The organism is Williamsia limnetica, from assembly GCF_003217475.1.
GTDB lineage: Bacteria > Actinomycetota > Actinomycetes > Mycobacteriales > Mycobacteriaceae > Williamsia > Williamsia limnetica.
Genome location: NZ_QJSP01000012.1, coordinates 173,014 through 230,684 on the forward strand (window position 1 = coordinate 173,014; position 57,671 = coordinate 230,684).

Here is a 57,671-nt window from a genome sequence, read left to right on the forward strand (position 1 = left end):
CGGACCCCGAAATCCGTGCTGTTCGTGATCCCCTGGGAGACCCACTGGATCATCGGCACCACCGACACCGACTGGAACCTCGACCTCGCGCACCCGGCCGCCACCCGCGCCGACATCGACTACATCCTTGAGCGCGTCAACGAGGTGTTGGTGACCCCGCTCAGCCACGACGACATCGAAGGCGTCTACGCAGGACTACGGCCGCTGCTCGCCGGCGAGAACGACGAGACGTCGAAGCTGTCCCGCGAGCACGCGGTCGCCGAGGTCGCGCCAGGACTGGTGGCCATCGCCGGCGGCAAGTACACCACTTATCGGGTGATGGCCGCTGACGCGGTGGACGCGATCACCGATTTCATCCCCGTCCGCGTTGCCCCGTCTGTCACAGACAAGGTGCCGCTCGCCGGAGCCGAGGGCTATCACGCCCTCATCAACCAGTGCGATCAGCTCGGACAGCGATTCGGACTGCACCCGTACCGCATTCGCCGGCTCCTCAATCGTTACGGCTCGATGATCGACGAGGTGCTGGCGTACGCGAAGAAGGACGAAAGCCTGCTCCAACCTCTCGCCGCTGCACCGCAGTACCTACGGGTCGAGGTCGTGTACGCAGTGGTCAGCGAGGCGGCGCTGCATCTCGAAGACGTGCTCGCCCGCCGCACTCGCATCGCCATCGAATATCCCGATCGCGGTGTGAAATCGGCCAGGGAAGTGGCCGAACTCATTGCTCCGCTGCTCGATTGGGACAACGAGAAAAAGGAGTTCGAGATCGAGACCTACCTGGCACGCGTAGAGGCAGAGGTCTCGTCGCAACGCCAGCCGGACGACGAGTCCGCCGACGCCCTGCGCGCGGCGGCTCCGGAATCCCGGGCCGAACTGCTCGAACCGGTACCGGTTCCGGACTGACCTCGAACTAGCGGGCCGGCTCGTAGCGGAGCAGGGTTACGCCATCCTCGGGATGATCGAAGAACACCGGTCGAACCCGCATGCCGATCTGCAGGTCGGCCGGATCGACGTTGACCATCTCGGTCGACAGCCGTGGGCCCTCGTCCCACTGCACGACGGCCAGCAACTGCGGCACCGAGTTGGCGAAGTGCGGCGACACCGGCTTGCGGGCGATGGTGAAGGTGTACAGCGTCCCCTCTCCTGAGATCTCCCGCCATTCGAGGTCGTCGGCGAGTGTCCCGGGCGCGAGAATGCGAGGGTAGAAGACGTACGTCGCCAGTGACGGCGAGTATTGAATCCGAATTCGATGTTCGGACAACGCATCCCAGAAGGGCGCACTCACCGGTGTCTTCACCGGCATGGGTGGGGTGAATGTCATGGCGTTCACGCTTTCTAGTCGCCCTGCAAGACCAGGGTGGTTTGTTCGCCCATGACTCCGCCGTTGCCGGACACGAATGCGCGATTGCAGTCGGGCACTTGAGCTTCGCCGGACCGCCCCATGATCTGGCGGGTGGCGTCGCAGACATGGTGCATGCCGCCGGCGAGACCCGCTTGCCCGAATCCGAGCTGACCACCTGCGGTATTGAGTGGGAAGTCGCCGCGGAAGGTCAGGTCGTGGGAGTTCACGAACTCCATACCTTTGCCCTTCTCGCAGAAGCCGGCGTCCTCGAGGCTCATGAGCACAGTGATGGTGTAGCAGTCGTAGATCGACACCATGTCCATGTCGGAACGATCGAGGCGGCTCATGTCGAACGCGGAGTCGGCGGCGTGGGTGATGGGGGTCTGCAACAGGTCTTGGGCGTAGGTCGGAGTCTTGTACGCGACGTGCTCGCCGAACCCCTTGATCCAGACCGGCCGGTTCTTGGACCGTCGCGCCACGTCCGACGACGTGACCAGGACGGCTGCGCCACCCGAGCACGGCATCACGATCTCGAGTCGGTGCAGCGGGTCGGCGATCACCGGGCTGGCCAGAACGTCTTCGATGGTCAATGGCTTGTCGTAGAAGATCGCGTCGGGCGTGTGGTTCGCGTTGACCCGTTGATCGACCACGATTTTCGCGAGCGCTCGTTCGTCGTAGCCGTAGACCGAACCGTAGAGCTGCGCGATCTGCCCGTACGGTCCGTTCTGGCCGAGGTTGCCGAAGGGGATGTCGAACTCGGCTTGCGGAGAGCCGTACCTGTTGGACGACGATCCGTACAGCAGGATGTCGGTGAGGCTGTCCGGTAGCGGCTTCTTGGGTGAGTGTGGGACGCCGTAGTCAGCCGGGAGCACGCACAAGACGGCCTGACAGATGCCGAGTTCGACGGCGGCCGCGGCCCGCCAGACCATCGCTGCCGCCGATGCACCACCGAGGTCGACGACCTCAGCGAAGTTGACTCGGGCGCCCAAATATTCGGCGATCGTCGAGGGTACGAACATCTCTGATTCGAGCAGGGTCGAGGTGACGATGCCGTCGATCTCGATACCGGTCAGCCCCGCATCGGCGATGGCCGAGGCCGACAGCGTGGCCCACTGTTCGAGGGTGAAACGGGGAGTCCGGGTCGACACCTTCTGCGGTGGCAGCTCGGTGTATCCCACGATTGCTGCATCGCCCCGAAAGCCCATGGATACTCCTGCGTCGACTAACGAATAAGAAGGTCGACCGCAAACATACTAGAACTGGGATCTAGTTTTCAACCGGTGCCTGTTCTACCGGCCCGAAAATGAAGTCCATGAAGCGGTTGCACAGCCGGTGGACGTCTTCCATCGTTCCGTCGTGGTACACCGCTGAGGTCAAGGCGGTGTTGATGATGGACCACAGCATGATGGCCGCATCCTCCGCAGCGCCGGGGCCGAGCCGGGCGAAGTCATCGGCGAGCGTGTTCTGGCACACGGTGAAAAACTGACCGAGCAACGCCTTCGCGTTGGTGTCTGCGCTCGACTGCAAGATCACATGCACCTGAAAGAAGTGCTGCCTGCGCTCGAACGACGAGATGACCGCATTCATCTTCGCGCGGATCTGATGTTCGGACAGATCTTCGCCTGAACGCGCGTACGCCGGTGCCGCCCAATCGAGCAATACCGCAGCGTAGAGATGTTCCTTCGACGAGAAGTACCGGTAGAGGGTGCCGAGCGCCACGCCGGCATCCTGCGCGACATCGCGGATCTGGATCTGCTCGTACTCTTGTTCCTTGAGAGCAGCGTTGGCAGCTTTGATGATTCGCAAACGGCGTGCCTGCTGCCAGGCGGGCAACTCCGAACTGAGCGTCGCCGCTGCAGTAGTCGATGCCTGTTGCGTCATGAACGTTTCCTTTGCGTGGTTGAACCCCGGGCCCGGGTACAGCCTAGGACGCCCGGCGGGGGCCGGAGGCCACATGGCGCGCTTGACGCGCTGATCAAGCGACGCTCATCCGGTTCTGCGTAACCGCAAACCCCGTGGAGTCGGGTCGAAACCGCTCTCCCGTAGATGCTCGGCCAATCCACCGGTCAGAACGGGTTCACCGTCGACGCGCTCGACGTAGAGCCGGTCCACCTGCCCCCGGGTGACAACCTGGGCAAGCGCCGTGGTGGCCGCGGCTAATTGCTCGGAATCGGTGCTGAAGGTCAGGACCGTCTTGCCGCCTCGCTCGACGAACAGCACGAGATGGCCGTCGACCAGCACCACCAACGCGCCGGGTTTGCGGCCGGGACGGTGCCCTTCCGACTGTTGCGGCCACGCGAGGGCAGATCCATAGGGGTTGGCCGGATCGGTCGCCGCGAGCGCGATGGCCGTATGTCCGATCGTCTCGACCTCGTCGCGCAATCGGTCGACAGTCGTGGTCGCGGCGAATTGCGCGCCGCCCAGTCCGTCGATGTAGTAGCCGCGCCGCACCTTGCCGCTGTCCTCGAACCCGGTGAGGGCCTTGTAGACCCGCGAGAATCCACCGACGATGCCCTCCGTCATCACTGCACCCTTGGTGACGACGCCGTACCGGTCGAGGAGTGCGGTGCACTGGGCGGCGACCGCGAGGGTGGGGTCCGAGATGGGGGCGGGCAGCACGAACCAGCGACCGGTCATCGATTGCGGCGCTGTGCGTGGGGTCCGGGCGAAGCGTCGTCGGCCGCGGTGCGCGGGCGCGCTGCGGACCGCGCCGGGTTTGCGGCCGGGACCCAGCAGCGATCGCACCGGGGTGAAGGTGTCGTTGCTGATCAGTCCCGCCCACGCGAGGTCCCACAGCACCATTTCGAGTTCTGAGCCGAGCGGGGTGACGCCGCCGACGGCCATGGACTCGCTCAACTGCCGGAAGAAGAATGCGCCGCCGGGAGCCAGATGGTCGAGTACCCGCTGATGCAGCTCGCCCATGTCGATCTCGGCCGGCGTGGGCAGACTGTCCTCGGCGAGATCGGCAGGATGCAGGCTTATCCACCCGTCGGCACCCGAGAGCCGGCCATGCCCGGCCCACAGCACCTCGCCTCCGGCGGTCAACTCGTCGAGCATGTCGGGTCGATAGTCGGCGACGCGGGCGGGCAGGACCAGCGACTCCCACGCAGAGGCCGGGATGGGTACACCCGCCAGCTGATCGATGACTGCCGACACCCCGTCGATACCGCGCAGTCGCGACTGCCGGGTGACGTGCTGCCAGCCGGTGACAAACCGGGCGTACGTCTCATGGCTGACGGGCGCGACCTCGGCCCGACTCGCGGCCAGCGAAGCTCGGCGAAGGCCGGAGAGGACCTCCGTGTTGCACCACTGTTCACTGCTGCGCAGGGTGCCTTCGGGTTCGGGCCGAAAGTCTCCTTCGACGACCCGGCGTGAACTCGCGAGACGAACGAGGGTGTCGCGTACGACCGCGACACCGAGGCCGAGCGCGGTGGCCGCGTCGGCGGCGACAAACGGGCCGTGGGTGCGCGCGTAACGCCCGATCAGATCACCCAGCGGGTCGTCGACCGGTTCGAGGAACGCCATCGGAAGACCCTGTGGGGGAGGGATGCCCAGCCCGTCGCGAAGTCTGCCCGCATCCTCGGCGGCGGCGAACAGCAGCTCACCGCCGCGGGGTATTTCGATCGCGCGGCCGACCGCCACGAGTTCTGCGAGTAACGGGAGCGGAGCGTCGCCGGTGAACCGAGCGGCGACGTCGGACTCGCTGAGCGGTCCGAGCCATCGCAACAGATCTGCGATCCCCTCGATGTCGCGGGCTTGGCGTTCGGGATGCAGGCGCTGCAGTTTGGCCTCGGTGTCCGCGATGACGTTCTGATCGAGCAGCTCCCGCAGGTCGACCCGACCCAGCAATTGGGCCAGCAGTGCGGTGTCAAGCGAGAGGGTGGCCGCGCGACGCTCGGCGAGCGGGGCGTCGTCGGCATACATGAACGCTCCGACGTAGCCGAACAGCAACGACGACGCCATCGGTGAGGGGGTTTCGGTCTCGATCTCGATGACGCGTAGACGTCGATCAGCGACTTTCGTGAGCATGCCGACCAGTGCGGGGAGGTCGTAGACGTCCTGCAGACATTCGCGGAAGGCTTCGAGGATGATGGGGAACTGCGGGAACTTTCGTGCCACGTCGAGCAGCTGGGCGCTGCGCTGGCGCTGTTGCCACAGCGGCGCACGCTTGCCGGGATTACGGCGCGGCAGCAGCAGTGCGCGTGCGGCGCACTCCCGAAAACGCGAAGCGAACATCGCCGAACCACCGAGTTGTTCGGTGACGATCTGCTCGATCTCGTCGGGGTCGAAATGGAAGAGCGCGGCGCCGGGTGGTTGATCGTCGGTGTCGGGGAGGCGGACGATGATGCCGTCGTCGGCAGCGGAGACGGCGCCGTCGATTCCGTAGTCCTGTTGCAGGCGGGCAGCGACGGCGCTCGCCCATGGCGCGTGCACGCGTAAGCCGTACGGAGAGTGCAGGATCACTCGCCAGTCACCGAGTTCGTCTCGAAACCTTTCGACGAGCAGGGTGCGGTCGGTGGGCAGGTGGCCGGTCGCGGCCTGCTGCTCGGACACGAGCTGTGCGAGGTTGTCACGAGCGAACTGGTTGAGCCCCAACCGTTCCACGTGCGCGCCGAACTTCTCGGGTTTGGCCAATTCGCCGACGAACTTACCGATCGCCTCGCCGAGTTCGGCGGGCCTGCCGATGCTGTCGCCGTGCCAGAAGGGCAGGCGCCCTGCCTGACCGAACGCCGGCGTCACCAGCACCCGATCGTGGGTGATGTCCTCGATTCGCCAGCTGGTGGCACCGAGCGCGAACACGTCACCGACGCGGGACTCGTAGACCATTTCCTCGTCGAGTTCGCCGACTCGCGTTTGCTTTTCGCCGACCATGTACACCGCGAAAAGGCCGCGATCGGGGATGGCGCCTCCCGAGGTGACGGCCAGCCGCTGGGCGCCCGGCCTGCCGGTGAGCGTGCCCTGTGCGCGGTCCCAGACGATGCGTGGTCGCAGTTCGGCGAACTCATCGGACGGATACCGCCCGGACAGCAGGTCGAGTGTCGCATCGAACACCGGCCGCGCCAGCGTTGCGTAGGGCGCGCTGCGGCGGACGGTCTGATACCAGTCGTCGACGTCGATGGTGCCGGTGGCACAGGCGGCGACGGTCTGCTGCGCGAGCACATCCAGCGGATTGGCGGGGACGGTGAGTTCTTCGATCAGTCCGTCGGTCATCCGCTCTACGAGCACCGCGCAGCGCAGCAGATCCCCGCGGTGCTTGGGGAACAGCACACCCTGGCTGATCTCGCCGACCTGATGGCCGGCGCGTCCGACGCGCTGCAGGCCGCTGGCGACGGAGGGCGGCGCCTCCACCTGGATCACCAGGTCGACGGCACCCATGTCGATACCGAGTTCGAGGCTGCTGGTGGCCACCACGCAGCGCAAGCGGCCGGACTTGAGCTCGTCCTCGATCTGGCCGCGCACCTCTTTGCTCACCGAACCGTGGTGGGCGCGCGCCAGGAGCGGTTCTGCCCCGGAGCTGATGCCACTGCCGAGCATGTGCGCGGGCGCTCCACCGGGCACGGCCGGATTGGGCGCGGACTCGGTGGGATCGCCCAGGCGGGTGGCGTGTACCTCGTTGAGGCGGGCCGTCAACTGTTCGGACAGTCGCCGCGAGTTGGTGAACACGATCGTCGACCGGTTCTTCTCGATGAGATCGACGATCGAGCTCTCGACGTACGGCCACAGCGACCCGGCCGCGGGCGCCGACGCCTCGTCGTCGATCTCCTCGCTGCTCGCGATCACCGGGATGTTGGTCATGTCGGCGACGGGGACGTTGACCGACAGGTCGAAGGTCTTGGCGGCGGGCGGTTGGACCACCGTGCAGGGCCTGCTCCCGGAGAGGAATCCGGCGATCCGCTCGGGCGGCCTGACGGTCGCCGACAATCCGATGCGCTGGGCGGGTTTGTCGAGCAGGGTGTCCAGACGCTCGAGGGACAGTGCCAGGTGCGTGCCGCGTTTGGTACCGGCCACGGCGTGCACTTCGTCGACGATGACCGTCTCGACGTTGTCGAGGGTCTCCCGTGCTGCCGAGGTGAGCATCAGGAACAGCGACTCGGGCGTGGTGATGAGGATGTCCGGCGGCTTGCGCAGGAGTTGGCGGCGCTGCGCGGCGGGGGTGTCTCCGGAGCGGACGCCGACGGTGATGTCCGCGATCGGTTCGTCCATCTGCTGGGCGGCGCGGGTCAAGCCGATCAGCGGCGCCCGCAGGTTCCGTTCGACGTCCACCGCGAGCGCTTTGAGCGGGGAGACGTAGAGGACGCGGGTGCCGGTGGTGGAGGTCTCGGACTGCGGCCTCGACAACTGATCGAGTGCCCACAGGAATGCCGACAACGTCTTACCCGAGCCGGTGGGGGCGACCACCAGGGTGTTCTCGCCGGCCGAGATGGCATTCCAGGCACCGAGCTGCGCGGAGGTCGGCTCGGGGAAGGCCGAGGTGAACCAGGCCCGGGTAGGTGCGGCAAACCGGCCCATGACCTGCTGCGGGTCGAGCCCGGCAGGGGCTGAGGAAGAAGACTTGCGGGCGGCCATTGCTCCATGATCCACGAGAGGTCGGACATCGTCGGTGTTCTTGATCCTGCCTGCAGTTGACCGGGCAAAACGCAGCGGAATACAGTCACACCGAACCAGGTGAACGGGAAATCCGGTGTGAATCCGGAACGGTCGCGCCACTGTGAGTTCCGGCGGGCACTGCCCCGGTGGACGAGTCAGGGCTCCGGCGCTTGGCGACAACCACGTGTGACGCGGGACGCGTAATCCCGCGAGAGGAGACATACATGTCCAGTCCATCGATGGCGCAACCACTTTCGGCAAAGCCCGCGCTGGCGATCTCGGTGCCCGACGTGTCGGCGGTCAACGCTGCACTCTGGCTGACCGCCACCACGCTGGTCGCCGGACTCGCCTATTACTTCCTGGGTTTCGATCAGGGAGCGGTGTCCGTTTTCGGTTCCGACACCCATGTGCACGAATACATCCACGACGCTCGCCATTTCCTCGGCTTCCCCTGCCACTGAGCCACCGAGGCCGAGGACTGAGTTCATGGAAAAGAAGTTCATCGGCGCAGGTCTGCTCTCAGGCCTGGTCGCCGGCATTCTCGCGTTCGTGTTCGCCCGCATCTACATCGAACCGCTGGTCGAGCGGGCCATCGGTTACGAAGAGGGTTTCGGCCACGCCGAACTGGACGTGGCCGGAGGGGACGCCGGACACGACCACGGTGAGTTGTTCTCGCGAACCGTCCAGCAGAATTGGGGCGCAGGCACCGGCACGGTCGTCTTCGGCCTGATCATCGGTGCGCTCTTCGCGGTCGCCTTCACCGTCGTATGGTCCTATGTCGGCCGGCGCCATCCTCGGGTCGATCCGCGCGTCGTGGCTGCGCTGCTGGCCGTCGGTGGATTCGTGGCGGTGTACCTGGTCCCGTTCAGCGCGTATCCGGCCAATCCGCCTGCCGTCGGCAGCGATGACACCATCGGGGCACGCAGCGGTGCCTATCTCACGATCCTGCTGTTGTCGGTCGCCTTCCTGGCCGCCGCCACCGTGCTGGCGTTCTGGCTCGCACCGCGGGTCGGCGGCGTGCTCTCGGCAGTCGCGGGCGGGGTTTCCTACCTCATCGCAGTCGGCATCAGCATCGCGTTGCTCCCGAGCTTCGACGAGGTCCCCGGTCCGCTGCTGGACGGCAATGTCATCGTGTTCCCGGGCTTTCCGGCCGACCTCATCGGAGACTTCCGGTACTACTCGATCGTCAACCAGGTGATCCTGTGGGGCGTGCTGGGGCTCGGCTTCGCCCTGTCACTCACGTGGATCGGCAAGCGCGCCGCCCGCGGGGCCGGCGCCACGACACCTCGGGAAAGCGTTCGCTGAAACTTCGACTGATCACCTCGGCTCGGACCGGGCCCAACGTGGCACTGCGGTTCGGTGCGCACGACGACCCACTCGACAAACGCGGCCGCGCCGATTGTGCACGGCTGCGCTTGTCGTATCCGGAAACCGTTCGCATCGCGCCCGATCGCTCGGCAAGCGAGACCGCTGCCGAGATAGGGGTCCACGGCGTCGTCGACAACGCCTTGGCCGCACTGGATGTGGGGCGATGGGCGGGCCTCACCCCGGACCAAGTCGATCCTGCGGAGTTGGGGGAGTGGTTCGCCGATCCGGACTCGAGTCCCCATGGCGGTGAAAGCGTCACGGCATTCCTTGGCCGACTGAGTGTTTGGCTCAACATCCCGCGGGCGGTCGATGTCGGTGCGGTGGTGGCGAGCGGTACTGCGCAGGGACTGGTCGCTGCAGCACTGGGCGTGGACTTCTGGAGTGTGGACGTCGCGCCTGCCGCGGTGATCGATCTCGAGCGCCGGGGCGAGCGGTGGCGGCTCCGGCTCGGCTCGACCAATTTCTGAAACCTGTTCCTGAAATTGATTTCAGATTCTAGTATTGGCAGAAAGCACGAATGCTGACGCTAGGGGAAACTGCATGTTCGAGTGGTCCGAAGAAGACCTGATGGTGCGCGACGCGGTGCGCGGGTTCATCGACAAGGAGATCCGTCCGCACATCGATGAGCTCGAAACAGGCGTTCTGCCCCCGTACGACATCATCCGGAACCTGCTCAAGACCTTCGGTGTCGATGCGATGGCGAGTGATGCCCTGGACAAAGAGTTTGCTCATGACGAGGCTGTGGCCCGCGGTGAGGCCGAGCCGAAGAAAGCGTCGCCCGGCGCCGGTATGACGTCGATGGGCTCCATTCTCAACATCGAACTGGCGGGCGTGAGCCTGGGCATCGTCGCCTCGATGGGGGTCAGTCTCGGACTGACACCGTCAACGATCCGTTCCAAGGGCACGCTGGCTCAAAAGAAACGCTGGCTTCCGGACCTCGTCACCATGAACAAAGTGGGCGCGTGGGCCATCACCGAACCGGACTCGGGCTCGGACGCCTTGGGAGGCATGAAGACAACCGTCAAGCGAGACGGCGAGAACTACATCCTCAACGGGCAGAAGACCTTCATCACCAATGGTCCGTTCGCCGACACGATCGTCGTCTTCGCAAAGCTCGACGACGGTGATGCGAGTGTCGACCGACGTCGACGCAAGGTGCTCACGTTCGTGCTCGACAAGGGTATGGAGGGCCTGGCGCAGGGCAAGCCGTTCAAGAAGATGGGCATCATGTCGTCGCCGACCGGCGAGCTGTTCTTCGACAACGTCAAACTCGACAAGGATCGTCTCCTCGGTGAAACCGAAGAGGTCGGTGAGAAGGGCGGCGGTGACGGCGCGAAAGCCGGATTCGTGCTCGAGCGCGTGGGCATCGCCTCGCTCTCGCTCGGCATCATCAACGAATGTCAGCGCCTGTGTGTCGACTACGCCAAGCAGCGCATGTTGTGGGGTAAGCCGATCTCGGAGTTGCAGCTGATCCAACTCAAGCTCGCAGAAATGGAGGTCGCCCGATTCAACGTCCAGAACATGGTGTTCCACGCGCTCGAACGTGCGCAGTCAGGAAAGCCGTTGGGCCTCGCCGAGGCGTCGGCAATGAAGCTCTACTCGTCCCGGGCCGCCACCGATGTCGCCATGGAGGCGATCCAGTTGTTCGGCGGAAATGGCTACATGACCGAATATCGGGTCGAGCAACTCGCCCGCGACGCTAAATCCCTGATGATCTACGCCGGCAGCAACGAAATCCAGACCACCCACGTGGCCAAAGGCGTCCTGGCCAGGTAATTCACCCCCCATAAACCCAGTCGAAACAGGCAAACCCAGCAGCTGCAGCTGCTGGGTTTGCCTGCTTTGGCTGGGTTCGTGGGGGCTATGTGGGAAGAACTTACAAACAGACTGGACTGTTTCTTAGTTCTCCGCTAGCCTCCTTGATGTGGCGACCAACACAGCAACGACCGATGAGACGGATGCGGCCCGCACGCCGAGCCGTACACAGGCCGAGCGCACCGCGCTGATGCGTGCCCGCCTGCTCGACGCGGCCATCTCCTGCCTCATCGACAAGGGGTATTCCGGGACCAGCACCCAGGAGATCTCCCGGCGCGCGGGGGTGTCGAGGGGCGCACAGCTCCACCATTTCCCGACCAAGGAGTCGCTCGTGGTGGCGGCGGTCGAGCATCTGGTGGAACAACGGCTCGCCGAATTGCTCGACGCGCACGCGGCCGGACAAGAAGCGAGCGTGGAAGTCTTCCTCGACGCGTTCTCCGGCCCCCTGTTCTATGCGGCGCTCGAACTGTGGATCGCCGCCCGCACCGACCCTGCCCTGCACGCAGCGGTTCTGCCGCTGGAGGCGCGGGTCAACGAAGCGATCAACACCGGTGGCGCCGTGATCTTCGGAGACCGGATGACGCCCGAGGCAATCGAGATCAGCGTCGAATTGGCGCGCGGGCTCGCCGTATCGGCGCTGTTCCGCAACGACAAGTCCGACCAGGAGCTACGTAAACGCCTGGTCCCGATATGGGAGGCCATGGTGACAACCAAATGACCGCTATCACGACCGGTGAGGCGCCGCTCGCCGCGTTGCCCACGCACGTCGACACCTTGATCGTCGGCACCGGCTTCGCCGGGTTGGCCGCCGCACACAGGATTCTGAAGGGCGATCGCAACGCCGACGTCATTCTCATCGAACGGGCGGGCGATGTCGGTGGGACCTGGCGAGACAACACCTACCCCGGCGCCGCCTGCGACGTGCCGAGCAACCTGTACTCGTTCTCGTTCGCGCCGAGCCCGGACTGGTCGAACAACTATGCGCGGCAGCCGGAGATTTTCAGCTATCTGCAGTCGGTCGCCGACGATTTCGGGTTTCGCGGACGCACCCTGTTCGATTGCGAACTGCTGGGTGGACGTTGGGATCCGCAGTCCTCACGATGGGTCGTAGAGACATCGCGGGGAGTGATTTCGGCGAAGGTGCTCGTCGCCGCCACCGGGACACTGTCGAACCCGAGCCTGCCGAACGTTCCCGGTCTCGCTGACTTCAGCGGGACGATGTTCCACAGCGCCACGTGGGACCACAGCTTCGACCCGACAGGAAAGCGCATCGCGGTTGTCGGTACCGGCGCGTCAGCCATCCAGTTCGTTCCCGAATTGGCCCGGTCTGCTGCACATTTGACAGTGCTGCAGCGCACCCCGGCGTGGATCATCCCCAGGCTCGACCGCCCGGTCGGCAAGCTCGAGCGCGCCCTCTACCGGATGCTGCCTTCCACTCAGAAGCTCGCCCGCGGCGGTCTCTACCTGTATCGCGAGGCCTACGTCGTCGCGTTGGCGAAGTTCACGTTCTTGCTTCCGCTGTTCAAGCTGCTGGCGATGAGTCAGCTACGCAGACAGGTGAAAGACCCTGTGCTGCGCAAGAAATTGACCCCGAAGTTCACCATCGGGTGCAAGCGGATGTTGCTCAGTAACACCTGGCTGCCCACGCTGGCGCGTCCAGATGTGAATCTCGTCGACCATGGGGTGTCTGCCGTGACCGCCGACGGGGTCGTCGACTCGTCCGGCGTCGAGCACAAAGTTGACGCGGTGATCTTCGGGACCGGATTCACTGCCACCGAGCCGCCCGTCGCAAAGGTGCTCCACGGCACCGATGGCCGTAGCCTCGCCGACATCTGGGACGGCAGCCCCAACGCCTACCGCGGAACCACGGTCCACGGGTTTCCCAACCTCTTCCTCATGTACGGCCCGAACACGAACCTGGGCCACAGCTCGATCGTGTACATGCTCGAGTCGCAGGCCAACTACATCAGTTCTGCCCTGCAGCAGATGGGCGACCGAAAAGTGTTCAGTATCAACGTGAACCGAAGCTCTCAGGACTTCTACAATTCGGCGATCGACGAGGGCCTCGACGGTACGGTCTGGAACTCCGGTGGCTGTTCGAGCTGGTACTTCGACAAGAACGGCCGCAACTCGGTGATGTGGCCGACGTTCACCTGGGGCTTTCGGCAATTGCTGCGCACCGCCGACCTGAGCGACTACGAAGTGAAAACAAGCGAGACACCGCGTGATGCAGAGGTGTCCGTGTCCCATGCCCAGGAAAGCGAGTCCGCATGAACGACTATGACGTGGTGATCGTCGGCTCGGGTTTCGGTGGATCGGTTGCCGCACTGCGACTGGCCGAGAAGGGCTACAAAGTCGCTGTCCTGGAGGCCGGCCGCCGATTTGCGGACGATGAACTGCCGAAGACGAGCTGGCGGCTCCGCAAATACCTCTGGGCGCCCTGGATGGGTTGCTACGGCGTGCAACGGATCCATCTGCTTCCCGATGTGCTGGTGATGGCGGGTGCGGGAGTCGGAGGTGGATCCCTGAACTACGCCAACACGCTGTACAAACCGCCCACCAGATTCTTCGAGGACCCGCAGTGGGGGCACATCACCGACTGGCATGACGAACTCACGCCGTACTACGACCAGGCCCGCCGGATGCTCGGTGTCGTGGACAATCCGAGCGTGACACCGGCGGACAAGGTGATGCGTGAGGTCGCCGACGACATGGGTGTCGGCTCGACGTTCACCACGACACCGGTCGGGGTGCTCTTCGGCAATCCCGGTGAGCAGGTAGCGGATCCGTTCTTCGGTGGAGCCGGGCCGGAACGCACCGCGTGCACCGAATGCGGGTCGTGCATGACCGGGTGCCGGGTGGGGGCGAAGAACACCCTCGTCAAGAACTATTTGCACCTGGCCGAAGAGGCCGGGGTGACCGTGCTGCCGCTGACGACGGTGCGAGCGGTACGTCCTGCCGGCGATGACTACGAGATCGTCACACGACGAACGGGTGCCAAGATCCGGCGCCGTGAGAAGAGCATCTTCGCGGGGCAGGTCGTCTTCGCCGCAGGCACGTACGGCACGCAGAAGCTACTGCTCGCGATGAAAGAGACCGGACAGCTCCCACATCTGTCCGATCCGCTCGGTTCGGTGGTGCGGACCAATTCCGAGGCTGTCCTGGCCGCGACCGCTCGCGACCGCAAGACCGACTACACCCAGGGCATCGCGATCACGTCGTCATTCCATCCGGACGATCACACGCACATCGAACCGGTCCGGTATGGCAAGGGCAGCAATGCCATCGGGCTGCTACAGACCGTGTTGTCCGACGGTGGTGGAAAGGTGCCCAGGATTCTGAAGACTGCCGGGGTGGCGGTGCGCAAGCCCGGTGCTTTCATGCGGAGTCTGTCAGTGCGGCACTGGTCGGAGAAGACCGTCATCGCACTCGTGATGCAGACGGACGACAATTCTCTCGAACTCGGTTCCAAGCGCGGCATTTTCGGCAGGCAGCTCACCAGTCGCGCGGGCGCAGGTGATCCGCCGCCGGCATGGATACCACAGGGTCACGAGGCAATCCGGTTGTTGGCCGACAAGATCGGGGGAGATCCAGGCGGTTCGATGGCGGAGATCGTGAACATCCCGATGACCGCACACTTCATCGGTGGCTGCGTGATCGGCGCGGATCCGGGCGAGGGTGTCGTCGACCCCTACCATCGGATGTTCGGGCACCCCGGTCTGCACGTCGTGGACGGTTCGGCGGTCAGCGCCAACCTCGGAGTCAATCCGTCGTTGACCATCGCCGCACAGGCCGAACGCGCCATCGCCTTCTGGCCGAACAAGGGCGAGATCGACGAACGTCCCGATCTCGGTGCCGATTACCGACGGATCTCACCCATCCGGCCCTTGGCACCTGCGGTGCCGGAGCAGGCGCCGGGAGCCCTACGCCTGCCACTGTTCGTCCGCGACCGTCCGAATCCATGAAGGGAGCCTGCTGATGTGGAGTGTGGCCGAGTCAGATGTCGACCCCGGCGAGGTGCCGGTGAGCGCGCCGCCACCTTGGCCTGCGAACGTGCGCGCCACCATCTGGTGGCATCGCAGTACCGATGCCGCGAAAGATATCGGGGCCCAAGCCGCCGGCAACTCGGAGTCGACGATCGGTATCACCTTGGGCATGGTGGTCGACTACCTCGATTCGCCGGTCGGACCGTACCGGGAAATCCTCGCCAGCCCGGTACTACGCCGTCCCGGCGGCAGTCTGGGCCGGATGCCGCGGATCTCGGTGCCGTTCATCGCGGTCGACTCAGCGGCATCGGTGCATGGTGGTCGCGAGCATTGGCAACTCCCGAAGGTGCTGGCCGCGTTCACTGGTGACGTCTTGGCAGGCGCGGGGGCGAGTGGCCCGGAATGGGCGGTGCAGACGCAGTCCGACGCCCGCGGTCCCGCCTTTCCGATCAAGGGCGGGATCGGCTTCGCACAACCGTCCGCGGGCGGTCTGGCCATCGCGGGGTCGACACTCACCGGGAAGGCCCGGTACGCGCGGGTGACGGTGCTGTCAGACGGCCCGACGCTGACGTCGTGGCTCAAACCGGGCACCCATCACGGCCTTCAGATCGTTTCCGGCCGAATGGAAACCGGTGTGGGCAAAACCATCTCGCACGATTGACGCCCAAGGGGCACGGTCAACGGTTGATGGCGTGCCAAACCCGCGGCGGGTTCATCGGTAGCTGGTACACGCGGACCCCGATGGCGTCTCGGATGGCGCTCTCGAGCGCGGGTGCCACCGGGTTGTACGGCGACTCGCTCATCGATTTGGCACCCAGCGGGCCGATGACATCGTAGGTGTCGGCGAAGTAGACCTCGGTGTTCGGCACGTCGGCGATCTGCGGGATGTGGTAATTGCGCAGGACCTGCGTGATGACGTGCCCGTTCTCCAGGATCATCTCTTCGTACAGCGCGCTGCCGATGGCCTGTGCGGCACCGCCTTCTATCTGTCCACGACACTGCTGGGGGTTCATCACCACGCCGGCGTCTGCGGACTGCAGCGAGTGCAGGATCCGGACCTCGCCCGTGGACGTGTTGACCCCCACCCGGAACGCGTGCACGTTGAACGCGGTCGACCGCGGGCTGCCGTCGTGCTTGCCCTCCGCCGACAACGGTCCGCCGTGTGCCGCCGTGATTCCGACCAGGTCGATGAACTTCGAACCCGCCTGAATGCCCTGGGGACCCAGCACACAGGCCGAGGGGTCCACCTCGAGGGCCCGCGCGGCGACATCGATCATCCTGGTGCGCAGACGATCGCATGCGGAGCGCAGGGCCTTTCCGGCCACGACGGTGCCGGCAGATCCGAATGCGCCGGTGTCGTAGCCGATCTCGTCGGTGTCGGCTTGCCGAATCATGATCTGACCCGGCGGGCACCCCAACGCCGACGCCGCGATCTGTGTCATCACGGTGGTGGTGCCGTTGCCGAATTCTGCGGTACCCACCGCAGCCACGTACTCACCGTCCGTGGTCAGGTTCATCGCCGCCTCAGCGAAGTGTCCGCGCGGCGGGATGGTGGCGATCATCGCGGCTGCCATGCCTTCCCCGATCTGCCAGTCCGGCAGCTGCTCGAGATCAAAGCCTGCGCGTAGCGGGTCGGCCCTGCCTGCAACCAGGCCCTGCTGCGCCAGATCGATGCACTGGTCGAGTCCATAGCTGCCGAACTCGAGATCGCCCTCTTCGACCTCCCACGACACGAAATCGTCACCCGGGACCACAACGTTGAGTCGGCGCATCTCGAACGGGTCGATGCCCAGGCGGGCGGCCAATTCGTCGATGGCACCTTCGATACCGAAGGCGACCTGGCCCAGGCCGTATCCGCGGAAGGCGCCGGAGGGAATGTTGTTGGTGTACACCGCGCGGGCGTCGACGTGCTTGTTCGGACTCCGGTAGAGCGCGACGGATTCGCTGCATCCGTGGAACATCACGCCGCCACTGTGGTTTCCGTAGGCGCCGGCGTCGGAGAGCACTGACACCGACAACGCCGTCAGCACGCCGTCCGCGCCCGCGGCGGCGGTCACGTCCACCCGCATCGGGTGACGACACGGCGCGACGGTGAACTGGTCGGTCCTGGTGAACTCGTAGACCGCCGGCCGGCCGGTCTTGAGCATCGCCAGCACCACCAGGTCTTCGGTGAGCAGCTCCTGTTTGCCGCCGAATCCGCCGCCCACCCGCGCCGCGTACACCCGCACCTGGTTCTGGGAGAAACCGAAGATGTGGCACAACTCGTTCCGGATGAGGAACGGCACCTGGGTGCTCGAGCGCACCACGATGCGCCCCTCCTCGTCGCGCCAGCCGACCGCGCCGTGGGTCTCGAGATGGGTGTGTTGGACGCGTGCGGTCTGCCACCTGCCCGTGACCACCGCGCCACCGGTGTCGCGGGCGAGCGCGATACCCGCGTCGATGTCGCCGACCGTGCCGTCCAGTGCGGCAACGAGATTGCTTCCCGGATCAGCGATGCGAGCTTCGGGTCCTTTGTCGCCGTGCACGAGCGGCGTGCCGGGCTCGGAGGCCCGGGCGGGATCGAAGTTGGCCGGGAGGATCTCGTAGTCCACGGCGATCAGTGCGCTCGCCCTGCGCGCGATGGTCATCGAATCCGCGACCACCGCAGCGACCCGTTGACCCACGAACCGGAGGGTGGTGTCGAAGATGCGGCTGTCGTCCGGGTCGTCGAGCCGGTTGTCGTGGCGTGCCGTCGAGAAGAGCACGCCGGGATCGTCGTGGTGGGTGAGTACCGCACGCACTCCCGGAACCCGTTCCGCGTCGGTGGTGTCGATGGACACTATGCGGGCGTGGGGGTGCGGGCTGCCGATCATCGCGACGTGCCCGAGGTCCGCGGGTAGGCGATCCATCGTGTACGGCTCGGTGCCGGTGACGATGCGCGGTGCAGCGGGCGCCTGGACCGACTTGCCCACCGACAGCCCTGGATCACCTGCCGCGACCTTCTCGGTGCCCACCACTGCGTCCAGCGCATCGCGGATGGAGCGGTAGCCGGTGCAGCGACACAGGTTTCCCTTGAGACTGTTCGGCAGGTCGGAGAGCTGCCCGTCGTCGAGTGTGCTGGCGGTGACCACCATCCCGGCGGTACAGAACCCGCACTGGAAGCCGGCTGCGTCGACGAATCTCTGCTGCATCGGGTGCAGGTTGTCAGGTGTCCCGAGACCCGCCACCGTTGTGACGTCGGCGTCTGCGACCCGGTATGCGGGAATGATGCAGGAGTGTTGAGGTTTGCCGTCGATGAGGACCGAACATGCGCCGCAGTCTCCGGCGTCGCATCCCTTCTTCACCCCGTCCTGCCCCTGTTCGCGTAAGAACGTGCGCAGACACTGTCCCGGCGCCGGTACGGCGTCGACAACCTGACCGTTGATTCTCACGATCGACCGCCCTCCATTCGTCCACTCCCGGTCAGTTCGACGACCACGGCTCTGGTCAACACACCCGTCACCTGTCGACGCCAGCCTGCCTCACCGTGCGGATCGGAATAGTAGGCGTGAGCGGGTATCGACGAGTAGACCTGCGCCACGACGTCGGCGGGGTCGTCGGAGTCCGTGGCGATCACATATGGGACATCTGTTGCGGCGGTGACCGACACGACGATCCCGGTCGGTGTCGCCCGGCCGATCACCACTGCCCCCGATCGGCCGAGCGGCGACATCGCTATCTTGCGCAGGGTCGCCGGCTGCCGTAGCGCCGCGGCGGGTAGCCGGATCGACCGCAGGACGTCACCTGGCCGGAGTATGGTGCGGGCTATTCCGGTGACGAATTCATTTGTGGAGCAGCGGAGATCGGTCCCGTCGGCCTTCCAGACCAGCAGCTCCGCATCGAGTGCGGACGCCATCGAGATCATCGCTCCGGCGGGAAAACCGAGGCAGATATTGCCGCCGATGGTGGCGTTCTGCCAGATCTTGAACGACGCGAGCAACGCCTGCGCGGCCTGCCTGAAGACGCCGACGGCAGCCCACTCAGGTGGATAGGTGGCCGCCAGGAGAGTGGAGATGCTGCAGGTCGCGGCAATCTCCAGGCCGGCCTCGGTGATGGTCAGAGCAGGCCAGTCCATGGCGCTCAAATCGATGATTCGGCGCAGATGCAGCTGGGGTTCGCTCATCAGCCACGTGCCGCCCGCCATCACCCCGTCGGTTGCGCACAGGCCGGCGAGATCCGCGCGGGTTCGCGGCATCTCGACGGAGTCGATGGTGTGCAGATCCATCAGCCGGCCTTCGCGATCAGTGCCCGGTGGGCCGAAGCCACCGACGCCGCAACCTCGTCGGCGTCGACTCGTGTCAGCTCGCCTTTGCTCACGACCACCTCACCGTTGACCCACGAACGTTCGATCGGTGGCACGTCACCCAAGATGAGTGCTGCCACCGGATCGGCGATGCCGCTGTGGCCCAGGCCGTCCAGCCGCCACAGCACCAGATCCGCGAGCTTGCCCGGCTCGATGGATCCGAGATTGTCATGGCCGAGCAGCCTGGCGCCGCCACGTGTTGCCAGTTCGAGAGCGGTTCGCGTGGTCATCGCGGTCGGCCCGCCGGTCGCCCGCGCCATCATGACTGCCTGGTGCGCTTCTTCGAGCATCCGGCACGACTCGTTGGATGCCGAGCCGTCGACTCCGAGGCCCACCGGAACCCCCGCCGCGAGCAGATCCCGGGTACGGGCGATCCCGGCGCCGAGGCGGGCATTCGACGTAGGGCAATGGGCGACCCCGCTCCTGGTTGCGGCCAGGGTGGCGATCGATGTGTCGTCGAAGTGCACTCCATGCGCAAACCAGACATCGGGACCGACCCAGCCGACGGTCTCCATGTACTCGAGCGGCGTACAGCCGAAGTGCTCTGCCGTGTATTCGGATTCATCGATTGTCTCGGCCAGATGGGTGTGCAGGCGTACGTTGTGCTCGCGTGCGAGTTCGGCGGATGCACGCAGCAGATCGGCCGTCACGGAAAAAGGGGAGCAGGGTGCGAGAGCGATCTTGACCATGGCGTCGGGGGACGGGTCGTGCCACCGCGAGATGGCACCCGCACTGGCGGTCATGATCTGGTCGATCGTCTCCACGACGCTGTCCGGTGGCAGCCCACCGTCCTTTTCACTGAGGTCCATCGACCCGCGAGTGGGGTGGAACCGTAGGCCGACGGCCTGCGCAGCAAGGATTTCCGCCCCAAGGAGATCACCACCCTCCCTGGGAAAGACATAGTGATGGTCGGTGCTGGTGGTACATCCCGAGAGCGCGAGCCAGCCGAGTGCGCCTGTGGCAGCGACATTCACGGCCTCTTCGTCGATCCCGGCCCAGACCGGGTAGAGAGTGGTCAGCCACTCGAACAGGGTGTGGTCGGCGGCCAGGCCGCGGGTGATCCACTGATAGAGGTGGTGATGGGTGTTTATCAGCCCCGGTGTCAGGATGCAGCCGGTGCCGTCGATAACCTCGCCGGCGTCCCTGAGCTCGTCGTCGACAGCCCCGTCGACCACCGCCGAGACCGTGTTGCCGACGATGACCACCGATCCGCCGCGCAGCTCCCGTCGGCCCGCGTCCATCGTGACGATGTAGGCGTTCTCGATGATTGTGCTCATCACGCCACGGTACGACGGTGGAGTTACAGAAAAATGACAACTGGCCACGGCGGACCACGTCTGAGTCCTACCATTTGCGAGTCGGACAGTTCGGGTACACGCTAACTGGAATCTGTTCCAGGCAATGGAAGGATCCGAAATGACACAAGCCACAATCAATCCGCCGCCAAAGGCCGAACCCGAACTCAAGCGGGTGATGGGTCCACGCCTGCTTCTGCTGTTCATCGTCGGCGACATACTCGGAGCCGGCGTGTACGCCGTCACCGGGCAGATGATCGACAACGTCGGCGGTATGGCGTGGTTGCCGTTCATCCTCGCCTTCGCGGTGGCGACCCTGACAGCCTTCTCCTACCTGGAATTGGTCACCAAGTTCCCGCAGTGTGCGGGTGCTGCGCTGTACACCCAGAAAGCCTTCGGAATCCATTTCGTCACTTTTCTGGTGGCGTTTGCGGTGGTCTGTTCGGGCATCACCAGCGCTTCGACGTCGTCGAATGTCGTCGCGGGCAATCTCTTGGAAGGTCTGCACGAATCCTTCAGCGACGCCGACGGGCTCGGCTGGTTCAACGTGCCCACGGGCACCGGTGCGCAGTTGTTCGTGGCACTGGGCTTCATGATCGTGCTCGCCTTGATCAACCTCCGCGGTGTCGGTGAATCCGTGAAGTTCAACGTGGTGCTGACCCTGGTCGAGATGCTCGCTCTCGGAATCGTCATCGTGATCGGATTCGTCGCAGCCGGACGTGGTACCGGCGAAGGCGACATCGGCAATCTCGTGGTCTTCGAAGACGCCAACGACAAGGGCTGGTTTCTCGCGGTCACCATCGCGACGACGATCGCCTTCTTTGCCATGGTCGGGTTCGAGGACTCGGTGAACATGGTCGAGGAGGTCAAGGAACCGCAGAAGATCTTCCCGAAGATGATGCTGTCCGGTCTGGGACTCGCCTGCCTGATCTATGTCCTCGTTGTCGTGGCAGTAATCGCCGTGCTCCCACTGGACTACGACTCCGGTGATGAGGGCATCCTGCTGCACGTGGTCAGGATCGGCGCACCGTCTGTCCCGATCGACGAGATCTTCCCGTACCTGACGGTCTTCGCGGTGGCGAACACAGCGCTCATCAACATGCTCATGGCGAGTCGGCTCATCTACGGGATGTCGAAGCAGCGAGTGCTGCCGCGGTCGCTCGGCAAGGTCCTACCGAATCGGCGTTCGCCCTGGACCGCGATCATCTTCACGACGATCCTCTCGTTCGCGCTGATCATCGTCGTGAACCAGTTGTCCGACAATGACGTCGTGGCGGCGCTGTCGGGTACCACCGGTTTGTTGCTGCTGTGTGTGTTCGCGGTCGTGAACGTCGCGTGCCTCGTCCTCAAGAGAGGCCAGGACAAGACGTTCTTCCGGGCCCCGGTATGGATTCCCGTGCTCGGCGCCGTGCTCTGCTTGTTCCTTGCCGGCCCGTGGGCCCGCACCGACACGCAGATGATCCAGTACAAGATCGCAGGCGTGATGCTGCTCCTGGGCGTCGTCCTCTGGGGCGTCACGTACCTGGTCAACAAGATGGAAGACCGGGGGACGGGATTCGAGGACGCTGCGGCCCTCGAAGATGACGACACCCCGGTCAGGTGAGACGACGCGCCTGATCCGTCCGCTCGACGACTACAGCCTCCCGTACAACGCACACCGAGCGCCTGACCCTGCGTGAGTTCTTCGCCCGGTCGTAGAGTTGTCGGGCCGTGCAGGGAATCAGCTCAGGCGCGCTTCGACGCCTGAGGTCGGTGGTCGCATTCTGCGATTCACTGCACCGCGCCGGGTGAAGTCGTGGTGAGGTTGTTCAGTGTCCGTGAGCGTGGAGGAGCGTTGATGTTTCGCAAGGTGTTGGTGGCCAATCGTGGTGAGATCGCGATTCGGGCGTTTCGTGCTGCGTATGAGTTGGGTGCGGGCACGGTGGCAGTGTTTCCGTATGAGGACCGCAATTCTGTTCATCGGTTGAAGGCTGATGAGGCCTATCAGATCGGTGAGCCGGGGCATCCGGTGCGGGCGTATTTGTCGGTGCCTGAGATCATCGCCGCTGCGCAGCGCGCGGGTGCTGATGCGATTTATCCGGGTTACGGGTTTTTGTCGGAGAACCCGGATCTGGCTGCGGCATGCGCCGACGCCGGGATCACCTTCGTCGGTCCCAGCTCGGAGATCTTGGAGTTGACGGGTAACAAGGCCCGGGCGATCGCTGCGGCGAAGGCGGCGGGTTTGCCGGTGTTGGCGTCGTCGGAGGCCTCGGCCGATGTCGATGCTTTGATGAGCTCGGCGCAGTCGATGACGTTCCCGGTGTTCGTCAAGGCGATTGCCGGTGGCGGTGGCCGGGGGATGCGCCGGGTGGAGACGATCGACGGCTTGCGGGAGGCGATCGAAGCCGCCGCCCGTGAGGCCGATTCGGCGTTCGGTGATCCGTCGGTGTTCTTGGAGCAGGCGGTGATCGAACCGCGCCATATCGAGGTGCAGATCCTGGCTGATCAACACGGCAATGTGATGCATCTGTTCGAGCGGGACTGTTCGGTGCAGCGTCGTCATCAGAAGGTCATCGAGTTGGCGCCGGCACCGAATCTGCCGCCGGGGTTGCGGGAGAAGATTTGCGCTGATGCGGTCGCGTTCGCGAAGAAAATCGGTTATTCGTGTGCCGGGACGGTCGAGTTCCTCGTCGACCGTGAGGGCCGACATGTGTTCATCGAGATGAACCCGCGTATCCAGGTCGAGCACACGGTGACCGAGGAGATCACCGATGTGGATCTGGTGCAGTCGCAGATGCGCATTGCTTCCGGCGAGAGCTTGTCGGATTTGGGGTTGTCGCAGGACGCGGTGCAGATCCGTGGTGCGGCGTTGCAGTGCCGGATCACCACCGAGGATCCGACGAACGGGTTCCGCCCCGATACGGGCCGGATCACCGCGTACCGCACCCCAGGTGGTGCGGGAGTGCGCCTCGATGGTGGCGCCACCCTGGGTGCTGAGGTCAGTGCGCATTTCGATTCGATGCTGGTCAAACTCACGTGCCGTGGGCGTGATTTCGAGACCGCGGTAGCACGAGCCCGGCGGGCGGTGGCCGAGTTCCGGATCCGCGGTGTGGCCACCAACATCCCGTTCCTGCAAGCGGTCTTGGATGATCCCGATTTCCGCGAAGGCCGGGTCACCACCTCGTTCATAGAAGAACGCCCACAACTACTGACCTCACGGGTGTCGGCGGACCGCGGCACCAGGATCTTGAACTATTTGGCGGATGTGACGGTCAACAAGCCACACGGGGAGCGCCCGGCGACGGTGTATCCGCGCGACAAGCTCCCCGAGATTGACGCCTCGTTGCTGTCGTCGCCGCCCGATGGGTCCCGGCAGCGGCTGCGCAAACTCGGCCCCACCGGGTTTGCTGCGGATCTGCGGGCGTCGAAGGCACTGGGTGTGACCGATACGACGTTCCGGGATGCTCATCAGTCGCTGCTGGCGACGCGGGTCCGCACGTCCGGTTTGGTGGCGGTGGCGCCGTATGTGGCGGCGCTGACCCCGCAGTTGTTGTCGGTGGAGTGTTGGGGCGGGGCGACCTATGATGTGGCGCTGCGGTTTTTGAAGGAAGATCCGTGGGAGCGGTTGGCGGAGTTGCGTGAGGCGATGCCGAACATCAACCTGCAGATGCTGCTGCGCGGGCGCAACACTGTCGGGTACACCCCGTACCCCGAGAGCGTGACGACCGCGTTCGTGAAGGAGGCGGCTGCGACCGGTATCGATATTTTCCGGATCTTCGATGCCCTCAACAATGTTGATCAGATGCGGCCGGCGATCGACGCGGTGAACGAGACCGGCACCACGATCGCTGAAGTGGCCCTGTCGTACACCGGGGATTTGTCGAACCCGGCGGAAGACCTGTACACCCTGGATTATTACCTGCGGTTGGCGGAGCAGATCGTGCAGGCCGGTGCGCACATTCTGGCGATCAAGGACATGGCCGGGTTGCTGCGGCCGCAGGCGGCTGCCACGTTGGTCGGTGCACTGCGGAAGAATTTTGATCTGCCGGTGCATGTGCACACCCATGACACCCCTGGCGGGCAGTTGGCGACGTATTTGGCGGCGTGGCAGGCGGGTGCCGATGCTGTCGACGGCGCCAGTGCGGCGATGGCCGGCACCACATCGCAGCCGGCGTTGTCGGCGATCGTGGCGGCGACGGCGCATACCGAGTTCGACACCGGTCTGGATTTGGCAGCGGTGTGTGATCTGGAGCCGTACTGGGAGGCACTGCGCAAGGTGTACGCACCGTTCGAGTCCGGGCTACCGGCCCCTACGGGGCGGGTGTATACCCATGAGATCCCGGGTGGGCAGTTGTCGAATCTGCGCCAGCAGGCCATCGGGTTGGGGTTGGGGGACCGGTTCGAAGATGTTGAAGGCGCGTACGCCGACGCTGACCGGATGTTGGGGCGGTTGATCAAGGTGACCCCGTCGTCGAAGGTGGTCGGGGATCTGGCGTTGACGTTGGTGGGGAAGGGGATTTCGGCGACCGAGTTCGCCGACGATCCCACCGCGTACGACATTCCTGATTCGGTGATCGGGTTCTTGCGTGGGGAGCTCGGCGATCCGGCCGGTGGGTGGCCCGAGCCGCTGCGTAGCCGCGCGCTGGAAGGGCGGGCTGAGCCCAAACCTGTGGTGGCGCTGTCGGATGAGGACACCGCGCAGCTGGACTCGGCGCAGGAGAAGGTGCGGCGGGACGCGCTCAACCGGTTGTTGTTCCCGGGCCCGACGAAGGATTTCCAGGAGCACCAGAAGGCGTACGGCGACACCTCGAGGTTGTCGGCGAATCAGTTCTTCTACGGCCTGCGGTACGGCGACGAGCACCGCGTGGAACTCGAACCCGGCGTGGAACTGCTCATCGGTTTGGAGGCGATCAGTGAACCCGACAAACGCGGCATGCGGACCGTCATGTGCATCCTCAACGGGCAACTGCGTCCGGTTCAGGTCCGTGACCGCTCCCTTGACGTCACCGAAACCGTTGCCGAGAAAGCAGTCTCGGGCAATGCCAAGCACATCGCCGCACCCTTCGGCGGCGTCGTGACCATCGTCGTCGAACCCGGTGAAACCCTCGCCGCCGGCGCCGCCATCGGCTCCATCGAAGCGATGAAGATGGAAGCCGCGATCACCGCACCACAAGGCGGCACCATCAAACGCGTCGCCATTTCCTCGGTCACCAGCGTCGAAGGCGGCGACCTCCTCGTCGAACTCGAATAGCCCGAACGGAGTTCGGGGCGTGGCAAGAAAGTTCGCGCCAGCTCCACCCAAAAGCGCCAGTAGCAACTGGCGCTTTTGGGTTTATCTGGCGCGAATTTTGCGGTCCTCAGGCGTCTGGAGGAAAGTTACCTGCGCGGCCCAGTAATGCAGGCACGTCTTTGTCCAGTCGTGCGCCGAGCCAAGCGGCAGCGTCGGCGAGTGTCCCGAGAGTGACACCGGTACTGACGCCAGAACGGTTCAGCGCATAGATCAGATCCTCGGAGGCGATGTTGCCGGTCGCTGCGGGGGCGAAGGGGCAGCCACCGAAGCCACCGATGCTGGCATCGAGCGCGTGTGCGCCGGTGTCGAGCGCGGTGAGGGCATTGGCATAGCCGGTGTTCCGGGTGTTGTGGAAGTGCCAGCGCTGGGGCACATCTGGTGCCACCCGCGTGAGACCAGCGGCCAAGGTGCGGACCTGTGCGGGCACCCCTACGCCGATGGTGTCTGCCAACGCGATTTCGTCGGGACCGGCGTCGGCCACCCTGGCGGCCAGCTCGATCACCCACGCGGGATCGACCTCACCGGAGAACGGGCAACCGAACGACGCCGCGATGGTCACCGTCGTACGGACCCCAGCTGCCCTGGCTTCGGCCGCGATGTCCATCCAGGCCGAAATGCCTTCGGCCACAGTGCAGCCCTGATTGCGCGTACTGAACTCGTCGGTTGCGACCACGACGGCGTTGACTTCGTCCACCCCTGCGGTCAGTGCGCGCTCGAGTCCCCGGCGGTTCAGCACCAGCCCGATGTACGACACGTCAGCCGATCGGGGCACCTGCGCCATCACTTCTTCGGCGCCGGCCATCTGCGGGACCCTTGCGGGATTGACGAAGCTGACGGCCTCGATGCGCCGGACGCCTGCCGCGACGCTGCGGGCGATCAGTTCGACCTTCTCGTCCACCGAGAGCAGGGTTTGCTCGTTTTGCAGCCCGTCGCGGGGGCTGACCTCCACCAACGTTGTCGCAGTCATCGGTCTATTTTGCCCACGGCCTAGGTTGTATGCAATAGGCCCCACGAAATGAACATTTAACACTCAAACGCAGGACAGAACCGAAGTCCTTGCCTAGATTGTGAACAATACCGACCTACGGAGATGAGAATGACTCGTGCAGTCGACCGGGTGTACGCCCACATCCGGGACGCGATCGTCGATGGTCGCTACGCACCCGGCGCACGGCTCGGTGAGGTCGAGATCGCGGACCTGACCAGTACGAGCCGTACGCCGGTCCGTGAGGCGCTGCGCCAACTCGAGATGGAAGGACTCGTCGAGGTCCTGCCGCATCGAGGTGCGCGGGTCTACGAGTGGACGGCTGAAGATCTCGAGGAGATCTACGACCTCCGGATGACGCTGGAGGCCATGGCGGCCGCACGCGCGGCGAGCCGCATCGAGCCCAAGGACATCGATCGGATGGCGGAGCTCTGCGACCTGATCGAGGTCGCTGCGGTGTCCGGTCCCGACCAGCGCCTCGATCTGGTTGCCCAACTCAACGACGAGTTCCACGCGATCGTCCGGTCTGCTGCGGCGAGCAATCGGCTGACCACCATGCTCGGTGCCGTCATCCAGCTCCCACTGGTGATGAGAACTTTTCATCGCTATGCCCCCGAGGACCTCACACGTAGCTGCGCTCACCACCGGGATCTGGTGGCGGCGCTGCGCAATCGCGACGAGGTGTGGGCGGAATCGGTCATGCGCGCACACGTGCGGGCGGCGAAATCGGTGTTGTTGCAAGCGCTCGCCGCAGACACTCGACCGGTCGCCACCGCGGCCGCCAACGGAGCAAGGAGTTCTTGACATGACAACTGCCGCCGCCGCGGGACCGTTGACCGACCTGCGCGTCGTCGAAATGGGTCAGCTGTTGGCCGGACCGTTCTGCGGGCAGTTGCTCGCCGACTTCGGTGCGGAGGTGATCAAACTCGAATCGCCGGGGGTCGGCGACCCGATGCGGCAGTGGGGTCGCGAAAAGGCGCACGGTAAGTCGCTCTGGTGGCCGGTCGTCGCCCGCGGCAAGAAGTCGGTGACCTGCAATCTGCGCAGTCCCGAGGGGCAGGAATTGGCCCGTCAGATCATCGCCGAAGCCGACGTGGTGGTCGAGAACTTCAGGCCGGGAACCCTGGAACGATGGGGCCTGGGCGTCGAAGAACTGCACAAGATCAATCCTGGGCTGATCGTCGCCAGGGTCAGCGGATACGGCCAGAGCGGCCCGTACTCAGCCCGGGCAGGATTCGGTTCGATCGGCGAGGCGATGGGTGGGATCCGTTATGTGACAGGAGATCCGACGAATGCTCCGTCTCGCGCGGGAATCTCGTTGGGCGACTCCCTGGCGGCGGTCTTCGCGACGATCGGGGTGCTGGCGGCGCTGCACCATCGGGAGAAGACGGGGGTCGGGCAGGTCGTCGACTCGGCCATCTATGAAGCCGTGCTCGCCATGATGGAGTCGCTACTGCCCGAATGGGCCATCGGTGGCTATCAGCGGGAGCGCACAGGTTCGGTCTTACCGAACATCGCACCGAGCAACGTCTATCCGACGAAGGAGGACAGCATGATCCTGGTCGCGGCCAACCAGGACAGCGTGTTCGGGCGTCTGGCGACCGCCATGGACCGGCCTGACCTGATCGATGATCCGCGGTATCGCGATCACGCGTCACGCGGAGTCCACATGGAGGAATTGGATGAGCTGATCGCATCCTGGACGGCGGAACGCGGTACCGACGAACTCCTGGAAGCGCTCCACGAGGCGGGGGTGCCCGCGGGGCGGATCTACACCGCCCGCGACATGTTCGCCGATCCGCACTTCGCAGCTCGCGACGCGATCGTGAAGCTGGCCCACCCGGACTTCGGGGAGTTCCCGATGCACGGGGTGTTCCCCAAACTGAGCGAGACGCCCGGCGCCGTCCGGCACACAGGCCCCGAGCTCGGTCAGCACAACGCAGACATCTATGGCGTGCTGCTCGGACTCACCGAATCGGACCAGGCCGCTCTCGCCGAGCGCGGCACCATCTGACACCCAGCTTTCCCACCCAACCACCCCTGGAGATCCGCATGCGATATCGGCTCGGAGTTGACGTCGGCGGCACATTCACCGACGTGCTGCTGCTCGAAGAAACCTCCGGAACCACGTTCCGGGCCAAAACCCCATCGACGCCCGCAGATCAGTCGATCGGCGTGATGAACGGTGTGACGAAAGTGTGTGCCGAGGCGGGTATCGACTTCGCCGAGGTCGGGCAGGTCCTGCACGGCACCACGGTCGCCACCAACGCGATCCTGCAGAACAAGGGGGCCAAGGTGGGGCTGGTGACCACCGACGGCTTCCGGCAGGTGCTGCAGATCGCCCGATCGTTCGTACCCGGTGGATTGGCAGGCTGGATCATCTGGCCCAAACCTGAGCCGCTGGCCAAACTGGAGGACACGGTAGAGGTGGTCGGCCGACTCGCCGCCGACGGTTCCGAGGTGACGGCGCTCGACGAGGGCCAGGCCCGTGCGGCCCTGAGCTCACTGTCGGGAGCGGGGATCGAGGCGCTGACGATCTCGTTGATCAACTCCTATGCCAACGACGCCCACGAGAAACAGGTCGCCGCGTGGGCCGCCGAGGAGTTGCCCGGCGTCCCGGTATCGATCTCCAGTCACGTCCTGCCCGAGATGCGGGAATACGAGCGCACCCTGACCACCGTCGCCAACAGCTATGTGCAGCCGGAGGTGGCGCGGTACGTCCGCAATCTCGACGCCACCCTGCGGGACAAGGGGATCGAGGCTCCCTTGTCGATCTTGCGCAGCGACGGCGGGCTCGTGCAGTCGGCCAAAGCCGCGGAAGACCCGGTCTCCCTGCTGCTGTCGGGACCGGCGGGCGGAGTGACCGGCGCCGTGTGGTTCGCCGAGCAGGCGGGGTTCGCCGATTTCCTGACCTTCGACATGGGCGGCACCTCTACCGACGTGGCCCTCGTGCTGAACGGCGAGCCGCGTATCGGCAGGGAGACCAAGGTCGGTGACCTCGCGGTCAGGGCGACCAGCGTGGACGTCCGCACCGTGGGTGCGGGTGGCGGGTCGATCGCGCACGTTCCCGAGTTGACCAAGGCGCTGCGGGTCGGTCCGCAATCGGCAGGTGCCGACCCCGGGCCCGCGGCCTACGGCAGCGGTGGCACGGAACCGACCGTCACCGACGCCAACGTCGTATTGGGATACCTGCCCAGCGAACTGGCCGGCGGTGAGGTATCCCTCGACGTCGATGCCGCGCGTAGGGCGGTGGCAACCGTCGCCGACGCCATGGGCCTGGAGAGCCCGGAGGTCGCTGCGGCAGGCATCGTCGACATCGTCAACGAGAACATGTTCGGCGCGCTGCGGTTGGTCAGCGTCCAACAGGGTTTCGATCCCCGGGACTTCGCGCTGGTCTCCTTTGGCGGCGCGGGCCCGTTGCACGCCAATGCGCTCGGCAGGTTGACTGGCTCCTGGCCCGTCATCGTGCCGCCCTCCCCGGGTGTGCTGTGCGCGTACGGCGACGCGACGACTTGCCTGCGCGACGAGAGTGCCCGCACCATGATCCGCGCGTTCTCCGAGACGACCGACGACGAATTGCGTACGGCCCTGGACGAACTGGCAGAATCGGCCGCCGCCAGGCTCGCCGCCGAGGGTGTGCCCGCCGATCAGCAGACGGCCAAGTATCAGGTGGATCTGCGCTACCACGGTCAGGGATTCGAGATCCCCGTGGACCTCGACCCGAAGGTCCTGGCGGGTGGAGAGGTCCTCGCAGGGCTCGGTGAGGCCTTCGACGCCGAGCACCAGCGACTGTTCTCCTTCCTGTTGAAGAACGAGCGCGAGGTGATCAACCTGCGGGTCACGGTCAGCGGTCCCCGACCTGAGGTGGCGTGGAAAGAGCTGCCTGAAGGAGGTTCCGACGCTTCCGATGCGCTGACCGATACGAGTGAGGTCTGGATGGACGGGGCGCACGTCAGCGCCGGGATCTACGACCGCTCGAAGCTCAGTGCGGGCAACGTCGTCACCGGACCTGCGGTGATCACCGAGATGGATTCGACGACCCTGGTCCTGTCCGGACACGCCGCCACCGTCCACACCAGTGGAAGCCTGCTGATCCGCCCCGTCTGAACCGGCGCCGCACCGAATCACCCGAACTGCTCGAGATACACACCCCCCGTAGGAGATCTGATGGCCACCATCATCGAAACCAGCACCACCGGAGTGAACAAGGTGCCGGTCGATCCGGTCACCCTCGACATCATCGAGAACGCCCTGCGCAACGCGCGGTACGAGATGGACGAGGTGTTGTTCCGCACCGCGCTGTCGCCGGGGATCCGGGAACAGCACGACGAGTTCCCGCTGATCGCCGACCCGAGCGGAAAAATGGTCGTGGGACAGTTCGGGCTGTCCGTGCCCGACTTCCTCGACAACTTCAACGGGACTGTCGGCGAGGGCGACATCCTGCTCACCTCGGATCCGTACGCCTGCGGCGCGGCGATCAGCCACGCCAACGACTGGCTCATCGTGCTCCCGATCTTTCACAGCGGCCGCGTGGTGGGGTGGTCTTCGATGTTCGGGCACATGTCGGATGTCGGTGGCAGCACCCCGTCGTCGATGCCGGCCGACGCCCACACGATCTATGAAGAGGGCGTGATAATCCCGCCGTTCAAGCTCTATGACCAGGGCCGGCTCAATGAGACCGCCCTCGAGATCATCCTGAACCAGGTACGGATGCCCGACTGGAACCGCGCCGACCTCAACGGCCTGGTCGCCGCCTGCACCACCGCGTCCCGTCGGATCGTCGAGTTGTGTGACCGTTTCGGTGTCGATGTCTATCTCTCCGCGCTCGACGCGCTACTCGACCGTAACTATCAAGCCATGAAGGTGCTGCTCGCGACGCTCTTCGTCGATGGTGAGACCATCGAGTTCAGCGACTACATCTGCGACGACGGATGCGGCTACGGCCCCTACAAACTCACGATCAAACTGACGCGGCACGGGGAGAAGATCCACCTCGACTTCAGCGCCGACGCCGCGCAGGCAGTCGGGCCGATCAACTACTTCATCAATGAGAATCTCGTGCGGATGTTCTTCGGCATCTACGTGATCACCATCGCCGATCCCCAGATCCTCTGGAACGACGGGTTTTACCCGCTCATCGATGTGACCATTCCGGAGGACTCGTTCTGGAAGCCGCGATTTCCTGCAGCGCTCAACGGTCGAAATCACGGAATCGGTAGGGTGTTCGATCTGTTCGGTGGACTGCTGGGCCAGGGAAACCCGGAGATCCTCAATGCCGCGGGCTTCTCATCGTCGCCGCACTTCATGTACTCCGGGCACTACGACGGCGGTGCCCGCGACGGTGAGTGGTTCCAGCTCTACTCGATCGGCTTCGGCGGGATTCCGGGCCGTCCGATCGGTGACGGGCCGGACGGTCACTCACTGTGGCCGTCGTTCGTGAACATCCCGTGCGAATACCTCGAGTCGTACTACCCACTGCGGGTCGAGCGCTGGGAGACGATCACCGACACCGGTGGCGCCGGGCTGCACCGCGGCGGCAACGGAGTCGACGTCGCATATTACTTCGAGCAGCCCGGAACCATTGCGATCCATGACGATCGCTGGCTCACCTACCCGTGGGGTGTCAACGGGGGCAAGCCCGGCGCGCGCGGTACCAAGTGGATCAAGAGGGTCTCCGGTGAGACCGAAGTGCTGCCCAGCAAGATCCACGACGTGGAGGTCGCCCGGGGCGACGTGCTGCACTTCATCACCTGGGGCGGTGGTGGCTGGGGCGATCCGCTCGCCCGCGATCCCGAGATCGTCGCGCTCGAGGTCCGCCGCGGTCTGGTCAGCGTGGAGGGTGCGGCCGACGGCTACGGCGTCGTCTGCACCGCGAACGGCGAAATCGATGCCGCGGCGACCGAGGCCCGCCGGGAGTCGATTCGTTCCGAGCGTGGCGAACTGCAGACTTTCGACATGGGCCCGTCCATCCCAGAGATCCTCGAGCGGTGCGAGGCAGAGACCGGGCTGCCGGCCCCGAGGCCGCCGGTGAACGTACGGAAGGCGGTACGGGCGTGAGCGATACGCTCGCGTCCTACCACGAGTCAGGGTTCGCCGGACTGCTCGGGCCCGGCCGCAGTCCGGCAGTGCTGGCCATCGATCTGGCGATGGCCTATCTGGACGACTCCTCGCCGTTGCGGGCGCCGGTCGACGATGCTGTAGCGGCCTCGGCGGCACTGGTGGGCGCGGCCCGGGCGGCGGGGATTCCGGTGATCTTCACCCGCGTCAGTTATCAGCGCGGTGGGATCGACGGTGGCTTGTTCGTGCGAAAGATACCAGCGCTGAGGGTGTTCGAGGAGGGGTCACCGCTCGCGGAGTTCGTTCCGAATCCTCATCCCGAGCCAGGGGAGACGGTGATCACGAAGCAGTATGCCAGCGCCTTCTTCGGGACAACACTGGCCGCGACCCTGACTGCGGTCGGCATCGACACGCTCTACATCTGTGGTCTGAGCACCTCCGGTTGCATCCGCGCCAGCGCGACAGACGCCCTGCAACACGGCTTTCGCCCGCTGGTGGTCTCCGATGCCTGCGGCGATCGCGAGCAATCATTGCACGAGGCGAATCTGCTCGACCTGCAAGCGAAGTACGCCGATGTGCTCACCCTCGACGAAGCCGTGGCGCAGCTGACCCCCTGACACTCCCGATGATGGGTTGTTATGGCGGTCCCCACCTGCGCTTTTGTTCGCCAGAACGACCCATCATCGGGGTGGGGCTAGCCGAGCCAGGCCATCTGCTGGGTCCACGCAGGGCCCGCATCGGGGGCGTCGTCGCGGGTGACCGTCGCCTGGATCAGACCGTAGGGACGATCGTCGGCGTTGAACACCTCTTTGTTGTTCTCCAGCCCGAACGGGGAGAGGTCGTAGACGAAGTGGTGGATGTTCGGTGCCGACAGCTTGACCTCGGCGATGAAGTCGTACGTCTCCAGGATGGTCTTGCCCATCTGGTAGAGCGTCTGCTGCAGCGCCAATGACTGGACCGTCGCGAACGTGTCGACGATGATCTGCTTGATCGCCGGGTAGATCGCCTCCCAGTCGACGTCGGTGGTGGTGAAGCGCCACTTCGCGACAAGGGACGTCGACATCACGCGGTCGGTGGTCGGCTGCAGAATGGTGTATTCGTCCTCCAGGAAGTCATGGAACTCCGACCCGGTCGACTTCAGGACGACCAGATCCTTCAAGCCTCCGATGACCCAGGTCTTCTGGCCCTCACCCTTGCCTTCGACGGTGATGTCCGCGGTGCGGACCTCCTGGCCCTTGCGGACCCAGGTGTGGTCGTGTTCCTTGCCGTCGACCACCGCGCGTTCCCAGGCGTACTCCTCGATCTCGATCCGCGCCCCGTCGACGGGTTCGTAGTCGTCGACGAAATGGCGGGCGAGTTCGAGCCCATACTGCTCGATACTCGCGATGCCCTTTTCCTTGGCATAGGCGTACGCGGTCTGCTTCTGGGTGTCGGTGGGCAGGACCTTTCTCTGGTCACCGTCAGTGTGGGCGGCCGTGAAGTCGCCGCGCAAGGCGCTGCCGACGTTGATGTCCTTGATCTCGTGTCGTGGGGTCTCGCGGTAGATCCGGACCACACGGTTCTCTGCCTTGCCGTACTGGTTCTCGCCCAGGATGATGCCCATAGTGCTTTGTAGTCACTTTCTTTTCGGTCAGCTACCGCGGTAGGTGGAGTATGCGAAGGGGCTGAGCAGCAGCGGGACGTGGTGATGTCGCGACGTGTCGGTGACCGCGAACGTGATGGTCACCTCGGGGTAGAAGTTCTCCATCTCTCGTGCGCTGAACCACGACCCGGTGTGGAAGGTGAGGCGATAGACCCCTGCAGGAATCTCGCCGCCCGTCACCGAGGCGATCCGGCCGTCGGAATCGGTCTCCGCAGAACCCAATTCGAGCCCATCAGCGTCGCGCAGCGAGACGGTGAGTCCCGGCGCGGGGAGCCCTGTGACGGCATCGAGGACGTGGGTACTCAGTCCGCTCACGGGTGCGCCCCTTCCTCGTCATCGACGTAGTGGACGGCGGGCTCCAGCATCACGCGTAACCTCCGGCGATTGATCTTCCCCAATTCCATTCGCATGACCCGCCTCTCGGTCTGGGGGTCGTTGCTCATCCGTTCCTTGAGGATCGCCAGCAACTCCACCGCCGGTCTGCCGTTGGCGAACACGAGATATACATGGCCGAACTTGTCCTCGTACTCGGCGTTGCACTTCTTGAGCTCATCGATGATCGCGGCATCAGCACCCGCGACGCCCGATTGCTCGCTGGCCGAGGATGGGTTGTCCGCGCGATCGCCGATGCGTGGGTGTCCGTCCAGTGCCTCGTCGAGATCGGATTCGGTGAGCTCGGCCAAGATCAGATCCGCACGCTCGAACAGCGCTTCGTCGTCGGGAAACGGACGCCCGGCCGCAACCCGGATCGCCCAGATCCGGGAGGTGCAGCACTCGTAGAGGGCATGTATGGCCGCGCGGTCGCTCAGTTCGTTGAAGCTCTCGACACCACGCCAGTCGACTCGTCGCACTGGTCCTGCCTCTCGTATCAGCCCATCACATCTTGGAAACGGTTGAACCGGGCCGAGACAATGGGATTGGCGTCCGCCACGAGATCGTCGAAACGGTAGTTTGCTATCTTCGCGATCTCGATCAGGGCAAACGACTTCTCACTGCCTGCTGCATTGTCCATGCGAGTCCAGCCATTTCGGAGTACACGCTCGTATCGTTCGGTCTCTCTGGCGCAGATCACCAGGGGGAAACCGAACTGCTGACGGTAGGCCTTTGCCATCTCGACGATGTTATCGTGCTCTTCCTCTTCGAGATTGGACAACGCGGTGTGATCTGAGGCGATCATGTCCCCGACCTCGTCTTCGGCGTCGAGATCGGGGAAGGCCCTGATCAGCTCGAGTTGCTGTTCGTCACTACCGGTCAACAAGGCGTCCTGGAACGAAGCCCGCAGGTCATGCGCATTCTCGAACGGTCTCTGTTCGTACGCTGCGTCGACGACCCACGTCACGTTCTGTACGAGCCCGCCGAAGGTCTCACGGAACTTCTCCAGGCTCATCTTGTTGATCTCGGCGAGGCGGATGGACCCACCGCCCGCGATCGCCACCCCGCGACTACCGGTGTGGAAGAACAACAGGTTCAGCAGCAGTGCTGTGATGGCGCCCATGGTGATACCCGCCCCGAATGGGATCTGCAGCAAGACACCGGGGACAGCCTGGTCGACACCGGACATACCGGGCACCTGCACCACATTGCCGTCGACGATGACCTCGGACGGCGCCGAGGACTGGCTGAACTCCACGTACAGACCCATGGCGAGCGAGGTGCTGACGATGATCAGGTTGCGGTGGTCGGTGAAGTCGACCTTCCCCAGAGTGTGGATGCCGACCACGGCGACCGTGGCGAACAGGGTCATCGCAGCGCCACCGAGCACCGGTGCCGGGATGGCTTCGACGATCTTCGCCGTCTTGGGCAGCAGGCCCAGCAAGATCATGATGCCGCCGGCGGCGGCGACCACCCATCGACTCTTGACGCCGGTGAGGCGCACGAGCCCGACGTTCTCCGAGAAGGCGGTGTAAGGAAACGAGTTGAAGATGCCGCCGATGACGGTGGCGAGGCCATCCGCGCGGACGGTGGCCGCGATGTCTTCCTTCTTGATGCGCTTGCCGACGATCTCACCGGTTGCGAACACCGAACCGGTGGATTCGACGGCGATGATCATCATGACCACGATCATCATCACGATGGCGATGAGGTCGAACCGTGGCGCACCGAAGGCGAAGGGCGGGGTGAATCCGACCCAGTCGGCCTCACCGACCGCGCTGAAGTTGGTGTCGCCGAGAACCCAGGCGATCACGGTACCGACCACCAGGCCGAGCAGGACCGCGATCGTCGCCCAGAAGCCGCGGAAGAACCGCTGCATGAGGACGATGAGGAAGATGGTGCCCACCGCGTACAGCAGCCAGCGGCCGTTGCCGGCATCCGAGGTGTGCGTGGCGGGATCGGTCGTCGCGTCACCGATGCCGACAGGCAGCAATGCGATACCGATGATCGTGATGATGGTTCCGGTCACGACTGGAGGGAAGAACCGGATCAGTTTGGCGAAGAACGGTGCGATCAGGAACGTGAAGATGCCTGCGCAGATGACGGCTCCGTAGACGGTCAGCAGGCCGACGCGTTCGCCGCCGTTGTCGTTGGCGATCTTGATGACCGGTGCGAGCGCGGCGAACGTGATGCCCTGCAACAAGGGCAGCCGGACACCGATCTTCCAGATGCCGACTGCCTGCAGGATGGAGGCGATCCCACAGGTGAAGAGGTCAGCGGTGATGAGCATCGTGAGGGCGTCGCCGTCCAGTCCGATGGCGCCGGCGATGATGAGCGGGACCAGCACTGCGCCCGCGTAGAACGCGATGACGTGCTGAAAACCGAGAACCGCCAGTTTGCCGACCGGTGGCACCTCGTCGACAGGATGGATTCGCTTCTTCTTGACGGAGGGAACGGGGGGAGTGGTCGTGGAGTCGGCTTCGGGGTCGCTGCTCATCGTGATACCTCGTGGGTGGGAGGGTCCTACAGGGCGCACAGCGGTCGGACGGTCGGCCGCATTGCTCAGAGAAAGGATCACCCCAACTCGACCCACCTGCAGGATGAGAAAAACGAATATATCGTCGCCGACATGCGGTCGGCTCGCGATGAAACTGCGGTGGACACCTCCCGGCCGAGGGGTGTCCGGGAGGTGAGATGTGCAGAGTCCGATTGAGAGTGGTGCCGCCGACGCCGGGGCTGCTGCGGTCGTGGGAGTGCTCCTCGCCGCGGGTGGCGGAACCCGCTACGGGATGCCGAAAATCCTTGCGGAACAGGGCGAGTGGTTGCGCGCCGGCGTTGCCGCGCTGACGGCAGGGGGATGCGGGCGAGTGTTCGTCACCATGGGTGCGGCGGAGGCAGAGATGCCTCGCGGCGCCGAGGCGGTGCGGGTTCCGACGTGGGACAGGGGCCTGAGCGAGTCGGTGCGCGGTGGGCTCGTCCGGGCTCTCGACTGCGAGAACGTGGTCGGCGTAGTTTTACACGTTGTTGACATTCCGGATGTCTCGGCACCGCAGGTCGAGAGACTGCTCAGCGCTGCGGGCCCGACCCCGGGTTCGCTGGCCCGGGTGTCCCATTTCGGGCATATCGGTCACCCGGTCTACATCGGTGCCGATCACCTTGGCCCCGTGCTTGATTCACTGACCGGTGACCGCGGCGCCGGGCCCTACTTCGCCGGACGCCACGACGTCATCGAGGTTGAATGCGGCGACCTCGGAACCGGCACCGACCACGACTTCCCCAGGCGCTAGAGACAAACCCACCCGTTCCATGCACACCCAGTGGTTGCAACACCTGGGTCTGCATGGAACGGGTGGGTCTGTGGCTTGCGCTCAGTACCGGCCGACGATCGTGTAGCCGAGAGCGCCTTCGGCGAATCTGCGAACCACCGGGCGCGCGGCGGCGAGCGGTTCCTCGTGGCCTTCGCGGGCATAACCGGTGATGTGGGCCTCGCCCTCGTCGCCCAGCGGTTCGATGGCGATCTCGGCCAGCATCTCACCGGTGGTGGGTTCGCAGACGGCCCAGGTGAACCGGGTTTCGTCGTCCCACCCACGTTCGCAGGCGCGCACGTGATCGGGGTCGGTGACACCGGCCAGCGCGAGCGCCGGCCGGTCGGTCACCCGGTCGTCATCACGCAGGGCGCGCAGATACCACGCGCCTGCGTTGATCTCGACGGCTTCGATTGCGCAGGCCTACTTGAGCTCGAACAAGACGGTGCCCTGGGTGACGGCGGCGCCGGCTTCGATGGCCAGGCCCGTCACGACGCCGTCCTTGTGCGCGGTGACCGGATTCTCCATCTTCATGGCCTCGAGGACCACAACCAGCTCGCCTGCGGTGACCTCTTGACCTTCGGTCACCGCAACCTTGACCACGGTGCCCTGCATGGGCGCGGTGACGGAGTCGCCGGACGCAGCTGCAGCGCCGCCCTTGGCGCGGGTCCGGGCCTTCGGCTTCTTCTTGACGGCACCGTTCGAGCTGCCGCCCCCAACGCCGAGTGCCAGATCGCCGGGCAACGAGACCTCGAGACGACGTCCGCCGACCTCGACCACGACGGTCTTGCGGGGCTCGGCATCGTCTTCCTCGATGGGCTGCGCGCCGGTGTAGGGCTCGATCGGGTTCTCCCAATCGGTTTCGATCCACTTGGTGTAGATGTCGAAGCCCTCGCCGTCGCCGATGAACGCGGGGTTCGAGACGATGTGGCGGTGGAAGGGGAGCACGGTGGCAAGGCCCTCGACCTGGAACTCGGCAAGCGCGCGACGTGACCGCTCGAGCGCCTGCTCCCGGTTCTCGCCGGTGACGATCAGCTTCGCGAGCATCGAGTCGAACTGGCCGCCGATGACGTCACCCTCGACAACGCCCGAATCGACGCGGACGCCGGGACCTGTCGGCTCCTTGTAGACGCTGATCGGTCCGGGTGCGGGCAGGAATCCGCGGCCGGCATCCTCGCCGTTGATGCGGAACTCGAACGAGTGTCCACGCGGGGTGGGGTCCTCGGTGAACTCGAGCTTTTCGCCGGCGGCGATCCGGAACTGCTGACGCACGAGGTCGATGCCCGCGGTCTCTTCCGTGACGGGGTGCTCGACCTGCAGGCGGGTGTTGACCTCGAGGAAGGAGACGAGGCCGTCGGCGCCGACGAGGAACTCCACGGTCCCCGCGCCGTAGTACCCGGCTTCCTTGCAGATGGCCTTGGCCGACGAGTGGATGCGCTCACGCTGCTCTGTCGTCAAGAAGGGGGCGGGAGCCTCTTCGACGAGCTTCTGGAAACGACGCTGCAGCGAGCAGTCGCGGGTGCCGGCGACGATGACATTGCCGTGCTGATCGGCGATGACCTGGGCCTCGACGTGGCGGGCCTTGTCGAGGTAGCGCTCGACGAAGCATTCGCCGCGACCGAAGGCGGACACGGCCTCGCGGGTCGCCGAGTCGAACAGCTCGGGAATCTCTTCGATCGTGTACGCCACTTTCATACCGCGGCCACCACCACCGAATGCCGCCTTGATCGCGACGGGGACACCGTGCTCCTGTGCGAAGGCGACAACCTCGCTGGCGTCTTTCGCGGGATCCTTGGTGCCGGGCGCCATGGGAGCGTTCGCCTTCAAGGCGATGTGACGCGCGGTGACCTTGTCACCGAGGTCGCGGATCGACTGCGGGGATGGTCCGATCCAGGTGAGTCCCGCATCGATGACGGCCTGCGCGAACTCGGCGTTCTCGGAGAGGAAGCCGTAGCCCGGGTGGATGGCGTCGGCACCGGACTTGGCGGCAGCGTCCAGGATCTTGTCGAAGACGAGGTAGGACTCGGCCGAGGTCTGGCCGCCCAGTGCGAAGGCCTCGTCGGCCAGCTTCACGAAAAGGGCGTCCGCATCGGGTTCTGCGTACACCGCGACGCTGGAAAGGCCGGCGTCCTTGGCGGCCCGGATCACTCGAACCGCGATTTCTCCGCGGTTGGCGATGAGGACTTTCGTGAGTGCTGTGCTGGCGTGACTTGGCACTTGATCTCCTGTTGGGCGCTGGTGGATGAGCGTCGGCGACATTGTCTCGGGTATCGATGTCTCGGTACGTGGGCCGCCGCGGCCACGGGTCGTGGGCGGCAGCACTCAATGGAGTCTAAGCACCTCGTTCTCCGGGCTCGACCCCAACCCACAGATCGCTCGTTCGGTGCGGATTTCCTACTCGCGGGTAACTTTTCCGTAGGTGCTCTGGTCGCCGATCGCGGTGACGAAATCCCCGAATGCGCCGAGGAAACGGGCGACCTGATTGTGGGTTCGTCCGTGGGACGGGAAGCGCGCCGAGATGCGTAACCCCGACGCAGTGCGGTTGACCCAGATGTACACCTCGTCCGCCGAATAAATGTGACTGCGAAGAACCCGTGCCCGGCCGGCATCCGCCTCGGCGTTACCGGGGGCGAAACGTAGATCGATGAACGAGACCACGAACTTCGGCTCCGGGAAGTCGAAATCCTGGCCCAGGATCTCGCCGACGCGCAGGAACGGCAGATTTGCGGCTTTGCGGACCCGCCGTAGCTCGTCGGTGGCACGCCCGATTGCCTGGCCGAAGTCGGCGGCCTGGGAGCTGTCGAGCCGGAACGGGACGGTCGCCACGAACCAGCCCAGCGCCCCGAACCATTGCTGATCCCCACGGGTGTGCCGGGGAATGACGCAACGCAGGACCGGACCACCACCGAGGTCTGCGTACACCGCACCCAGCGCCGCCATGACGCCGGCGAACAGAGATCCGCCTGCAGCCGAGCACACAGCGGTGAACCTGTTGGTCTGGTCGTCGTCGAGCAGCTCCGCGGTGATCGACCCCTGCGGGGTGAGTTCGGCATGCTCTCCGGCGTCGGACGCCTGGCCGAGTTGCTCACCGTCCGGCTCGGCTTCGGCGTCATCGCCGAGTTCGAAGCCCGGTAGTGTGCCGCCGGTGTCGCGAAGAAAGTCCGACCACACGGCGATCGCCTCATGATCGCTGCCTGCAGCATCGGCCTCCCGGCGCTGGTACGCACTGAAATCGACATAGGATCCGACCGCGGGCAGCTCGGGCGGGACCTTGCGGCGGCTCGCGCCGTACAACGACACCAACTCGTGCTGGGCCATGATCAGCGAGTAACCGTCGACCAGGGAGTGGTCTGCCGCGAACAACAGCGTGAACGAGCGTTCCCGCGCGACCGTGGCGAAAATGTATGCAGGCCACTGCAGAGGCGCCGTCGCGCGGTCAAAGGTGCCGCTGAGCTGGTCGAGTAGAGGACCCGGTTCGCCGTACCAGCCGACCTTCCCCATCTTCAGTTTCACCGAGCCGGGCGGCGTCGTCATCCGGGCCAGCCGATCGGCCCAGATGACAACATGGCTGCGCAACACCTCGTGCCGGTCGATCCACATCGAGAAAGTGGAGCGGATCGCAGGGATGGACAGCGGCTCGTCGAAATCGATGGCCAGTCCGAGCCAGGATTCGCGCCCGCCCTCACGGCGGTGGCGGAGCCGGTATTCGAACGCCGAACGCAGGTGCTGCTCGTGATTGTGGGACGTAGGCCGGGAATCGGCCTTCCAGTGGGCCAATCCGCCATCGGTGTACGGCGACCACTCGACCAGCCCGCCCGGTTCGACGGGCTGGTCCATCATCTGTATGAACTTCATCGACCCGTCGGGCCCAGGTGCGCCTTGATGCGAGCCAGCATGGCTGCCATCCCGCGAAGCCGCAGTGGACTGATCGCGGAGTCGAGACCGAGACTGGTGTAGAAGTCTCCGGGCACGGCCAGGATCTCGGCCGCACTGGCGCCGTTGAGGCCCTGATGGAGGATGGACGCGAAACCACGGGTGGTCGGCGCCTGCGGTGGAGCGCTGAAGTAGAGCTGGATCGAGTCGGGATCGGAGTCGTCCACCGAGAGGAACAACGGCGACTGGCACTCGGGGACAGGCTCCATCGCCGCCTCTGCGAGGTCGTCCGGCAATTCGGGGAGCTCGTCGGAGAACTCGAGCAGCAGTTGGATCTTCTCGGAATCAGTGAGGGCGGCGAAGTCCTCGATGATCTCGTCGAGCGCCGCGGTCACCGCGTGCCACTCGCGGTGCCTGGTTCCTGGCCGGTGACGATCGGCGCCCGCACCGCATTGCCCCATTCGGTCCAGGAGCCGTCGTAGTTGCGGACCTTGTCGAAACCGAGCAGATGGGTGAGCACGAACCAGGTGTGCGATGACCGCTCGCCGATGCGGCAATAGACGATCGTCGGCTGGCCGGGGGCGAAGTCGGAATACAGCTCGCGCAGCTCCGCAGCCGGTTTGAAACGCCCGTCCGGGGCCGCGGCCTTGGCCCACGGGATCGACACCGCAGTCGGGATGTGGCCGCCGCGTAGCGCGCCTTCCTGCGGATACTCGGGCATGTGGGTGCGCTCACCGGTGTATTCCTGCGGAGACCGGACGTCGATGAGGGGCTCGCTACCGATGAGCTCTTTCACCTCGTCGGCGAAAGCTCTGATCTGCGAGTCGTCGCGCTGCACCACCGGGTAGTCGGATTCGGGGTAGTCCGGCACATCGAAGGTGATGTCGCGGTCCTCGGAGAACCAGGCGTCACGGCCACCGTCGAGCAGGCGGACGTCTTCGTGGCCGAACAGCGTGAACACCCAAAGGGCGTAGGCAGCCCACCAGTTGCTCTTGTCGCCGTAGATCACCACGGTGTCGTCGCGGCGAATCCCTTTGCTGCGCATCAGCTCTGCGAACTGCTCGCCCGAGATGTAGTCACGGGTGACCGGGTCGTTGAGATGTAGGTGCCAGTCGACCTTCTGAGCGGTCGGGATGTGCCCGATGTCGAACAGGAGCACGTCTTCGTCGGATTCGACGATCTTGAGACCGTCGGTGCCGAGGTGGGCGCTGAGCCACTCGGTACTGACCAGGCGCTCTGGGTGAACGTACTCGGCAAAGCCGGGGTTGTTGTCGATCTCCACGGTCACGGGTTTGCTCCAAATCGGCTGGGCGGTGCAGGGCGAATACCTCACGAGCGTAATGCGCAGCAGGTGTGTGTGGAGTTACCAGGGTTGCCGCAGGAATCGGGACAGTTCGTCGAGGAAGGACGCGATGACCCGTTCGGCCGCCTCGGTACCCGGATACCGGCTGCGCAGGGCGAGTCCGCGCTCGGTCCGAGATATCCAGAACTGCGCGTCGTCGGCGGTGGTCACGTTGGACACGTGGTGCGCCCCGATGTTCTCGTGCGCGGCCGCGCCGGGCAGCCTTCGGTAGTCGACGAACGAGACCATGAAGATGTCGCTGCGCTGGTGGTTGAGCCCACCCATCGCGGCGAGCACGTGCGGCACGGGTACCTCTCCCAGGGCCACCGCCGTGCGTAGTGCAGGCCCGGCACGCTGCACCGATTCGGTGAAGTCCTCGGTCGCGGCGACCTTGATAGGCGCGTTGGTCGTGAACCATCCGACGGCTCCGCGCCACTGTTCGGATCGGCGGGTGTGCAGAGGGAACAGCAAGGACAACTGTGGTCCGCCGCCCAGGACCCGGATGCACCGTGCCATCGCGGCGAGCACGCCCGCGAACACCGTCGCGCCGTTGGCTCGGCAGAACACCTCGAACGCGGCCGCGGTCTCGGTGTCGAGCAGTTCGCGCAGGTCCACGGTTGCAGGCGCGGACTCGCCGGGCGCGAGTCCGAGGTCGAGAGGAAAACCCGGGGGCGTGTTGTCGTGCTCGTCGAAGAAGGCGAGCCACGCACGCATGCGAGGGTCTCTCGGACCGATGATCGCGGCCTCCGCTTCGACGGCGCAGTAGTCGACGAAGCTGCCGGTCATCGGCATCGCATCGGCAACGAAGCCGCCGGGCTCGTCGAGGCAGCCGCGATAGAGCTGATGGAGGTCGTCGATGATGATCGACATCGAGTACGCGTCCACGTGGGCGTGGTCGAACCCGCAGAAGACGGTCGAACGCTCGGTCCGATCGATGGCCGCGAGGAGATAGGCCGGAAAACCGAACGGGTGACACGCGGTGTTCAGTGTGGTCCACAGCAGGTCGCGCAGGTGCTCGGGAGAGTCGGCCGGGACAACAGGTTCCTGGTTCAGGACGAGGTCGGCCGGATCATAGAGTTCGCGTTCGATCTCGCCGTCACGTCGTACGAAGGCGCTGTGCAATGTGCCGTGCCGCGTGATCAGCAGCCGGTAGGCGCGCTCGAGGGCCTTGACGTCGATCGGGCCGTCGATGTCGAAAGCTGCTGCCAGCCAGGTACTTCCATCTTCGGCTCCACGGAGATGGAAGCCCTGGTTGAACGAGGGCGGTACCGTCGAGGCGACCGGCGCGGCAGCGGTGGAGTCGACCGTCCACTGCAGCAGTCCGCCGGCGTCGGGTAGATAGCGGTCGATGGTGGTGACATGCAAGCGCGGTTACCTCGATCCGATGTTCACGGCAGACGCATCTGTTCGCCCTGCACACCCGTAGGTTGTGGACCCGGTACAGGATAGTCGCCGTCGACCACAACTCTGTCGAAGACCGACCACAGATGTTCGTGATATCGCTTGATCTGAAGCTGCGCCAGGGTGGTGTCCGGGGTCTGGCTGCCGAGGTAGAGGCGGTCGTCGTCACGGTTGAACCACATCGAGGCGTTGGCGGTCCGGCCCTCCCCGGTGAACAGCACACCGCGGTCGTACGCCTGGCCGCCGTGTCCGGGAAATCGACGAAAATCGATGTACGAGAGAAGATTGGGGCTCGCAGTCACATCGGCCGGGTCGGCTCCCGAGCCCAGCAGCGCGGCGATCACGCTCTGCGCGGGCACCGCGGCGAGACGTTTGGCCCGGGTGTAACCGGCCAGCGCTGCGGGTATCAGATCAGTGAAAGCGCCTGCGCCCGCGACAGGAAACGCGACCGGGGCGAAGTTGCAGAACCAGCCCTGCGCCATCCCGAAGTCGGCGAGCAGCCGCGTCGCGAGTACCGAGATACCGAAGTAGTCGGTTCTGTCGGCCAATTCGTACTCGGTGATCGCGACCGCGGCGTAGATCCCCGACAGGAACGTGCCGCCGGCGTCCCTGCAGACGCGATCGAAGCGGGCGATACCGCCGGCGTCGAGCAGATCGAGTTCGATGGGACGAACCGGCGCCGTCTCACCGGGCTCCAGACCCATGTCGAGGGGGAATCCCGGCATTGCACCGCCGTGAGATTCGAAGATGTCCAGCCACTCGACGACGGCAGGCGAGCCGGGGTCGCAACTCGCGGCAAGGTGATTCTCGAGCCGGGCGTACTCGAGGAAACTGCCGGTCGGTGCGCTCGCGAAGTCGGCCGGTGCGTTCCCGGTGATCTCGCTGTCGTACAACTCTGCGATCTCCGCGAGCGCCAGCGCCTGCGACGCCCCGTCGCTCAGCGCGTGGTCGCATCCGTAGTACAGGGTGAAGCCGCCGGGCCGACTGATGGCTCCGAAGGCGAACCCCGGCCAGCTCGTGGCGACCGCCTCGCGCTCGAAGCGACCGTGGAGGTATTCGCGGAACTGTCCGGACTCGGTGAACTGTCCGGCCACTGTGACCTCGAAATCGACAGCCTCCCAGTCGAGTAGATGACGGGTGACCTCGACACCATCGGTGTCGAACCAGGTGCGCAGTCCCTCATGACGCAGTACGAAGGTACGCAGGGCCCGGGTCAGGGCATCCGAATCGAGATCACCGTCGACGTCGGTGCCCGATCCCAGATAGGCCGTGTGGTCGACCCCGCTCTGCCGGGCGGCGTGACACGCCCGGATGTGGTTTTCCTGCAGGAACGACAGTGGGCCCGCGTCGTCAGGGGCCGCCGCGGCGTGCCGGCGCGCGTGCGCGGTCGGGTGCCACTCGAGCAGGGTGCCACCGTCCGGGGTCCACCAGTCCATTGCGGTGATGATCACGTTGAGCGCCTTTCTTGTGCCGACGAGTAGTTGGCCCACGGGCCTGGTTGCGTTCCTGGACTGCCTCTTGTGCCCTGAACGGTGTTCAGGCCGGGAACTTGTCTTCGGAGTAGCCGATGGTGAGGGAGGTGAGAGCCTGCCCGGCGGTCCGATGGTCACCGAGGTGTGCGAATCCGAGCAGTAGTGCGCCGAGGGCTTCGACAAACCGTCGCACTCCGGCTTCGGCGACCTCGGTTCCGGGGAAGCGGGCCGACACCGTCATACCGACCGGGGTTCTGGCGATCCACAGATACACCTCGTCGTCCGAGAACGTGCCGCTACGCAGGGTGCGACCGCGCCACCGCTCCCAATCCGCCGCGCCGGGTACGAATCTCACGTCGAGGTACGACACGACGAACTGCGGGGCCGCCTGCTCACCGAGCAACTGCGCAATGCGGGGGTAGGGATAGCGGGCGATGCCCTTGGTGGCGGACACCGCCTCGGCGCCTGCGTTCAGGCAGTCGCCGAAGGTGGCGGCGCGCGAGATGTCAACCTCGACCGGGATGATGCCGACATACCACCCGATCGATTCGACGTATTGGGACTCGTGTCGGGTGTGTACGGGCATCACGAATCGCAGCGTGGTGTCGCCGACGAGAGCGTGTTGGGCGAGCGCGAGGGCAGCGAGAACGGCTGATTGCACGGTATGTCCGAGTTCGCGGCAGTGGGCGTTGACCTGCCCGACCTGCTCGGTGGACAGCAGCCACGTGGACATCCCGTTCTGCTGATGACCGGCATGTGGGTTGATGCCGTCGGGCCTGACCGGTAGACCGAAACGGGGGAACTGGCCGTTACCGGCATCGAGGAATCGCTGCCACTTCTCGACTGCCTGATGCTCGGTCGTGAGCTCGCCGCCGACGACGCGGTCATGCGCACTGAAGTCGACATGACTGCCGATCTCGGGCAGAACCGGATCGACCCCGCGGAGCTCGCGTGCGTACAACCGTTGGATCTCGCTGATCGCCAGCAGCATCGAGTACGCATCCATCACCGAATGGTCGGCTCCGAAGACGACCAGGAAGCCGTCACCGGCGATCTGGGCCTCGGCGCCCGACACTGTCGCGACGAGGCAGTGCGGCCACGCCAGCGGCGAGATCCGGTTGTCGAACAGTTCGATCAGATGCGCACGGACGCGAGTTCCGCCGCTGAGACGCCCGACCGTGGTGGGCAACATGTCGAGCGACTCACCGGAACTGGTCAGTCGGATGAGGCTGTTGTTGCTCTGGGAGTCAACACTTCTGGTCACGGTGGTTCGAAAGGTTTCGTGCCGCAACATCCAGGCCCGCAGGGTTCGCCGGACGGCGTCGGCGTCGAAGGGTAGATGGACTTCGAAAGCCGCTCCAAGCCAGGGTGATTGGCCTCTAGCAGGCTTGCCGGACATGCCCCGCCTGTAGTGGTCTTCGTGATCATAGGTGAGAGGGCGGGCATCCACGGACCAGCACGCGGCGTCGTCGCCGATGGTGGGTATCCACTCGGTGAGGCTGCCCGACGGCAGTGGATAATCTGCAAGTTCAGTGAATTCCATGGCCCCGCATCCGGTTTCGGGTGGTGACGTGTGATTGTCGATCGCTGTTCGTCGCCAGAGGTGCTGACTGCGCACCCCAATCGTATGACCCGGTGCTCGTGATTTCGCCGCGAGAATTAAGTGTTGTTCATCACGTTTAGCGTTGCAAACGGTCCGGCAACACATTCTTCCGAATGTGGACGACGGTGCTGAGAAAGCCCTCGAAACAATCGCTGGGCAGGCAGTTCGTGCCTCACTGGACGTGGGGTGGGCCGGTGGCGGTACCTCCTGCCCGAGTACATTTTGCGCGTTGGTGTCGGTCGTGTGACAACGATGTGAAATAAGTTGGCTTATAGTGTTTTTCGAAAGTCCGCCAGCGGGTTTCGCAGTTTGTGCGCTCTTGCGGGATTTCGGCGGCAGGGACTAGCCTTCAGTGGTGGGGGTTTGAACGCCTGGTGAAAAACATGCGTTGTTCGACATTTCTTCTGCGTTATCTGTTGGCGCCGTGGCCACGCTCAAAAGCGACCGACCACGGCGACCGGAATTGTTCTCAGATAGGAGGAGAAAACACCGATGGGCAACCAATCACGACTGGCAATAGAGGCGACCGGGCTGAGGAAGAACTACGGCAGTTTCTGCGCGGTCGACGGTATCGATCTCGCAGTGCCTGCGGGGATCGTTTACGCCGTACTCGGACCCAACGGGGCCGGCAAGACCACCACGGTGCGCATGCTCGCAACGCTGCTCCGACCCGATGCCGGACATGCCACAGTGTTCGGCTACGACGTGGTCCGCGATGCCACAGCCGTTCGTTCGCTGATCGGGGTGACGGGCCAGTACGCATCCGTGGACGAGGATCTGACAGCAGCTGAGAATTTGATGATCTTCGGCAAGCTCCTCGGTCTCTCGCGGGCCAGAGCCAAAATCAGAGCAGCCGATCTGCTCGAGGAGTTCGGCCTCGAGACCGCGGCCGGCAGGTCTTTGAAGCATTTCTCCGGCGGCATGCGTCGACGACTCGATCTCGCCGCCAGCCTGATCTCGCGGCCTCCATTGTTGTTCCTCGACGAACCGACCACGGGCCTCGATCCGCGAACGCGCGCGCAGATGTGGAGCACGATAAGACGCTTGGTCGCAGCAGGTTCCACTGTTCTGCTGACCACGCAGTACCTCGAAGAAGCCGACCAGCTCGCCGATCGCATCGCGGTGATCGACAACGGCCGACTCGTCGCGGACGGGACCGCAGACGATCTGAAGGCAGCCGTCGGCGTCTCGACCCTGATGGTGGCCTTGAGTGATCCGACGGCCGCTGGGAAGGCCGCGGGCATTGTCGCCGGCTTCACTCGCACGGAGGTCACCGTATCCGGCAACGGGGGGATCGCCGCGCCGCTGGACGATTTGTCCTTCATGCCGGAACTGTTGTTCGCGTTGCGGGCGGCCGGCATCGAGCTGCGTGAGATCACGGTGCAGAAGCCGAGCCTCGACGAGGTCTTCTTCGCCATCACCGGACAACCCGCCGAAGTATCTGCGATTGAAAAGGACGCGGCATGACTGCCGGTACCGGTGCGCCTTTCGGTTCGGAGATCTCCGCACTGCTCGCCGATCGGCAGATCCCGAGTCACGTGTCGATGGGCCGATCGGTGTCGCAGGCGCTGACGATGGCCGAGCGCGGGCTGCTGAAGATCAAACACAATCCGCAACAGTTGTTCGATGTGGTCATCCTGCCGATCGTGTTCACGGTGCTGTTCTCGAGCATCTTCGGCGGCGCCATCGCCGGGAACGTAAATGCCTATCTCCCGCTGCTCATCCCTGGTGTACTGGTTCAGGTCGCGGTCGCGGCGTCGGTCACCACCGGTGTCCAACTGCGGGAGGATCTCGACAAGGGCGTCTTCGATCGTTTCAAGTCCCTGCCCATCGCTCGGATATCACCATTGGCCGGTTCTTTGCTGGCAGACGTGGTCCGGTACGTGGTGGCGTCCGGGGTGACCGTGGCCGTCGGGTTGGCGATGGGGTACCGGCCCGGAAGCATCGCCGGGCTGTTCGCGGGCTGCCTGCTGGTCATCGTCGTCGCGTTCTCGCTGAGTTGGATCTTTGCGCTGATGGGGGTCCTGATGAACAAGGCCTCGACTGTGCAGGGCGTCTCGATGCTGATCCTGATGCCACTGACTTTTGTGTCCAACGCGTTGGTGCCCGTCACGACACTGCCCGACTGGATGCAGTCTTTCGCGTCGGTCAATCCCGTCTCGCATCTCGTCTCGGCGGTGAGGGAACTGGCCGTCGATGGACATTTCGGGCCACAGATCGCCTGGTCACTGATCGGGGCGCTGGTCGTACTCGCCGTCTTCGCGCCACTGACCCTGCGGGTCTACATGCGCAAGACCTGATCAGAAATGTAGCGGGTCCGGTGATCGGAGGAATTGATGGATTCGAAGTGTTTGTCGGTGGTCGTCCCCACGTTCAACGAAGAGGAGGTGATCGGCGAATGTCTGGAACGTCTGAGCCGACAACTCGATCACATCCTGGAGATCGTGGTGGTCGACAACAACTCGACAGACAAGACGGCAGACATAGTGGCCACGTTCGCCGAGCGGTATCCCGAGATCAGGATGATCTCCGAGACCCGCCAGGGCTTGGTCTTCGCACGTAATGCCGGCCTCGATGCCAGCACCGGCCCAGCGATCGCGAGAATCGATTCCGACACACGTGTTCCCTCGCACTGGGCCGCAACCATCGTCGAGTTCTTACAAAGCGATACCGATCACCGATGGGCGGCCCTGTGCGGACGGGGGGAGGCGTATGGCCTGCCCTATGGCACGGCCCTGAGCGATCTGAAAGAGCGGTTGAGTCCACAGCGCGCACGACGGGCGTCAGCGGCACGTAGTGACAAAGGCGATCCCATCGAGGCCAAAGATGTCCCGGTGCTGTACGGCTCCAACATGGTGCTGCGCCGCGAGACGTGGCTGCAGATCCGCGAGCGCGTCAGCCTTCGGCGCGATCTGTTCGAGGACGTCGACACCGGGCTCTGTGTGCAGGAATCGGGTGGTCGCAACGCATTTCTGCCGGCCATCACCGTAGGTGTCTCGCCGCGGCGCATGGAAACCAGCATGGCCGGATTCGTGTCCTACATGGCCTGCCTTCCGCGAACATTGTTGCTACACAGACGCTTCGGATGGGCATTGCTGGCATCTGTGGTGTACTTGCCGACGGTCACCGCACTCCATGCAGCGCGTTTGATGGTGATCCGGGCCTATGACAAGGAGACCGGGGAGTTCGCCGTCAAGAACGTATTGCGACCGACACACGATCGGATCATGCCGTGAGATCCTGGGCCGCTGCGCGGGGACAGGCGCGCTCGGGGTGCGGGGTCATCGCGGCCGCACGGCATGCTCGACGAGTGTTGCTGCTGCGGTGACCGCAGCGGAAGCTGTGACCAACTGCTCGGACAGGGCTTGTGCTCTGCGGGTGTGATCGGGGGTCAGCAGCGTCTCGAGAGCACTGCCGAATCCACGTGCATCGATCCCGGCGAGCGGAAAACCCAGCCCGGCGCCGCGGCGACGGATCTGCCTGCCCCACATGGGTTGATCGGCTCCCAGCCAGTAGATCAGTGTTGGCAGTCCCGCACGCAGTGACGCGGCGGTGGAACCTGCGCCGCCGTGATGGACCGCCCCGACGCACCGAGGCAGGACGGCGTGGTGGTCGACCGTGGGAACCGCTAGCACCCTGTCGTCGGGCCCGTCGTATGTGAGCCCGCCCCAGCCAGTGGCAAGGAGAACCCGTAGCCCCAAAACCTCGGTGGCAGAAGCGATAGCCCGTACCAAGCCATCGGGATCGGCCACGGTCATACTGCCGAATCCGACGTAGAGGGGCGGTGGTCCGGCATCGAGCCAATCCATCAACCGATCTTCGGAGTGCCCGTCGGCCATCAACTCTCGCGTCTGTGGCGCGAGGTCGAAGAACCCCACCAGGGGTCTGCGCTTTCCCCATTCGACCGCCAGTCCGGGGAACAATGCGGCGTCATAGGCTTGGATCTCCGGTACTCCTTGCCTGCCTATACGGGTGGCCACAGGGGCGTCGACTGCGGTGAGCCCCACCTCGGCTGCGAGTGTCTTCTCGGCCGACCGGGTTGCGCGCCATAGGATTTGTTCGAGTATCGTCCAGCTGATCCGCGCGAGGGCCCGCGGGCGGTCGATGCCGAACTGGGTGAGCAAGGACACCTCGCCGTTGCGGCGGATGGGACACAGGTGGACGGGAATGTACGGGATGCCCCGCACCAGCGCGACATTGAACGCGCGCTCTTGACCTGCACTGCCTCCGATGATGGCGTCCGCGTCGGTGGTGAGGTCGAGCAGATCCTGCTGCATGGTTCTGCCGCCGCGGAGCGTGATCTCCGACACGGCATGTAATCTCGTGACCGGATTGGCGGATCTGAGATCCCGCGAGACGACTTCGGAACGGAGCAATTCGCCGGTGTCGAGCCCATATCCGTGCACTCGCAGACCGGCCGCGGCGGCGAATTCGGTGAGGTTCGGTGGGACGGCGAGAACGATATCGTGCCCGCGACCTGCCAATTCGCAGCCCAGCGCGATTGCTGGCTGCACATCACCGCGACTTCCGTTGAATGCCAACACAAATTTCATCGTTCCTCGATTCGGCCGATGGAGGGATCGATCGCGCCCCGCTGATTCGCTGACCCTGCACGACCCTAACGTCTCACCTACGATGGTGTGAACGACGGCGGCTCCGGCCACGACATCGCGGGGAGGCGACCATGCGTTTTGTCCTCGTGTTCAACGGAACGCGTGGTGATATCCAGCCCGCGGTTGTGCTCGGTACGGAGCTACTGCGGCGAGGGCACGACGTTGTCTTCGGTGCGCCGCCCAATCTGGTCGGGTTCGCCGCCGGAGCCGGGCTCGATGCCCGCCCGTTCGGCTACGACACCAGGGCACACATCAATTCGGACGTGATCCGCCACGGAGTCCGTACCGGTGGCCCGATCACGCGGGTCCGCGCGCTCGCCGAGATCCGCGATCACGGGTGGAACCAGATGGTCGACGAGATGTTCGAGCTCGTCGAGGATGCAGACGCGATAGTCACCGGATTCACCACGGCGCAAATTGCTTTCGCATTCGCGGAGCGAGGCGACGTGCCGTTCTTCGTCCTCCATCACGCGCCGGTGACGGAGAATCCCTACTTCTCGCCGTTCCCCGGAGCACCCCTGACGCTTCCGGCTCGTGTCAACGCAGTCAGCTGGACTGCCGTAACGGCAGCGTTCTGGATGCTGACCAGGGGGCGAGAGAACCGGCTGCGACAGCGATTGGGTCTGGGGACGGTGAAGCAGGCCCTGCCGGCGCGGATGCAGCGATACGGAGCAATAGAACTCCAGTTGTACGATCCCGTCTTCTGTCCCGACCTCGCTCGAGTGTGGGGTGAGCGTCGACCGCTCGTCGGTTTCATCGATCTTCCGCAAGGTCTACGGCGCCGCATCGGCAGCGACGCTCTGGACGCCGATACCGACTTGTGGATCGACAGTGGCGACCCTCCGATATATTTTGGTTTCGGCAGTATGCCCGTCCCCGATGCGCATTCGCTGCTGACCGCGATCGAGGAGGCTTGTCGAAAGCTGGGGCAGCGGGCGCTGGTCTGCGCCGGATGGAGCGATTTCGAAGAGATCTCGACCGATCGCATACGAGTGGTCGCGACGGTCGACCACGATCAGGTGTTCGCGCGGTGCCGGGCGGTGGTCCATCACGGCGGCGCGGGTACCACGTCCGCGGCTGTCAGGGCGGGTAAGCCGGCGCTCGTGTGCTGGCTGGGTTCGGACCAGCCTTTCTGGGGTCTGCAACTGGAGCGGTTGGGCGTAGGCGTCTCGACACCGCTCACAATGGTGGACGTCGAGGTCCTGGAGGAGAATCTCGAGGTGATTCTGCGCGCGAAATATACCGAGCGCGCGGCGGAAGTGGCGTCGCGCCTGCGCTCCGCTGAGGAGGCCACCGCCGACGCGGTGGACCTGATCGAGAACTCGGCCCGCCAGGGGCGCACGATGCGGTTGTCGGCCTGATCATGACGAGGTTGGCACCGGAAGATTTCACCTATTGGTTCCTGCATCGCGCGTTCGGGTGGTCGGTGGTGTTGCAGGTCTTGTGGACGTTCGATCGTCCGCCCTCCCGTGATGCGCTGACAGCCGTCAACGCGCGTCTGGCGGCCGGTCCCCTGAACCGGCGGGTGATCGCGTCGAGAGTGCCTTTCGCCCGACCACGCTGGGTGCACTCTGCGGTCGAACCCGAGCTGGTGCTGGACGTCCGTTCCATTGCCCACGATGAGCTCGAGAGCTGGGCCGCCGCCGAGATGAAGTCGACACCATTGCATCCCGAGCGCGGCCCGCAATGGCGGCTGCGGGGGACAGCGACCACCGATGGCGGATTCGTGTTGTCGCTGACCGCACTTCACCTCGTCGCAGACGGTAAGGCGACTGTGGGCGCTGCCGTGGCCGCGCTCGCCGGCGGGGGTGCGGATGCCCTGGGGCCCGATGTCCGCGCCGCAGGCCACGCAGCGGTCGCCGACGTGGGCGATTCGGTCCGTCAAATTGCTGCTGCCGCAACCGGGGTCGTGCGCGCAATGGTTGCCACGATCGGCCGCGACGAGGGGTCATCGCCGCCCGTCCGCCCGAACCGTCCGCCGATGGATGTCAGATCGCCTGCCGCCGACGGGCCATGGGCGATAGTCAGTGTGAGCGGCGACGACTGGCGCAAGGTCGCCGACGAGCACGGCGGGACGGCGAACAGTCTGTTCGTCGCGGTGATCTCCGGGTTGTTGCGAACGAGCGGCTATGCACCCTCTGGTCAGCCCATCAAGGTGGGCATACCCGTCAGTAACAGGACAGCAGGCGACGAGGGTGGGAACGCCACCGCGGGCGTATCGGTGTTCTTGACGGACGAGCCGCCGGCCGGCGGGGACCTCGGCCCGATCAGGCGGCAGTGCAAGGCTGCGTTCACCGCACTGGCGGAAGGCCGACGGCCGGCGATGATCCATCTGTTGCCGCTGATGTGGCTGTTGCCGACCTCGCTCATCGTGAAGGCGGTCAGCTCCGGCAGCGGAATGCCGGACGCTGTTGCGTCCAATCTGGGTGGGTTCGCCGTCGAGCTGACCGAGCTCGGCGGGGTGTCCGCATCCGGGGTCGCGTTTCGCGGGATCGCGCAGGGAGTGGATCCGGCGCTCCCGTACCGATTCGGTGAGGGCGTGCAGTCGTGGCTCCTGGAGGTCGGCGAACAACTCACGTTCTCGGTCGCGGCCTTTGACGAGACGCGATTCCCCGACAGGGCCGCGCTCCGCCGTTTGCTGACAGCAGAACTCGACGCGTGGGGACTCACCCATCGCATCTGGTGATCGCGGAGAGGGAGGAAGTATCACCATGTCTGAGGCAAGCACACACGACGACCGGGTCACCGGCGCCGACGAGTCCTATCTACTGGCAGAGGATCTCTTCGGTCTCGGCGCACCCATCCAGTTCCTGTGGGTGTTCGACAGCGACCCCGGGGCGGCGGCGCTGACCAGACTGCGCGATCAGCTGGCGTCTGGGTCGCTGAACCGTCGGGTGCACCGCACTCGGGTGCCGTTCGCCCGCGATCGGTGGGTCCGAGCCGGTGTGGTGCCGGATCTCGTCCTCGCGTCGTCCCCGATCGCCGACGACGATGTCGGGGCATGGATGGACGGGTGCGTTCGCCGATCGGCGTTGCGGCCTGTCGACGGCCACGGCTGGAAACTCGACGGAGCACCGACCACGTCCGGCGGATATGCGCTCTCTTTGCTTGTGTCACATATGATCTCGGACGGCCAGGGAATCTATGCGGCCCTTGCTGCCGCCCATGCCGGGACATCGACGAACACCTTGCCCACCGAGCAACAGGCATCCGGTTGGCCGGGAGTGCGCAGCGATCTCGTCGATGCAGTGGGGCAGGCCGTCGCCGCGACCACCTCCGTTGCAAAACTTGTCGCAGCCTTCGTGCGTCAACGCGGTGGCGGCGCCTCGAAGCAGTCCGTCTCGAAGGCATCGCACGTGGTCGAGCGCCCAGGACCCGACACCGTCCTCGCCACCGCAGACGTGGACAGAGAGCAGTGGCGCGTCCGCGCTGCTGAGCACGGCGGCACCTCGAACAGCTTGTTCACCGCGCTTCTCGGTGGTCTGGTGCAACGCTCGGGATACCCGGTCCCAGCAGCGGCGATGCGGCTGTGCATCGCGGTCAGCAGGAGAGGCGAAGGAGACGAACGCGCGAATGCCTCAGGTGGGGTGTGGATCCGGGTGCCCGGGGACATCACGCCCGAGCGCGGGCTCGGCGAGATCAGGACGCTGAGCAAGCAAGCTTTCATCGACTACGCGGACAGCGGGTCCGCAGCGGTGGCGGACAATCTGCAACCGGTTGTCCGGTTGCTGCCGAAGAAGCTGATCGGGAAGATGATGCAGTCGATACCGGGGCCTGACACGACGGTGTCGAATCTCGGGGTGGTGCCACGGTCTGCCCTCGAACTCGGAGGTGAGACCGCGACGTCCTTCGGGATCAGGGCGATCATGCAGGGCCGCCCGGCCGAGCACAGACGAATACTGGGACCTGCGGTGGCCGCATGGGCTGTGGAGTACGGCGACAAGATGACCATCACGTTCTTCGGAATACACCCGGACCACTTCGGAGACGCCGATCTGCTGCGCAAACAGATCGGGGAGGAGTTGACTGCTTGGGGCCTCGATCACCGGGTGTGGTGAGGCACAACAGATTCACTTCCAGAGGTCGGTGATGCTGACTCCGACGTCGTCGAGCAGGCTTCGCACGAGCGGGAGGCTGATCCCGATGACCGACGACGGGTCGCCGTCGATCCCATCGACGAACCAGCCTCCGAGGCCGTCGAGCGTGAACGCCCCGGCCACGGCCAGCGGTTCGCCGGTGGCAACGTAAGCGTCGATCTGCGAGTCCGTCGGGGTACTGAAACGGATGGTGGTGGTGACGGTTCGGCTCTCGCTGGCGACCACATGGCCCGCCTTGAGCCGCATCAGGCAATGGCCTGTGAGCAGCTCGGCCTCCGTGCCGCGCATCGCGTGCCACTGGGCTCGGGCGGCTGCAGGGGTGTGTGGTTTGCCCGTGAGTGCACCTGCGTGGTGCAGCATCGAATCGCAACCGACGAGCACTGTGTCGTCGCGCAGCCCTTGATCGAGCCCGGCCACCACGCTCTCGGCCTTCGCCTGGGCGAGAGCAACAACGATCTCCGCAGGTGTTGCGTGCGAGCCGATCTCGGCGATGAGGGCATCCTCATCCACGTCGGAAACGTGAACTGCGGGGTCGAGTCCGGCTGCCTGCAAGATCCGCAGCCGCGCCGGTGAGGCCGATGCCAGTATGAAACGGGTCATCGAGACCTCACCGCGCGTCCATGAGTGTCAGTAACCGAATGCGAGGTTCGGGAATACGCTCGGGCCCAGGCCGGTCGCTGCCCGCAGCCGATCAGACGGGGTACCCCACAGGTTGCGTGGTCCGGTGTCAGCCGGTGCATCCGAACCGCCGGCCGAAGCGAAAACGCCGACCAGCGCCGCGATCTCGGCATCGGACGGGTTGCCCTTCACGACCGTGAGGAATGGCTTCGCCGCTTCCATGGCCTCTGCTTGTTCTGTCATAGGGGGATGTTCCCGTGCTTCTTCGGCGGCATGTTGACGAGCTTGCGCTCGAGCAACTTGAGGGCGG

The 57,671-nt window shown here is 65.0% G+C and carries 47 protein-coding genes and 1 riboswitch (2 of these 48 only partly in view); of the genes, 23 read left to right on the plus strand and 24 right to left on the minus strand.

The genetic code is table 11. From position 1 onward, the window contains the following. Positions 1 to 900, plus strand: partial view of a glycerol-3-phosphate dehydrogenase gene (gene glpD, locus DFR67_RS20390; protein ID WP_110471324.1) — the 3' portion only. It extends 846 nt beyond the left edge of the window; only the last 900 of its 1,746 coding nucleotides appear in the window; the start codon falls outside the window, past its left edge; its stop codon occupies positions 898 to 900. A gap of 7 nt (positions 901 to 907) precedes the next feature. Here glpD and DFR67_RS20395 read toward each other — a convergent pair whose 3' ends face one another. The 4 genes from DFR67_RS20395 to DFR67_RS20410 form a co-directional block, all read right to left on the minus strand. Continuing rightward, the gene (locus DFR67_RS20395; protein WP_110471394.1) at positions 908 to 1,318 is read right to left on the minus strand and encodes a Zn-ribbon domain-containing OB-fold protein; all 411 of its coding nucleotides are present in this window, start codon (positions 1,316 to 1,318) and stop codon (positions 908 to 910) included. Between the two features lie 14 nt (positions 1,319 to 1,332). Continuing rightward, positions 1,333 to 2,544: a thiolase family protein gene (locus tag DFR67_RS20400; RefSeq protein ID WP_110471325.1), complete on the minus strand. Its 1,212-nt coding sequence runs from the start codon at positions 2,542 to 2,544 to the stop codon at positions 1,333 to 1,335. Positions 2,545 to 2,605: 61 nt separating this feature from the next. After that, positions 2,606 to 3,220: a TetR/AcrR family transcriptional regulator gene (locus DFR67_RS20405; RefSeq protein ID WP_110471326.1), complete on the minus strand. Its 615-nt coding sequence runs from the start codon at positions 3,218 to 3,220 to the stop codon at positions 2,606 to 2,608. A 105-nt stretch (positions 3,221 to 3,325) separates the two neighbouring features. Next, positions 3,326 to 7,906, minus strand: a complete 4,581-nt coding sequence (locus DFR67_RS20410) for an ATP-dependent helicase (RefSeq protein ID WP_110471395.1) — start codon at positions 7,904 to 7,906, stop codon at positions 3,326 to 3,328. 65 nt (positions 7,907 to 7,971) lie between these two features. Next, positions 7,972 to 8,112: riboswitch (cobalamin riboswitch) on the plus strand. A 39-nt stretch (positions 8,113 to 8,151) separates the two neighbouring features. Between DFR67_RS20410 and DFR67_RS20415 the strand changes: the two genes are divergently transcribed. The 8 genes from DFR67_RS20415 to DFR67_RS20450 all read left to right on the plus strand — a co-directional run bounded on the left by DFR67_RS20415 (position 8,152) and on the right by DFR67_RS20450 (position 15,757). After that, entirely contained in the window at positions 8,152 to 8,388 is a 237-nt protein-coding gene (locus tag DFR67_RS20415; RefSeq protein ID WP_211325114.1) for a CbtB domain-containing protein, read from the plus strand. A 25-nt stretch (positions 8,389 to 8,413) separates the two neighbouring features. Beyond that, the gene (locus DFR67_RS20420; RefSeq protein ID WP_110471328.1) at positions 8,414 to 9,232 is read left to right on the plus strand and encodes a CbtA family protein; all 819 of its coding nucleotides are present in this window, start codon (positions 8,414 to 8,416) and stop codon (positions 9,230 to 9,232) included. A gap of 38 nt (positions 9,233 to 9,270) precedes the next feature. Then, entirely contained in the window at positions 9,271 to 9,762 is a 492-nt protein-coding gene (locus DFR67_RS20425; RefSeq protein ID WP_158540002.1) for a histidine phosphatase family protein, read from the plus strand. 73 nt (positions 9,763 to 9,835) lie between these two features. After that, on the plus strand, positions 9,836 to 11,071 hold the full coding sequence (locus DFR67_RS20430) for an acyl-CoA dehydrogenase family protein (protein ID WP_110471330.1): 1,236 nt from the start codon (positions 9,836 to 9,838) through the stop codon (positions 11,069 to 11,071). Between the two features lie 229 nt (positions 11,072 to 11,300). Further along, positions 11,301 to 11,828 carry a TetR/AcrR family transcriptional regulator gene (locus DFR67_RS20435; protein ID WP_110471396.1) on the plus strand — a complete coding sequence of 176 codons (528 nt, stop codon included), beginning with the start codon at positions 11,301 to 11,303 and terminating at the stop codon, positions 11,826 to 11,828. Next, positions 11,825 to 13,384: a flavin-containing monooxygenase gene (locus tag DFR67_RS20440; protein ID WP_110471331.1), complete on the plus strand. Its 1,560-nt coding sequence runs from the start codon at positions 11,825 to 11,827 to the stop codon at positions 13,382 to 13,384. The genes DFR67_RS20435 and DFR67_RS20440 overlap by 4 nt, the downstream gene beginning before the upstream one ends. Then, entirely contained in the window at positions 13,381 to 15,075 is a 1,695-nt protein-coding gene (locus tag DFR67_RS20445; RefSeq protein ID WP_110471332.1) for an FAD-dependent oxidoreductase, read from the plus strand. The genes DFR67_RS20440 and DFR67_RS20445 overlap by 4 nt, the downstream gene beginning before the upstream one ends. 13 nt (positions 15,076 to 15,088) lie before the next feature. Continuing rightward, positions 15,089 to 15,757: an acetoacetate decarboxylase family protein gene (locus DFR67_RS20450; RefSeq protein WP_110471333.1), complete on the plus strand. Its 669-nt coding sequence runs from the start codon at positions 15,089 to 15,091 to the stop codon at positions 15,755 to 15,757. A 16-nt stretch (positions 15,758 to 15,773) separates the two neighbouring features. On the opposite strand, the gene DFR67_RS20455 is transcribed toward DFR67_RS20450, so the two are convergent. From DFR67_RS20455 to DFR67_RS20465, 3 genes are read right to left on the minus strand one after another with little or no spacing between them, the layout of a single operon-like run. Beyond that, positions 15,774 to 18,506 carry a molybdopterin-dependent oxidoreductase gene (locus DFR67_RS20455; protein WP_110471334.1) on the minus strand — a complete coding sequence of 911 codons (2,733 nt, stop codon included), beginning with the start codon at positions 18,504 to 18,506 and terminating at the stop codon, positions 15,774 to 15,776. Continuing rightward, entirely contained in the window at positions 18,503 to 19,339 is an 837-nt protein-coding gene (locus tag DFR67_RS20460) for an FAD binding domain-containing protein (protein WP_110471335.1), read from the minus strand. The genes DFR67_RS20455 and DFR67_RS20460 overlap by 4 nt, the downstream gene beginning before the upstream one ends. Then, positions 19,339 to 20,694: an 8-oxoguanine deaminase gene (locus DFR67_RS20465; RefSeq protein WP_110471336.1), complete on the minus strand. Its 1,356-nt coding sequence runs from the start codon at positions 20,692 to 20,694 to the stop codon at positions 19,339 to 19,341. The genes DFR67_RS20460 and DFR67_RS20465 overlap by 1 nt, the downstream gene beginning before the upstream one ends. Positions 20,695 to 20,833: 139 nt before the next feature. On the opposite strand from DFR67_RS20465, the gene DFR67_RS20470 reads away from it, so the two are divergent. Together DFR67_RS20470 and DFR67_RS20475 are read left to right on the plus strand one after the other, a co-directional pair. Next, positions 20,834 to 22,315 (plus strand): APC family permease, encoded by a 1,482-nt coding sequence (locus DFR67_RS20470; RefSeq protein WP_110471397.1) that lies wholly within the window; start codon positions 20,834 to 20,836, stop codon positions 22,313 to 22,315. Between the two features lie 234 nt (positions 22,316 to 22,549). Then, entirely contained in the window at positions 22,550 to 25,942 is a 3,393-nt protein-coding gene (locus tag DFR67_RS20475; protein ID WP_110471337.1) for a pyruvate carboxylase, read from the plus strand. Between the two features lie 106 nt (positions 25,943 to 26,048). Here the strand turns inward: DFR67_RS20475 and DFR67_RS20480 are convergent, their stop codons facing one another. Continuing rightward, entirely contained in the window at positions 26,049 to 26,948 is a 900-nt protein-coding gene (locus DFR67_RS20480) for a hydroxymethylglutaryl-CoA lyase (RefSeq protein ID WP_110471338.1), read from the minus strand. Between the two features lie 129 nt (positions 26,949 to 27,077). Here DFR67_RS20480 and DFR67_RS20485 point away from each other — a divergent pair, with 129 nt between their 5' ends. Genes DFR67_RS20485 through DFR67_RS20505 form a run of 5 tightly spaced genes read left to right on the plus strand, consistent with a single transcriptional unit; the run spans position 27,078 to position 33,640 of the window. Beyond that, complete coding sequence (locus tag DFR67_RS20485; RefSeq protein WP_211325115.1) at positions 27,078 to 27,770, plus strand: GntR family transcriptional regulator; 693 nt, start codon at positions 27,078 to 27,080, stop codon at positions 27,768 to 27,770. A 1-nt stretch (position 27,771) separates the two neighbouring features. Next, a complete protein-coding gene (locus tag DFR67_RS20490; RefSeq protein WP_110471340.1) occupies positions 27,772 to 28,980 on the plus strand; it encodes a CaiB/BaiF CoA transferase family protein in 1,209 nt (402 codons plus the stop codon). Positions 28,981 to 29,018: 38 nt separating this feature from the next. Then, positions 29,019 to 31,073, plus strand: a complete 2,055-nt coding sequence (locus tag DFR67_RS20495; protein WP_110471341.1) for a hydantoinase/oxoprolinase family protein — start codon at positions 29,019 to 29,021, stop codon at positions 31,071 to 31,073. Between the two features lie 60 nt (positions 31,074 to 31,133). Next, on the plus strand, positions 31,134 to 33,023 hold the full coding sequence (locus DFR67_RS20500) for a hydantoinase B/oxoprolinase family protein (RefSeq protein ID WP_110471342.1): 1,890 nt from the start codon (positions 31,134 to 31,136) through the stop codon (positions 33,021 to 33,023). Next, entirely contained in the window at positions 33,020 to 33,640 is a 621-nt protein-coding gene (locus DFR67_RS20505; RefSeq protein ID WP_110471343.1) for an isochorismatase family protein, read from the plus strand. The genes DFR67_RS20500 and DFR67_RS20505 overlap by 4 nt, the downstream gene beginning before the upstream one ends. 77 nt (positions 33,641 to 33,717) lie before the next feature. Here DFR67_RS20505 and pucL read toward each other — a convergent pair whose 3' ends face one another. From pucL to DFR67_RS20525, 4 genes are read right to left on the minus strand one after another with little or no spacing between them, the layout of a single operon-like run. Continuing rightward, complete coding sequence (gene pucL, locus DFR67_RS20510) at positions 33,718 to 34,626, minus strand: factor-independent urate hydroxylase (RefSeq protein ID WP_110471344.1); 909 nt, start codon at positions 34,624 to 34,626, stop codon at positions 33,718 to 33,720. A 27-nt stretch (positions 34,627 to 34,653) separates the two neighbouring features. Then, positions 34,654 to 34,980, minus strand: coding sequence for a hydroxyisourate hydrolase (gene uraH, locus DFR67_RS20515; RefSeq protein WP_110471345.1), 327 nt, complete (start codon positions 34,978 to 34,980; stop codon positions 34,654 to 34,656). Further along, positions 34,977 to 35,516: a 2-oxo-4-hydroxy-4-carboxy-5-ureidoimidazoline decarboxylase gene (uraD, locus tag DFR67_RS20520; RefSeq protein WP_110471346.1), complete on the minus strand. Its 540-nt coding sequence runs from the start codon at positions 35,514 to 35,516 to the stop codon at positions 34,977 to 34,979. The genes uraH and uraD overlap by 4 nt, the downstream gene beginning before the upstream one ends. Positions 35,517 to 35,533: 17 nt before the next feature. After that, a complete protein-coding gene (locus DFR67_RS20525; RefSeq protein WP_110471347.1) occupies positions 35,534 to 37,534 on the minus strand; it encodes a solute carrier family 23 protein in 2,001 nt (666 codons plus the stop codon). 199 nt (positions 37,535 to 37,733) lie between these two features. Between DFR67_RS20525 and DFR67_RS20530 the strand changes: the two genes are divergently transcribed. Beyond that, positions 37,734 to 38,324: a nucleotidyltransferase family protein gene (locus tag DFR67_RS20530; protein ID WP_281268354.1), complete on the plus strand. Its 591-nt coding sequence runs from the start codon at positions 37,734 to 37,736 to the stop codon at positions 38,322 to 38,324. 81 nt (positions 38,325 to 38,405) lie between these two features. Here the strand turns inward: DFR67_RS20530 and DFR67_RS20535 are convergent, their stop codons facing one another. The 8 genes from DFR67_RS20535 to DFR67_RS20570 all read right to left on the minus strand — a co-directional run bounded on the left by DFR67_RS20535 (position 38,406) and on the right by DFR67_RS20570 (position 47,973). Then, on the minus strand, positions 38,406 to 38,756 hold the full coding sequence (locus tag DFR67_RS20535; RefSeq protein WP_110471348.1) for a hypothetical protein: 351 nt from the start codon (positions 38,754 to 38,756) through the stop codon (positions 38,406 to 38,408). 9 nt (positions 38,757 to 38,765) lie between these two features. Further along, positions 38,766 to 40,559 carry an acetyl-CoA carboxylase biotin carboxylase subunit gene (locus tag DFR67_RS20540; RefSeq protein ID WP_211325116.1) on the minus strand — a complete coding sequence of 598 codons (1,794 nt, stop codon included), beginning with the start codon at positions 40,557 to 40,559 and terminating at the stop codon, positions 38,766 to 38,768. 177 nt (positions 40,560 to 40,736) lie between these two features. Continuing rightward, positions 40,737 to 42,197, minus strand: a complete 1,461-nt coding sequence (locus tag DFR67_RS20545; RefSeq protein WP_110471350.1) for a condensation domain-containing protein — start codon at positions 42,195 to 42,197, stop codon at positions 40,737 to 40,739. Next, positions 42,194 to 42,610 carry a SufE family protein gene (locus tag DFR67_RS20550; protein ID WP_245938059.1) on the minus strand — a complete coding sequence of 139 codons (417 nt, stop codon included), beginning with the start codon at positions 42,608 to 42,610 and terminating at the stop codon, positions 42,194 to 42,196. Before DFR67_RS20550 ends, DFR67_RS20545 begins: the two co-directional genes overlap by 4 nt. After that, complete coding sequence (locus DFR67_RS20555; RefSeq protein ID WP_110471352.1) at positions 42,607 to 43,503, minus strand: sulfurtransferase; 897 nt, start codon at positions 43,501 to 43,503, stop codon at positions 42,607 to 42,609. The genes DFR67_RS20550 and DFR67_RS20555 overlap by 4 nt, the downstream gene beginning before the upstream one ends. Before the next feature lie 75 nt (positions 43,504 to 43,578). After that, complete coding sequence (locus DFR67_RS20560; RefSeq protein ID WP_110471353.1) at positions 43,579 to 44,922, minus strand: condensation domain-containing protein; 1,344 nt, start codon at positions 44,920 to 44,922, stop codon at positions 43,579 to 43,581. Positions 44,923 to 44,945: 23 nt separating this feature from the next. Further along, a complete protein-coding gene (locus DFR67_RS20565) occupies positions 44,946 to 46,409 on the minus strand; it encodes a condensation domain-containing protein (protein WP_110471399.1) in 1,464 nt (487 codons plus the stop codon). An 85-nt stretch (positions 46,410 to 46,494) separates the two neighbouring features. Next, on the minus strand, positions 46,495 to 47,973 hold the full coding sequence (locus DFR67_RS20570; protein ID WP_158540003.1) for a condensation domain-containing protein: 1,479 nt from the start codon (positions 47,971 to 47,973) through the stop codon (positions 46,495 to 46,497). Between the two features lie 552 nt (positions 47,974 to 48,525). On the opposite strand from DFR67_RS20570, the gene DFR67_RS20575 reads away from it, so the two are divergent. From DFR67_RS20575 to DFR67_RS20585, 3 genes are read left to right on the plus strand one after another with little or no spacing between them, the layout of a single operon-like run. Further along, positions 48,526 to 49,500: an ATP-binding cassette domain-containing protein gene (locus DFR67_RS20575; RefSeq protein WP_110471355.1), complete on the plus strand. Its 975-nt coding sequence runs from the start codon at positions 48,526 to 48,528 to the stop codon at positions 49,498 to 49,500. After that, entirely contained in the window at positions 49,497 to 50,333 is an 837-nt protein-coding gene (locus tag DFR67_RS20580) for an ABC transporter permease (RefSeq protein WP_170135251.1), read from the plus strand. The genes DFR67_RS20575 and DFR67_RS20580 overlap by 4 nt, the downstream gene beginning before the upstream one ends. A gap of 36 nt (positions 50,334 to 50,369) precedes the next feature. Next, positions 50,370 to 51,269: a glycosyltransferase family 2 protein gene (locus tag DFR67_RS20585; RefSeq protein WP_110471356.1), complete on the plus strand. Its 900-nt coding sequence runs from the start codon at positions 50,370 to 50,372 to the stop codon at positions 51,267 to 51,269. Between the two features lie 45 nt (positions 51,270 to 51,314). Here the strand turns inward: DFR67_RS20585 and DFR67_RS20590 are convergent, their stop codons facing one another. Next, a complete protein-coding gene (locus tag DFR67_RS20590; protein WP_110471357.1) occupies positions 51,315 to 52,586 on the minus strand; it encodes a glycosyltransferase in 1,272 nt (423 codons plus the stop codon). Between the two features lie 131 nt (positions 52,587 to 52,717). Here DFR67_RS20590 and DFR67_RS20595 point away from each other — a divergent pair, with 131 nt between their 5' ends. The 3 genes from DFR67_RS20595 to DFR67_RS20605 are packed head-to-tail and all read left to right on the plus strand — an operon-like array spanning position 52,718 to position 56,704. Continuing rightward, complete coding sequence (locus tag DFR67_RS20595) at positions 52,718 to 54,007, plus strand: glycosyltransferase (RefSeq protein WP_110471358.1); 1,290 nt, start codon at positions 52,718 to 52,720, stop codon at positions 54,005 to 54,007. A gap of 2 nt (positions 54,008 to 54,009) precedes the next feature. Beyond that, a complete protein-coding gene (locus DFR67_RS20600; RefSeq protein WP_110471359.1) occupies positions 54,010 to 55,332 on the plus strand; it encodes a hypothetical protein in 1,323 nt (440 codons plus the stop codon). A gap of 25 nt (positions 55,333 to 55,357) precedes the next feature. After that, positions 55,358 to 56,704, plus strand: a complete 1,347-nt coding sequence (locus tag DFR67_RS20605; protein ID WP_110471360.1) for a hypothetical protein — start codon at positions 55,358 to 55,360, stop codon at positions 56,702 to 56,704. Between the two features lie 12 nt (positions 56,705 to 56,716). On the opposite strand, the gene DFR67_RS20610 is transcribed toward DFR67_RS20605, so the two are convergent. The 3 genes in view from DFR67_RS20610 to DFR67_RS20620 are tightly spaced (at most 27 nt apart) and all read right to left on the minus strand, a layout consistent with a single transcriptional unit that may run on beyond the window. Next, positions 56,717 to 57,343, minus strand: a complete 627-nt coding sequence (locus DFR67_RS20610) for a Maf family protein (protein WP_110471361.1) — start codon at positions 57,341 to 57,343, stop codon at positions 56,717 to 56,719. A gap of 27 nt (positions 57,344 to 57,370) precedes the next feature. After that, positions 57,371 to 57,604: an acyl-CoA carboxylase subunit epsilon gene (locus DFR67_RS20615; protein ID WP_110471362.1), complete on the minus strand. Its 234-nt coding sequence runs from the start codon at positions 57,602 to 57,604 to the stop codon at positions 57,371 to 57,373. Continuing rightward, positions 57,601 to 57,671 carry the 3' end of an acyl-CoA carboxylase subunit beta gene (locus tag DFR67_RS20620; RefSeq protein ID WP_110471401.1) on the minus strand. It continues 1,558 nt past the right edge of the window, so only the last 71 of its 1,629 coding nucleotides appear in the window; its start codon lies off the right edge, out of view; it ends in the stop codon at positions 57,601 to 57,603. Before DFR67_RS20620 ends, DFR67_RS20615 begins: the two co-directional genes overlap by 4 nt.

Bases quoted from the DNA above. Each gene is read 5' to 3' on its own strand.
- DFR67_RS20395 (WP_110471394.1), bottom strand. From the start codon at position 1,318: ATGACATTCACCCCACCCATGCCGGTGAAGACACCGGTGAGTGCGCCC.
- DFR67_RS20400 (WP_110471325.1), bottom strand. From the start codon at position 2,544: ATGGGCTTTCGGGGCGATGCAGCAATCGTGGGATACACCGAGCTGCCA.
- DFR67_RS20405 (WP_110471326.1), bottom strand. From the start codon at position 3,220: ATGACGCAACAGGCATCGACTACTGCAGCGGCGACGCTCAGTTCGGAG.
- DFR67_RS20410 (WP_110471395.1), bottom strand. From the start codon at position 7,906: ATGGCCGCCCGCAAGTCTTCTTCCTCAGCCCCTGCCGGGCTCGACCCG.
- DFR67_RS20415 (WP_211325114.1), top strand. From the start codon at position 8,152: ATGTCCAGTCCATCGATGGCGCAACCACTTTCGGCAAAGCCCGCGCTG.
- DFR67_RS20420 (WP_110471328.1), top strand. From the start codon at position 8,414: ATGGAAAAGAAGTTCATCGGCGCAGGTCTGCTCTCAGGCCTGGTCGCC.
- DFR67_RS20430 (WP_110471330.1), top strand. From the start codon at position 9,836: ATGTTCGAGTGGTCCGAAGAAGACCTGATGGTGCGCGACGCGGTGCGC.
- DFR67_RS20435 (WP_110471396.1), top strand. From the start codon at position 11,301: ATGCGTGCCCGCCTGCTCGACGCGGCCATCTCCTGCCTCATCGACAAG.
- DFR67_RS20440 (WP_110471331.1), top strand. From the start codon at position 11,825: ATGACCGCTATCACGACCGGTGAGGCGCCGCTCGCCGCGTTGCCCACG.
- DFR67_RS20445 (WP_110471332.1), top strand. From the start codon at position 13,381: ATGAACGACTATGACGTGGTGATCGTCGGCTCGGGTTTCGGTGGATCG.
- DFR67_RS20450 (WP_110471333.1), top strand. From the start codon at position 15,089: ATGTGGAGTGTGGCCGAGTCAGATGTCGACCCCGGCGAGGTGCCGGTG.
- DFR67_RS20460 (WP_110471335.1), bottom strand. From the start codon at position 19,339: ATGGATCTGCACACCATCGACTCCGTCGAGATGCCGCGAACCCGCGCG.
- DFR67_RS20465 (WP_110471336.1), bottom strand. From the start codon at position 20,694: ATGAGCACAATCATCGAGAACGCCTACATCGTCACGATGGACGCGGGC.
- DFR67_RS20470 (WP_110471397.1), top strand. From the start codon at position 20,834: ATGACACAAGCCACAATCAATCCGCCGCCAAAGGCCGAACCCGAACTC.
- DFR67_RS20475 (WP_110471337.1), top strand. From the start codon at position 22,550: ATGTTTCGCAAGGTGTTGGTGGCCAATCGTGGTGAGATCGCGATTCGG.
- DFR67_RS20480 (WP_110471338.1), bottom strand. From the start codon at position 26,948: ATGACTGCGACAACGTTGGTGGAGGTCAGCCCCCGCGACGGGCTGCAA.
- DFR67_RS20485 (WP_211325115.1), top strand. From the start codon at position 27,078: ATGACTCGTGCAGTCGACCGGGTGTACGCCCACATCCGGGACGCGATC.
- DFR67_RS20490 (WP_110471340.1), top strand. From the start codon at position 27,772: ATGACAACTGCCGCCGCCGCGGGACCGTTGACCGACCTGCGCGTCGTC.
- DFR67_RS20495 (WP_110471341.1), top strand. From the start codon at position 29,019: ATGCGATATCGGCTCGGAGTTGACGTCGGCGGCACATTCACCGACGTG.
- DFR67_RS20500 (WP_110471342.1), top strand. From the start codon at position 31,134: ATGGCCACCATCATCGAAACCAGCACCACCGGAGTGAACAAGGTGCCG.
- pucL (WP_110471344.1), bottom strand. From the start codon at position 34,626: ATGGGCATCATCCTGGGCGAGAACCAGTACGGCAAGGCAGAGAACCGT.
- DFR67_RS20525 (WP_110471347.1), bottom strand. From the start codon at position 37,534: ATGAGCAGCGACCCCGAAGCCGACTCCACGACCACTCCCCCCGTTCCC.
- DFR67_RS20545 (WP_110471350.1), bottom strand. From the start codon at position 42,197: ATGAAGTTCATACAGATGATGGACCAGCCCGTCGAACCGGGCGGGCTG.
- DFR67_RS20570 (WP_158540003.1), bottom strand. From the start codon at position 47,973: ATGGAATTCACTGAACTTGCAGATTATCCACTGCCGTCGGGCAGCCTC.
- DFR67_RS20575 (WP_110471355.1), top strand. From the start codon at position 48,526: ATGGGCAACCAATCACGACTGGCAATAGAGGCGACCGGGCTGAGGAAG.
- DFR67_RS20580 (WP_170135251.1), top strand. From the start codon at position 49,497: ATGACTGCCGGTACCGGTGCGCCTTTCGGTTCGGAGATCTCCGCACTG.
- DFR67_RS20585 (WP_110471356.1), top strand. From the start codon at position 50,370: ATGGATTCGAAGTGTTTGTCGGTGGTCGTCCCCACGTTCAACGAAGAG.
- DFR67_RS20590 (WP_110471357.1), bottom strand. From the start codon at position 52,586: ATGAAATTTGTGTTGGCATTCAACGGAAGTCGCGGTGATGTGCAGCCA.
- DFR67_RS20595 (WP_110471358.1), top strand. From the start codon at position 52,718: ATGCGTTTTGTCCTCGTGTTCAACGGAACGCGTGGTGATATCCAGCCC.
- DFR67_RS20600 (WP_110471359.1), top strand. From the start codon at position 54,010: ATGACGAGGTTGGCACCGGAAGATTTCACCTATTGGTTCCTGCATCGC.
- DFR67_RS20605 (WP_110471360.1), top strand. From the start codon at position 55,358: ATGTCTGAGGCAAGCACACACGACGACCGGGTCACCGGCGCCGACGAG.
- DFR67_RS20610 (WP_110471361.1), bottom strand. From the start codon at position 57,343: ATGACCCGTTTCATACTGGCATCGGCCTCACCGGCGCGGCTGCGGATC.
- DFR67_RS20615 (WP_110471362.1), bottom strand. From the start codon at position 57,604: ATGACAGAACAAGCAGAGGCCATGGAAGCGGCGAAGCCATTCCTCACG.